The organism is Pseudescherichia vulneris (genome assembly GCF_902164725.1).
GTDB classification, from domain to species: domain Bacteria; phylum Pseudomonadota; class Gammaproteobacteria; order Enterobacterales; family Enterobacteriaceae; genus Pseudescherichia; species Pseudescherichia vulneris.
Map to the genome: position 1 here is coordinate 3223026 of NZ_LR607338.1, position 57091 is coordinate 3280116.

Below are 57091 nucleotides of genomic sequence, written 5' to 3' on the forward strand. Positions count from 1 at the left end.
CCTGCAGGAATCGAACCTGCAACTAGCCCTTAGGAGGGGCTCGTTATATCCATTTAACTAAGGGGACGAGGCGGCACGAGTATAACGCTATTTGTCCATCGCGTTAAGCTCAGCGCCGCACGACTGCTTAAAGTGTCACCATTTACGCCTTATTCATCTTCTTTTTGGCTTCTTCCGCCTCGGCTTTCATATCTGCCTTGCGCTTGTTGCTCATATCATTGCGGATCTGCGCATGGCTGAGCAGGGCGAAGATAAAGGTGCCGCCGCAGATGTTGCCCGCCAGGGTCGGTATGGCGAAAGGCCAGAGGAAGTCGGTCCAGGGGATGGTGCCATTAAAGACCAGGTAGAAGATCTCTACCGCGCCCACCACGATATGGGTGGTGTCCGCCAGCGCAATGACCCAGGTCATCAGGATAATCACCACGATCTTCGCTGAACCGGCCGCCGGGAACATCCACACCATGGTGGCGACCAGCCAGCCGGAGATAATCGCATTGGCAAACATCTCGGCAGGGGTGTTTTTCATTACCTCCATACCAATTTCAACAAAGGCGTCCCGCGTAGCCTCATCAAAGATCGGCATATACTCAAACGCCCATGCGGCAATCGCCGTGCCGATCAGGTTGCCTAGCAACACCAGGCTCCACAGACGCAGCAGCAGGCCGCCGTTTTTCCAGGTCGGATTCTGCATCACCGGCAGCACGGCGGTGACGGTATTCTCCGTAAACAGCTGCTGGCGGGCCATGATGACGATAATAAAGCCGAAGGTGTAGCCGAAGCTCTCCAGAACATAGCTGCCGGGAATACCGTCCAGCTTAACGTGAAAGATCCCCTTTACCAGCAGCGAAGCGCCCATCGACAGCCCGGCGGCGATAGCCGACCACAGCAGGGCCATCGCATCGCGCTCCATCTCTTTCTCGCCATCCTGACGAATGTGCTCATGGATTGCCATCGCACGTGAGGGGAGCTCCTCTTCATCTACCTCTATCTCCTCGCCGCGCTTGTTCTCCTCGCTCTCTACCTCAATCTCTTCTTCCGAAAGCGCTTCAGATTCCTTGCTGATCTTATCTTCTTTTAATTCGTCCACGATGGGTCACCTTTCTGTTACTCACTTTAATGCTATAAGCGTAGCGGTATCCGCTAATTTTGCTGGCAAGCGCACCTATCGCAACGGCGCTTTTTATGGGCAAGTTTAAAATGGATAGCGAAACAGAGAATAAAGTTAAAGACAGGCTATGCTGAAATCATACCGACGCGCTATTCCATGCGCATGGACATCTTAAAACGTGCTGATACAATCGCTTGCGTATTCAACGGCGTTCGCCGGGGCGCGGTGCAGTTGTGCCGTCACAGGTGGCATTCAGTCATCGCCAAATTTTACAGGGAGACATCTATGAAATTTCGCCTGACGGCGCTTGCGCTGGGCACGACGCTACTGGTGGGCTGCGCCAGCTCTGATTCCGGTGAGCCTCAGGGACGTTCGGATCCGCTGGAAGGGTTCAACCGCACCATGTACAACTTCAACTTTAACGTGGTAGATCCCTATGTTCTGCGTCCGGTCGCGGTCGCCTGGCGCGATTACGTGCCGCAGCCTGCGCGAAACGGCCTGAGCAATTTCACCAGCAACCTTGAAGAGCCCGCCATCATGGTGAACTCCTTCCTGCAGGGCGATCCCTACCAGGGGATGAAGCACTTCACCCGCTTCTTCCTGAACACCATTTTGGGCATGGGCGGTTTTATCGACGTGGCGGGTATGGCGAACAAAGATCTGCAGCGCACGGTGCCGCGCCGTTTCGGCAGCACGCTGGGCCACTATGGCGTTGGCTACGGTCCTTATGTGCAGCTGCCTTTTTACGGCAGCTTCACGCTGCGTGAAGACGGGGGTGATGCAGCAGATACGCTCTATCCGGTGCTCTCCTGGCTGACATGGCCGCTCTCGGTAGGCAAGTGGGCGGTAGAGGGGGTTGAGACGCGTGCCCAGCTGCTGGACTCCGACGGCCTGCTGCGCCAGTCCTCCGATCCCTATATTCTGGTGCGCGAGGCGTACTTCCAGCAGCATGACTTTATTGCTAACGGCGGACAGCTGAAGCCAGAGGAGAACCCGAACGCGCAGGCGATCCAGGGCGATCTGCAGGATATCGACGCCGAGTAATCCGGCGCGAGGCAATAAAAAAGGTGAACCGAGGTTCACCTTTTTTATGTGCGTTTCTGATTAAAACGCGTAATTGAAGTTCGCGCCGTAGAGCCAGGCCTTGCCTTCAGACTCGAAGTTATACGGGCCTTCGGTAAACTTCACTTTCTGACCATGCATATAGGAGACGCCGACGTCCACGGAGGCATCCTGATTGAAGGCGTAGGTGGTACCTGCGCTCAGCCAGAGACGATCCTGGTCCGGAATAGAGATAGAGCGTTGGTCAGCCGGGATCGGGCTGTCATCGTAGGCAATACCGCTGCGGAAGGTCCAGTTGTCGTCCATATAGTAGGTGGTACCCAGCGCCAGGCGGTAGGAGTCACGGAAACCTTCCTCTTTATAGAACAGGGTGCCGCCGTCGCTGTTCTTCGCTTTCAGCTCCTGGAACTGGCTCCAGCTGGTGTAGGCCAGGCTATAGTGCACGGCCCATTTCGGTGCCACGCGGTTATAGCCTGAAATCTCCCACATCTCTGGCAGGTTCAGGTTGAGCGCGCCGTCGATGGTGTTGCCACCGGTGCCGGAAGGCAGGCCGCGCGGCCCCAGGAAGCTGTTGAATGCCGGGTTCAGGCTGCTGCGGTAGTCGCCGTCAAAGTCAATTTTGATCTCAGAGCGGTAGGTCAGGCCGTAGCGGTTGTCTTTATCCAGCTCGTAAAGAATCCCGGCGTTCCAACCGAAGCCCCACTCATCACCCTTCAGGTAGGCAATCTGCGTATCGCTGGTCAGGCTGTTGGCATAGCCAGCAATCGAGCGCAGCGCTGCACCCTGCGGGGTAGCGGACGTAAAGCCAGGGGTCTGGCGCAGCTGGCCTGCGGTGAGCTGGCCGAGGTCACCCGCGTAGCGCTCCAGCTTCGCTTTAGCGTATACCGCGTCAAAACCTACGCCGAAGCTCCAGTGGTTATCCAGACGATAGGCACCGCTGAGGTTCAGGTTGATGGTCTCCAGCTCAGTGGTACCCCCCATCGATCCTGCGGCGTAGCTGTCGTTAAAGTCAGTCGCCAGACCGTAGTTAGAGGTGACGGACGCGCCCCAGCCAAACTGCTCGTTAATCGGCGCAACGAAGTGCAGGTTAGGCACCCACGCCGTCGGGGCGATGTTATCCGCGTCCAGGCTACGGCCAGACGGAGAGACGCCGGAGACGTCCACGTCCGGATCAACAAAAATGGCACCGCCGGAGAAAGTAGGGCGGTCAAACATCGTAATCAGGGCGGGGTTACGGCTAACGTTGCCTGCGTCATCAGCGATAGCGCCTTCACCAGAGTAGGCACGGCCAAGGCCAGAGGAGGAGAACTCATTAAGTTGGAAGCCTGCTGACCAGGCTTGTGTTGAGACAATTGCCACTGCAACTGCGAGTGCAGACTTGGTAAACAGGGTTTTCTGGCTCATGACCATAACCTCATAATTTATTTTTATACAATAAATGTTACATGTCGTAACAGGAGCGCGGAGTGTAGGGTCTGAGTTACGACAGACAAATCAGACCAGTCGCGAGAGTATAGGTCTGACCAGCCCGAATGTTGCAAGTATGTTTATAAGTATTTTCAAATGTGATCACGGAAACGCGATCTGGCTGGCAAAAACGGGACGGTCATCAATGAGGTAAAAGGGTGATTATTGCGCCAGATCATTTTTAAGTGTGATATCGGTCACTTACCCACTTTTGGAGCGCTAACAACTGGAGACCGTCACCGTCAGCGCGTAAAATAGCCTCACTATTTATCGGGCACGCTACGTGCGAATGAGAGAGGACTTTCAATATGAGTAAATGCAGTGCTGATGAAACCCCCGTTTGCTGCTGTATGGACGTTGGCACCATTATGGACAACAGCGACTGCACGGCCTCTTACAGCCGTGTATTTGCCGATCGCGCCCAAGCCGAAGAGACTCTGGCCGCGCTGACGGAAAAAGCGCGCGGCGTTGAGTCTGAGCCGTGTGAGATTACTCCAACCTTCACTGAGGTTGACGGTGGGGTTAAGCTCGATATCGACTTCGTTTTTGCCTGCGAAGCTGAAACCCTGATCTTCCAGCTGGGCCTGCGTTAATCTTCCTCTAACGCTCCCGCTGCCGGGAGCGTTATCTGTACTTTTCTCTGTGTTTTACCTCGCATTTTTTCGCCTCTCCGCTTGGCTAAATGTAAAAAAATGGTTAAGACTATTAGCAGGTCAGACCACTTTGCGCAGTATGTCAACAGGGGAGAGTTATGAGTCAGGCATTACCGCTTGTCACCCGTCAGGGCGATCGTATAGCCATTGTTAGCGGGTTACGTACCCCGTTTGCCCGCCAGGCCACCGCGTTTCATGGTGTTACCGCCATCGAACTGGGCAAGATGGCCGTGGGTGAGATGCTGGCGCGCAGCGAAATTGCGCCAGAGATCATTGAGCAGGTGGTTTTTGGTCAGGTTGTTCAAATGCCCGAAGCCCCTAACATCGCCCGCGAAATTGTGCTCGGCACCGGGATGAACGTGCATACCGATGCCTACAGCGTGAGCCGCGCCTGCGCCACCAGCTTTCAGGCAGTAGCGAACGTGGCCGAAAGCCTGCTGGCGGGAACTATCCGCGCCGGTATCGCCGGGGGAGCCGACTCTTCATCCGTTCTGCCGATTGGCGTCAGTAAAACCCTGGCGCGCACCCTGGTCGATCTCAGTAAGGCTCGCTCCGGCGGGCAAAAGTTCAAGCTTCTCTCCCGCCTGCGCCTGCGCGATCTGCTTCCGGTACCGCCGGCGGTTGCCGAGTACTCGACCGGGCTACGTATGGGGGATACCGCCGAGCAGATGGCGAAAACCTATGGCATTAGCCGCGAGGAGCAGGACGTATTCGCTCACCGTTCCCACCAGCGCGCCGCTCAGGCGTGGGCCGACGGCAGGCTGGCGGAAGAGGTGATGACTGCCTATGCGCCGCCTTATCGCGAGCCTTTTGTTCAGGACAATACGGTGCGGGCCAATGCGTCGCTCGCCGACTACGGCAAGCTGCGTCCGGCCTTTGACCGACAGCACGGCACGGTCACCGCCGCCAACAGTACGCCGCTCACCGACGGCGCAGCGGCGGTGATCCTGATGACCGAATCCCGCGCCCGTGAGCTGGGGCTAACCCCGCTCGGCTACCTGCGCAGCTATGCTTTTACCGCCATTGACGTGAAGCAGGACATGCTGCTTGGCCCGGCGTGGTCTACACCGCTGGCGCTGGAGCGTGCCGGGCTCACGCTTGGCGATCTGACTCTGTTTGATATGCACGAAGCCTTTGCTGCCCAGACGCTGGCTAACCTGAAGCTGATGGCCAGCGACCGCTTCGCCCGCGAGGTGCTGGGGCGCGATCGCGCCATTGGTGAGGTCGACGAGAGCCGGTTTAACGTGCTCGGTGGCTCTATTGCCTACGGTCACCCCTTTGCCGCCACCGGGGCGCGGATGATCACCCAGACGCTGCACGAGCTGCGCCGTCGCGGGGGCGGCTTTGGCCTGGTGACCGCCTGTGCCGCCGGTGGGCTGGGTGCGGCAATGGTTCTGGAGGCCGAATAATGGACATGGAGATTGAAATGGCAACCCCCTCCGCATTTACCCTTAGTGTGCGGCCAGACAATATCGCCGTCGTCACGATCGACGTGCCCGGCGAGAAGATGAATACCCTTAAGGCAGAGTTTGGCAGCCAGGTCCGCGCCATCATAAAAGCGATCCGTGACAATAAGGATCTGCGCGGCGTGGTGTTTATCTCTGGCAAGCCGGACAACTTTATTGCCGGGGCCGATATCAACATGATTGACGGCTGCACCACTGCCCAGCAGGCCGAAGCGCTGGCGTATGAGGGACGGAAAATTATGTCCGATATTCACGCGCTCACCATTCCGGTGATTGCCGCCATTCACGGGCCCTGCCTCGGCGGTGGCCTTGAGCTGGCGCTGGCCTGCCACGGGCGCGTCTGTACTGACGATGCGAAAACGGTGCTGGGGTTGCCCGAGGTTCAGCTGGGGCTACTTCCTGGCTCCGGGGGAACCCAGCGTCTGCCGCGTCTGGTAGGCGTCAGCACGGCGCTGGAGATGATCCTCACCGGCAAGCAGCTGCGGGCCCGCCAGGCGCGGAAGGTGGGGCTGGTGGATGACGTCGTCCCTCATGCTATTTTACTGGATGCGGCGGCGGCGGCGCTGGCGCTTAAGGGCCGACCTGCGAGCCGTCGGCTGCCGGTAAAAGAGCGCATTCTCGCCGGCCCCCTTGGGCGGGCGCTGCTCTTCCATTTTATAGGCAAAAAGACCCAGCAGAAGACCCACGGCAACTATCCGGCGGCATCGCGCATTCTGGACGTTATTCATATCGGCCTGGCGCAGGGCAAAGGCAGCGGCTATACGGCCGAGGCGCGTGCCTTTGGCGAGCTGGCGATGACGCCCGAGTCCCAGGCACTGCGGCAGATCTTCTTTGCCACCACCGAGATCAAAAAGGATCCGGGCAGCAGCGTCGAATCCGGCCCGCTGCGGTCAGTGGGCGTGCTGGGCGGTGGCCTGATGGGCGGCGGCATTGCGTTTGTCACCGCCAGCAAGGCCGGGCTACCGGTGCGCATCAAGGATATCAACCCGACGGGCATCAACCATGCGCTGAAATACAGCTGGCAGCAGCTTGATAAAAAAGTGCGACGCCGCCATATCAGATCCAGCGAACGCGACAGCCAGATGGCGATGATTTCAGGCGCAACGGACTATCGCGGCTTCTCTCAGCGGGACGTGGTCATTGAGGCGGTATTTGAAGATTTGAGTCTGAAGCAGCAGATGGTCGCCGACGTTGAAGCCCACTGCGCACCGCACACTATCTTCGCCTCCAACACCTCCTCCCTGCCGATTGGCGATATCGCCGCCCGCGCGGCGCGTCCGGAGAAGGTCATTGGCCTGCACTTCTTTAGTCCGGTGGAGAAGATGCCGCTGGTAGAGATTATTCCCCACGCTGGCACGGATGAACAGACCATCGCCACTACGGTGAAGCTGGCGAAAAAGCAGGGGAAAACGCCCATCGTGGTAGCGGACAAGGCCGGGTTCTACGTTAACCGTATCCTTGCCCCCTATATTAACGAAGCGATGCGGATGCTGACCGAGGGTGAGCGTGTCGAGCACATTGATAACGCGCTGGTAAAGTTTGGTTTCCCGGTTGGCCCGATCCAACTTTTGGATGAGGTAGGAATCGATACCGGCACTAAAATTATACCTGTGCTTGAAGCGGCATATGGAGAACGTTTTTCACCGCCAGCAAATGTCGTCAGCGCAATTTTGAACGACGATCGCAAAGGCAGAAAAAATGGCCGTGGTTTCTATCTTTATGACGCGAAAGGGCGTACAAGCAAGAAACAGGTGGATCCGGCTATTTATCCGCTGGTGGGCGCAGCAGGCAGCGCACGTTTAACCGAAGCTCAGGTGGCTGAACGCTGCGTCATGATGATGCTTAATGAAGCGGCACGCTGTATTGATGAGAAGGTCATCAGAAGCGTCCGCGATGGCGATATTGGCGCCGTGTTTGGCATCGGTTTTCCGCCGTTTTTGGGCGGGCCGTTCCGCTATATGGATCGTCTGGGGGCAGACAACGTGGTGGCGACCCTGCAGCGTTTAGCCACCCAGTACGGGGATCGTTTCATGCCCTGTGAGATTTTGTTACACATGGCGCAGCACGGCATCACGTTCTGGCCGAACAGGGAGGCCGAGCGGGTAAGTTAAGGTCTGGTAAGGGTAAATCTGGCGTTGAATAGGTCAATGCTGTTCAATTTATAAACAGAGATTGACGAGAGTTACGCCGTTGAGGTAAAACACAGCGTTTCATTCGACGAATGGATAAGGCACAATGCCCGGCCACTGCTGTTTCCCGATGCGTTTATGCTCGGGCGATATCAGTGCTTCTGGTTAACAAAAGCGGTGCAATATGCAAGTTTTTATCATGCGTCACGGCGACGCTGCTCTCGAAGCAGCCAGTGACTCGGTACGTCCTTTAACACTGTGTGGCTGTGATGAGTCCCGTCAAATGGCGACCTGGTTAAAGGGACAAAAAGTAAACGTTGAGCGTGTGCTGGTCAGTCCGTTCCTGCGCGCTGAACAGACGCTGGAGAAGGTAGGAGAGTGTATGAACCTGCCGGACAGCGTTGATGTGCTGCCTGAGTTAACACCCGGCGGCGACGTGGCTCTGGTTGGCGACTATCTTCATGCGCTCGCCAGTAAAGGCGTCGCCTCGGTGCTGGTGATCTCTCACCTGCCGCTGGTCGGCTACCTGGTTTCCGAGCTCTGCCCGGCAGAGACGCCGCCGATGTTCCTGACCTCTGCGATTGCCAGCGTGACGCTGGACGGCGAAGGGAAGGGGACCTTTAACTGGCAGGTTAGCCCCTGCAACCTGAAAATGGCTAAGGCGATCTAACGCTGCCTGGCCATCGCTAAAGAGCCGCTTATGCGGCTCTTGTCATTTCTGGCGTTCGGCTGCGGTATTAAGGCACTTCATTATGGTAGTTCTGGCGGCTGCCACTCCTCTACCTCGATCAGCACCAGCAGCGCCGCATCGCCGCCGTACTCTTTCGGTGCCTGGTGGAAGGCCATCACGTGTGGATGCTGCGCCAACCACAGCGGCGTCTGCTGTTTCAGGATATGCTTGCCATGACCATGCATCACGCAGGCGCAGAAGACGTGCTCCCGACGGCAGGCGGCGATCAGCGCCCCCAGCTCCTGCTTGGCCTGCTGCTGAGTTAAGCCGTGCAGATCAAGAAACAGCTCCGGCGAATAGTCTCCCCGCCGCATCTTCTTTACTTCAAAGTGGCTCACGTCCGAACGAACGTACTTTACCGGCCCGTCGGTGTTGAGCAGCGGCTGGAATTCATCAGAAAAGTAGTGGCTGGCGTCGGCCTGCTCCTGAAGCAGTCGTTTTACCGACACGTCGCTGACTTTCTTGCGCAGGGGACGGTGCACGATGGTGTCCTGCTTGATCTGGCGCGTGCCGGTCATCAACTGGCGGAACAGGGTCTGGTCCGCCTCGCTAAGTGATGTTTTCTTCTTCATTCATTCATCTCATTTCTGATTTTTTTCAGTTTACCCGACTCGTCGCGCTCTGTGTTCAGGCAAAATGCTTTTTTCCGGCTGGCCGTGCGCGAGAATGCTGATTTATCGGCGTCTTCATGGCAAACTAGCCGCCGAATTTATAGCAAGACATGTCCCGGAGGATAGCGTGGATAAAATATTTGTCGATGAAGCAGTGAGTGAGCTGCACACCATTCAGGACATGTTACGTTGGTCGGTCAGCCGATTCAGCGCGGCAAACATCTGGTACGGGCACGGTACCGACAACCCGTGGGACGAAGCGGTGCAGCTGGTGCTGCCGACTCTCTACCTGCCGCTGGATATTCCAGAAGATATGCGCAGCGCGCGCCTGACGTCCAGCGAGCGCCACCGTATCGTTGAGCGTGTGATCCGCCGCGTTAACGAGCGTATCCCGGTCGCCTATCTGACCAACAAAGCCTGGTTCTGCGGCCACGAATTCTACGTCGATGAGCGCGTGCTGGTGCCCCGTTCACCGATTGGCGAACTCATCACCAGCCGCTTTGCTGGCATTATCAACCACCAGCCACAGCATATTCTGGATATGTGCACCGGCAGCGGCTGCATTGCTATCGCCTGCGCCTACGAGTTCCCGGAAGCAGAAGTGGACGCGGTAGACATCTCTACCGAGGCGCTGGCCGTGGCCGAGCACAATATTGAAGAGCACGGTCTGATCCATAACGTGACGCCTATCCGCTCCGATCTGTTCCGCGACCTGATTAAGGTGCAGTACGATCTGATCGTCACCAATCCGCCCTACGTGGATGAAGAGGATATGTCGGATCTGCCTAACGAGTATCGCCACGAGCCTGAGCTGGGTCTGGCCTCCGGCAGCGACGGTCTGAAGCTGACGCGCCGCATCCTCGCCTGTGCGCCGGACTATCTCACCGACGACGGCGTGCTGATTTGTGAAGTCGGCAACAGCATGGTACATCTGATAGAGCAGTACCCTGAGGTGCCCTTTACCTGGCTTGAGTTCGATAACGGCGGCGACGGCGTCTTTATGCTGACTAAAGCGCAGCTGCTGGCGGCCCGGGAGCACTTCAGCATCTACAAAGATTAATAAAACGATAACGCCTATTTAAATAAAGACAGTGGAGCCGTGATGGCAGGAAACAGTATTGGACAACTCTTTCGCGTGACTACCTTCGGGGAGTCACATGGCCTGGCGCTCGGCTGCATTGTCGACGGCGTACCACCTGGGATCGCCCTGAGCGAAGCCGATTTGCAGCACGATCTGGATCGCCGCCGTCCGGGCACCTCACGCTATACCACCCAGCGCCGCGAGCCGGACCAGGTGAAGATCCTCTCCGGCGTTTTTGAGGGCGTCACCACCGGCACCAGCATCGGCCTGCTGATTGAGAATACCGACCAGCGCTCCCAGGACTACAGTGCCATCAAGGACGTCTTCCGTCCGGGCCACGCTGACTACACCTACGAGCAGAAATATGGCCTGCGCGACTACCGGGGCGGCGGCCGCTCTTCGGCCCGTGAAACCGCCATGCGCGTGGCGGCAGGGGCGATTGCCAAAAAATTCCTCGCGGAAAAATTGGGCATTACCGTTCGTGGCTGCCTGACCCAGATGGGTGATATCCCGCTGGAGATCAAAGCCTGGGACCAGGTTGAACAGAACCCGTTTTTCTGCCCGGATCCGGACAAGATTGAAGCTCTGGACGAACTGATGCGCGCCCTGAAAAAAGAGGGCGACTCTATCGGGGCCAAGATCACCGTGATTGCCGACGGCGTGCCGCCGGGGCTGGGCGAGCCGGTATTTGATCGTCTGGATGCCGATATTGCCCACGCGCTGATGAGCATCAACGCGGTGAAGGGCGTGGAGATTGGCGAAGGCTTTGCGTCGGTGGCCCTGCGCGGTAGCCAAAACCGGGACGAGATCACCCACGCGGGCTTTACCAGCAACCACGCGGGCGGCATTCTCGGTGGCATCAGCAGCGGCCAGCAGATTGTCGCCAATATCGCTCTGAAGCCCACCTCCAGCATTACCGTGCCGGGAAAAACCATCAACCGCACCGGGGAAGAGGTGGAGATGATCACCAAAGGCCGTCACGATCCCTGCGTGGGTATTCGTGCCGTGCCCATCGCTGAAGCGATGCTGGCGATTGTCCTGATGGATCACTTCCTGCGCCAGCGGGCGCAGAACGCGGACGTGGCGACGACCATCCCACGCTGGTAAACGATGAAAAAGACGCTTATTGCGCTGCTGGCGGTGCTCGCCAGCCATACCACGCTTGCGGCGACGCCGTGGCAAAAAATCACCCATCCGATTGCCGGTAGCGCGCAGTCGGTGGGCGCATTCTCCAACGGCTGTATCGTCGGCGCGAGCGCGCTGCCGATCCAGTCCGACGCCTATCAGGTAATGCGTACCGATCAGCGCCGCTATTTTGGTCACCCTGACCTGGTGCAGTTTATTCAGCGCCTTAGCGGACGGGTGCACAATCTCAACCTCGGAACGGTGCTGATAGGGGATATGGGCATGCCTGCCGGGGGGCGCTTCAATGGCGGCCACGCCAGCCATCAGACCGGGCTGGACGTCGATATCTTTTTACAGCTGCCGAAAACGCGCTGGACCGCGGCGCAGCTGCTGAAACCCCAGGCGCTGGATCTGGTTTCCCAGGACGGCAAGCACGTAGTTTCCTCGCTGTGGCAGCCGGAAATCAACCATCTGATTAAGCTGGCCGCGGAAGATAACGACGTGACACGCATCTTTGTTAACCCGGCTATTAAGCAGCGGCTATGCGAAGACGCAGGAACCGATCGCGACTGGCTACGCAAGGTGCGTCCGTGGTTCCAGCATCGGGCGCATATGCACGTTCGCCTGCGCTGCCCGGCAGATAGCCTGGAGTGCGTCGATCAACCTCTGCCGCCGCCGGGCGACGGCTGTGGCGCAGAGCTACAAAGCTGGTTTGAACCGCCTAAACCTGCCTCAACGAAGCCTGAGAAGAAGACACCGCCGCCGTTGCCGCCTTCCTGTCAGGCGCTACTGGACGAGCATGTACTTTAATGGAAAATTTTAGCGATCTCTTTTTGGTCTCTCCGCTGCTGCTGGCAGTCCTTTTTTTCGTCGCCCTGCTGGCCGGGTTTATTGATGCTCTGGCCGGCGGCGGCGGGTTGCTTACCGTTCCGGCGCTGCTGGCGGCGGGTATGACCCCGGCCCAGGCGCTGGCGACCAACAAGCTACAGGCCTGCGGTGGATCGCTCTCGTCATCGCTCTACTTTCTGCGCCGTGGCGTGGTAAAGCTCGGCGATCAGAAGCTCAATATTCTGATGACCTTTATTGGTTCGACGACGGGTGCGCTGCTGGTACAGCATGTACAGTCCGACATACTGCGTCAGATCCTGCCCGTTCTGGTCATCAGTATCGGCCTCTACTTTCTGCTGATGCCCAAGCTGGGTGAAGAGGATCGCCAGCGTCGACTCTACGGTCTGCCGTTTGCGCTGGTGGCTGGCGGTTGCGTAGGCTTCTACGATGGCTTCTTCGGCCCCGGTGCGGGTTCATTTTATGCCCTGGCGTTTGTTACGCTCTGCGGCTTCAACCTGGCAAAATCCACTGCGCACGCCAAGGTGCTCAACGCCACCTCGAATCTCGGCGGCCTGCTGCTGTTTATCATCGGCGGCAAGGTGGTATGGGCCACCGGGTTTGTGATGCTTGCCGGACAGTTTATTGGCGCGCGCCTCGGCTCGCGGCTGGTGCTGAGTAAAGGGCAGAAGCTGATCCGCCCGATGATCGTCATCGTTTCGGCGGTGATGAGCGCCAAACTTCTTTTTGACAGCCACGGACAGGAGATCCTCCACTGGGTGGGGATACACGCATGAGCAGTACGACACACCGCTACGAGCAGCTGATTGAGATCTTCAATGGCTGCTTTGCCGACGATTTTAATACCCGCCTGGTGAAGGGCGACGACGAGCCTATCTACCTTCCGGCTGACGACGAGGTCGACTATCACCGGATCGTTTTTGCCCACGGCTTTTACGCCAGCGCGCTGCATGAGATTTCACACTGGTGTGTCGCCGGTAAGGCACGCCGGGAGCTGGTCGATTTTGGCTACTGGTACTGCCCGGACGGTCGCGATGCCGCAACCCAGGGGCAGTTTGAAGACGTTGAGGTGAAGCCTCAGTCTTTTGAATGGCTCTTCTGTGTGGCGGCGGGCTTCCCGTTTAACGTCAGCTGCGACAACCTTGAAGGCGACGTCGAGCCGGATCGCATCGCCTTTCAGCGCCGGGTACATGCCCAGGTGATGACCTGGCTGGAGCAGGGGATCCCCGAGCGTCCTGCCCGCTTTATCAAGGCGTTACAGAATTATTATCACACGCCGTCTTTAACGGCAGAACAATTTCCGTGGCCGGACGATCTGAACTAGCGCCACGGTTTTTAAAGAGGAAAGAAGATGATCGCGGAATTTGAATCACGCATTCTGGCGTTAATTGATGACATGGTTGAGCACGCCAGTGACGATGAGCTTTTCGCCAGCGGTTACCTGAGCGGCCACCTGACGCTGGCCGTCGCCGTACTGGAAAGCGGTGACGATCACTCTCCGGAGGCGGTTTACGCCCAGGTGACCTCCAGCCTTGAGCAGGCGATTCAGGGCGGCGAACTCTCTCCGCGCGATCAGGTGCTGGTGCTGGAGATGTGGGAGAGGCTCTATCAGCAGGCCAAAGCCTAAGCTGCGCTCACGCCCGGCGGCGCAAGCCTGCCGGGCCTGGTTTTCAAACGCGTTTCACCGCCTTACCCTTCAGCAGTTTTCTCACCCACAAACGATTTGGATTTAGTGCCGCCAGGGTCTCAGCCTCCAGCGGGATCGGCTCGTCGCTCATCTGCGCCGCCAGGATCTCTGCCGCCAGCGGAGCGCTGCACAGCCCGCGTGAACCCAGCGCGCCGAGCATATACAGTCCCGCATGCACCGGGGCAGCGACAGCGCGCTCTTGGTGATCGGCCAGGTCGGCATAGTTCTCCACGGTAGCCGCATAATCAGCGACGTTACCCACCATAGGCAGATGATCGCGGGTAGCGCAGCGTACGCCGCAGCGGGCAGATTGGCCGCTGACGTCTACCTCTTTTGCCCACTCCGCCTGCGGGAAGCAGTCGATTAACCGCTGGCGGTTATGCTGCTGATCCTCTTCGCTATAGCTCGCCTCTTGCTGACCGCGATGGTAGCTCGCGCCGATGCAGTGCTCACCGTTGGCGGGATTCTGCGGCGTCAGGTAGCCGTCATAGCACAACACCTGACGCAGCACCGACAGCCCGGGGCGGGCAGGGATGTGGCTCACCTGGCCGCCGACGGCGTAGACCGGCAGGTTCTCCGTCTGGGTAAACTGATTGACGCGGTGACCGTTCGCCAGCACCACCGTCTGATGGCAGGCGCTTTCGCCTTGAGTAAACGTCAGCTGCCAGCCCGCCTCTGTAGCAGTGAGGGCGTTCACCTCGGATTGATAACGCACCCGCAGGCCCTGAGAGAGCGCCAGATCCAGCGCGGCGGCGGTAAGCTGGGCCGGGCAGAGCCAGCCGCCTTCTGGGTACTGAATGCCGCCGCAGCCGGTATCTACTCCGGTGGTCGCCTTCACCGCCTCGGCATCCACCGCCACGGCCACCTCAGGAGGGAGCTCCAGGCTAAGCATCTGGGCAATCTTCTGCTGGCTCTTTTCGTCCCAGCCAAGCTGGGTGACGCCGCACCAGTGGCGGTCGAACTCAACCGGCAGGGTATCGTACAGCCTGCGGGCGAAGGTAAAGGCGGCCGGGAAGAAGCGTGCCAGGGCCGGATCGTGGGCGCTCAGCAGGGGATAGAGTGCCCCCTGACGATTGCCGGACGCGCCCTGAGCGGGCGCATCGTCGGCACAGTAGAGGGTCACCTGCCAGCCTCGGCGCAGCAGGGCCAGCGAGAGCAGGGCGCTGGCAATACCGCCGCCAACAAGCGCGGCCTCCTGACCTGCCGCCGGGGTGCGGGCAAACCATGGCGTGCGCGGGGCGGGGTTCAGCGTCTGCTGCATCTCGCCGATCAGCATCTCGCGCTTGCGGCCAAACCCTTTTCTTTTTTGCATGGTGAAGCCCGCCTCCTGCAATCCCCGTCGGACAAAGCCGGCGGAGGTAAAGGTCGCGAGCGTGCCACCGGGACGCGCCAGACGGGCCATGGCATTAAACAGCGACGGCGTCCACATCTCCGGGTTTTTCGCCGGGGCAAAGCCGTCAAGAAACCAGGCGTCAACCTTCTGGTTGAGGGAATCATCCAGCGCATCGGTTAATGTATTAATATCGCCAAACCAGAGATCGAGCGTAACGCGTCCGCCTGCCAGCAGCAGACGGTGGCAGCCCGGCAGGGCGGCAGGCCACTGCGCCTGGAGCTGCTCAGCCCAGGGTGCCAGCTCGGGCCAGTGCCGGTGCGCCTGGGCTAAATCCGTCGCCTTTAGCGGATATTTTTCAAAACTGATGAAGTGTAATCTTTGCAGCGTAGCCTGCGGGTGTGCGAGCAGAAATGCATCAAACGCCTGCCACAGCGTAAGAAAGTTCAGCCCGGTGCCGAAGCCGCTCTCGGCAACGATAAACAGCGGGCGTGGATGCAGCGGAAAACGGGTGCCAAGCTGGTTACCGTCGAGGAAAACGTGGCGCGTCTCCTCAAGTCCATTATCATTAGAGAAATAGACGTCGTCGAAATCTCGGGAAACAGGTGTACCCTCAGCGTTGAATTCGAGGTTGGCAGATTGTATAGCGGTTTGTTTCACGTAAGTTACTCGCGTGGCAGGCAGTGGCACGATCTTAACGATGTCAGCCCGCTGGCGCAAATTTCTCCAGAAATTGGCTGATCGGACTTGTTCGGCGTACAACTGTACGCTATCTTGCGAATCGAATCTTATAATAGTGCGACTTACAGAGGTATTGAATGAAACGTGCAGTGATTACTGGCTTGGGCATCGTTTCCAGCATCGGTAATAACCAGCAGGAAGTCCTCGCATCTCTGCGTGAAGGGCGCTCAGGGATTACTTTCTCCCAGGAATTTCACGATTCCGGTATGCGCAGCCACGTATGGGGTAATGTAAAACTGGACACCACGGGCCTGATTGACCGTAAAGTGGTGCGTTTCATGAACGATGCTGCCATCTACGCCTTCCTCTCTATGCAGGAGGCCATCGCAGATGCTGGCCTGAGCGAAGAGGTTTACCAGAATAACCCACGCGTGGGCCTGATTGCTGGCTCCGGCGGCTCTTCTAAAGCGCAGGTCTTCGGTGCGGACGCAATGCGTAGCCCGCGCGGCCTGAAAGCGGTTGGCCCGTATGTCGTGACCAAAGCGATGGGCTCGGCGGTTTCCGCCTGCCTCGCGACGCCGTTCAAAATCCACGGCGTAAACTACTCTATCAGCTCCGCATGTGCGACCTCTGCACACTGTATCGGTAACGCGGTTGAGCAGATCCAGCTGGGCAAACAGGACATCGTTTTTGCTGGCGGCGGCGAAGAGCTGGGCTGGGAAATGGCCTGTGAGTTCGACGCAATGGGCGCGCTCTCTACCAAGTACAACGACGATCCGGCGAAAGCCTCCCGTACCTACGACGCTAACCGCGACGGTTTCGTGATCGCAGGCGGCGGCGGTATGGTGGTGGTGGAAGAGCTGGAACACGCTCTGGCACGCGGCGCGAAAATCTATGCTGAGATCGTGGGCTACGGTGCCACCTCCGACGGCGCTGACATGGTGGCTCCGTCTGGCGAAGGCGCAGTGCGCTGCATGCAGATGGCGATGCACGGTCTGGACACCCCGATCGACTACCTGAACTCCCACGGCACCTCTACTCCGGTAGGCGACGTGAAAGAGCTGGGTGCGATCCGTGAAGTCTTCGGCAACAACAGCCCGGCTATCTCTGCTACCAAAGCCATGACCGGTCACTCGCTGGGTGCGGCGGGCGTGCAGGAAGCCATCTACTCCTTGCTGATGCTGGAACACGGCTTTATTGCCCCGAGCATCAACATCGAAGAGATGGACGAGAAAGCAGAAGGCCTGAACATCGTCACCGAGACGACCGAGCGTGAGCTGAACACCGTGATGTCCAACAGCTTCGGCTTTGGCGGCACCAACGCTACGCTGGTGATGCGCAAGCTGAACAAATAATTGCCCTCCGGCAAAGTAAAAAGGAGCCCTCTGGCTCCTTTTTTTATGGCTAAAGCCATGGGCAATTATGTGACACGCGTCCGGCAATCTGCCGCATCGGTTGCTATCCTCCCCTATATTCCAACGAAGAGGGGGTACAGATGCCTGGATTTAAAGCAGATTTTCTTTGGGGCGGGGCGGTGGCCGCGCATCAGCTGGAGGGCGGCTGGCAGGAGGGCGGCAAAGGCATTAGCGTTGCCGACGTGATGACCGCCGGGCGGCATGGCGTGCCGCGAGAAATTACCGAAGGCGTCATTGAGGGGAAATACTATCCAAACCATGAAGGCATCGACTTTTACCATCGCTACCCGCAGGACATTAAGCTGTTTGCGGAGATGGGCTTTAAATGCTTCCGTACCTCTATCGCCTGGACACGTATCTTCCCTCGCGGCGACGAGCTGGAACCCAACGAAGCCGGGCTGCAGTTCTATGACGATCTCTTCGACGAGTGCCTTAAGTACAACATCGAGCCGGTGATCACCCTTTCACACTTTGAGATGCCCTATCACCTGGTCACCGAATACGGCGGCTGGCGCAACCGGCAGACAATTGAATTCTTTGTTCGCTTTGCCAATGCCGTCTTTACCCGTTACCAGAAGAAAGTGAAGTACTGGATGACCTTTAACGAGATCAACAACCAGGCCAACTTCAACGAGGATTTCGCGCCGTTCACCAACTCGGGGCTGCACTATAAGCCGGGTGAGGATCGCGAGAACATCATGTATCAGGCCGCGCACTACGAGCTGGTGGCCAGCGCGCTGGCGGTGGAAGCCGGGCACGCGATTAATCCGGAGTTTCAGATTGGCTGCATGATCGCCATGTGTCCGGTCTATCCGCTCACCTGCGATCCCAACGACATGATGATGTCGGTCAACGCCATGCATCGTCGCTACTGGTTTGCCGACGTGCACGTTCGGGGCTACTACCCGAAACACACCCTGAACTACTTTGCGCGAAAAGCGTTCAACCTCGATATGACCGAAGAGGATCTGCGCATCCTGCAGCGCGGCTGCGTCGACTACATTGGCTTTAGCTACTACATGTCGTTTGCCACCAAAGCCACCGAGGATAACCCTCGCCTCGACTATGACGAAACCAAAAGCCTGGTGACTAACCCGTGGGTAAAAGCCTCTGACTGGGGCTGGCAGATCGATCCGGTGGGGTTACGCTACTCGCTGAACTACTTCTACGATCTCTACCAGCTGCCGCTGTTTATTGTCGAAAATGGCTTTGGCGCTATCGACAAGCTGGAAGCGGACGGCACGGTGGACGACAGCTACCGTATCGCCTACCTGGGCGACCATATTCGCGAAATGAAGAAGGCGGTAGAGGAAGACGGCGTCGATCTGATGGGATACACCCCATGGGGATGCATCGACCTGGTCTCAGCGGGCACCGGCGAGATGAAAAAGCGCTACGGCTTTATCTATGTCGACAAGGACAATGAAGGGAAAGGCACGCTGGCGCGCAGCAAGAAAAAATCGTTCGACTGGTACAAAGAGGTGATCAGAAGCAACGGTGAGAACCTGTAGCGGGTAAAGCCAGTCAGCGGCTGCGCTGACTGGCTGGCACTGCATCAGGGGATAATCCGCTCGCTCTTGAGCCGATCAAACAGCCCGGTAAAGGCGTCCAGCGTGCTGCGATAGCCGATAAACCCGGCCTTGCGGCTTTTACTCATATCGGTAAAGGCCTCCATCGGGCGGCCCAGGTCGGCATCGGTATGCCACCAGGAAACCAGCTTGTTAATGTCCGCCTCACGCAGCTGATGGTGCGCGGCAATCGTCCGCCAGGCGGCCTCGGCTTCCAGCATCCGACCCTCCAGAGGCATCATCTTCTCAGGGTAGGGCGCGGCCTCAATACCAAAATAGGCGGCGAGGCGCGGCCACAGCCACTTCCAGCGGAACACGTCCCCGTTAACGGCGTTGAAGTCTTCGTTGGCCGCTGTCGGGCTGGTGGCTGCCCATTCCAGCTGCTCGGCCAGCAGGCTAGCATCGGTCACGTCCGACACGCCGTTCCACTGCTCAGGGGAGCCTGGGAAGATAAAGGGCCAGCCTTTTTCCCGGCACAGGGTGGCGTAAACCGCCAGCGTCTGGCCCATGTTCATGGCATTGCCCAGCGCATAGCCGACAATGGTATGCGGACGGTGCACGCTCCAGCGATAGCCATACTTCTCGGCCCCGGCGAAAAGCTCATCCTCCTGGGCATAGTAGAAGTTCTCCACTGGCTGCCGACCCTGCTCTTCGCGGAAAGGGGTCACCGGGACAGCGCCTTTGCCGTAGGCTTCAAACGGACCAAGATAGTGCTTAAGTCCGGTGACCAGCGCCACGTGCGCCCCGTGCAGACGGTTACCCAGCGCCTCAATGACGTTTTTCACCATCGCGCCGTTCACGCGGATATTCTCTTTCTCGCTCTCCTGACGCGCCCAGACGCTAAAGAAGAGCGCATCCGGTTTGACCGACTTCAGCGCTTCGTTGACCGCCGCCGCGTCGGTCAGATCCGCTGTCAGGCTGGTACAGCCCGCAAGCACGTCGCCGCGTCCGCGTGACAGACCGGTAACTTCCCAGCCCTCTTCCAACAGCTTCTCTGCCAGGGCGCGTCCAATCACGCCGCTGATACCCACTATCAATGCTTTTTTGCGCATCGCGCTCTCCTCTTAACCAGGTCAGATAAAAAGCCTAATAGAGAATTGCGTTCTTATCCCGGTTATCTGCGTCAGGTGCGTGTTAAATCACCAGCCAGATCAACGCCAGCACTACCAGCAGCGCGATGGCAATCAGGCCCGGACGGGCAGAAAGCGACTTGAACGACTCCATCACCGGGGCGAACAGTGGGTTGTAGATCGGCTGGATATGACGCGGCTCCAGCAGGGCCTCGTTGCGTTCGGCGCGGCGCAGGAAGATGTGGTTGAGCAGATCCTGCACCTGGGCGGTGGTCAGCACCGTTTGCGGCGTGACCTGATACGTCTGCTGGGCATAATCCTGAATGCCCTGCCATTCGCGCGCGTCCAACGGCTGCTTCAGGGCCGACTGCACCGTATGCAGGGTCGGTGCCGATTGGGTGCTCAGCGTCTGGCGCGCCTGCAGCCAGGTCAGCAGGTGGGTAAACTGTTTGGCCGGGATCGGCTCGCCGGTCTTCGCGCCGGAAAGCTCAATCATCGACTGCCAGATCAGCTTGCTGGATTCACCCGTGGCGGCAGCCAGCTTGGTGACCGCCTGGTTCAGCGTATTGTGCTCGGCAGGCAGCATCGGGCGATCGGTGGCCGGGCGCTGCTGCGGCTGGGGGATCGCCAGCTCGCCTTTCTGCAGCATCACCAGCACGGTTTTAAGCTGCTCGGGAGAGAGCTGGCTGAGCGCCGTCTGGCCAAACTGATGGCGGATAAACGTGCTCACCGCCTGGCGATTGTTGCCCTGGCCCAGCAGCTCCGTTAGCTGCGAGAGCACCTGGCGGTTAGCGTTATTCTGGACGGCACCCTCCAGGCGCTGGGTCAGGCTCTGCTCGGCGGCAGGGAAGTGCCTGGAGAGCAGGGGAGCATCGTTTTTTAAACCCAGATCGTGCTTCACCCCGGCCCATACTTCGGCGCTCTGCTGCTGGGTCAGGGCCACCAGACGGGTAATCAGCCTCTCCAGCACCGTGCGCTGCTGGGTGGAGAGGGGCTGGTCGCCTGCGGCTGTGGTGGGGGTGGTCGGCTCTTGCCCGGGAGGGCGCGCCGGCGCACCCTGAATGGGTTGCATCATCTCTGTCCTTCTCTCTTACCTATGCGGCTCGCGTAACGGTCTGCGGCATTGTCAGTATGCCTGGCGGCGAGATTATGGCACACTTGCGCCGTTATCTCCCGTTCTCATACAGGTACCGTAACGTGAAAATCCTCGTTGATGAAAATATGCCTTATGCCCGCGAACTCTTTAGCCGTCTGGGCGAGGTTAAACCCGTTCCTGGCCGCCCGATCCCCGAGGACGAGCTGGCTGACGCGCAGGCATTAATGGTGCGCTCCGTCACTAAGGTCAATGCGTCACTGCTCAGCGGGACCGCCGTTAAATTTGTCGGTACGGCTACCGCCGGAACCGATCATGTCGATCAGGCGTGGCTGGGCGAGGCGGGGATTGGCTTCTCTGCGGCACCGGGCTGCAACGCGATTGCGGTGGTGGAGTACGTCTTCTCCGCCCTGTTGATGCTGGCCGAGCGCGACGGTTTTGTGCTGAAAGACCGCACCGTGGGCATTGTCGGCGTCGGCAACGTCGGGTCGCGTTTACAGGCGCGGCTGGAGGCGTGGGGCGTACGCACCCTGCTGTGCGATCCGCCGCGTGCCGATCGCGGCGATGCGGGGGATTTCCGCCCGCTGGAAGAGTTGGTGCGCGAGGCTGATATTCTCACCTTCCACACGCCGCTGTTCAAGGAGGGGCCGTACAAAACGCTGCACCTTGTCGACGACGCGCTGATCGGTGCCCTGAAGCCGGGCGCGATCCTCATCAACGCCTGCCGGGGCAGGGTGGTGGACAACGCCGCACTGCTCACGCGTCTGGAGGCCGGGCAGGATCTCAGCGTGGTGCTGGACGTATGGGAGCCGGAGCCGGATCTCAACGTCGAGCTGCTCAAGCGTGTCGACATCGGTACGCCGCACATCGCAGGCTATACGCTTGAGGGCAAGGCGCGCGGCACCACCCAGGTCTTTGAAGCCTTTAGCGCGTTTATCGGCCATCGCCAGCAGGTTGCCCTCGATACCCTGCTGCCCGCGCCGGAATTTGGCCGCATCACCCTGCATGGCCCGCTCGATCAGCCAACGCTGAAAAGAGTGGCCCATTTAGTGTATGATGTGCGCCGCGACGATGCACCCCTGCGTAAAGTGGCGGGCATCCCGGGTGAGTTTGATAAGCTGCGCAAAAACTATCTTGAGCGCCGCGAGTGGTCATCGCTCTATATTCAGTGTGATGACGCCGAGGCCGCAAGCCTGCTGCACAAGCTCGGTTTTACCGCCGTCTATCACCCGACGCACTAAACTTATTCTCTTTCGCTCTCCGCCCTGCTGCGGGGAGCGTACTGCTATTGTCTGGAGTAAACCACCATGTCAGAAGGCTGGAACATTGCCATCCTGGGCGCAACCGGCGCTGTCGGCGAAGCCCTGCTCGAAACGCTTGCTGAGCGTCAGTTCCCGGTGGGCGATCTGTATGCGCTGGCCCGTCACGAGAGCGCCGGTAAAGACCTGCGCTACGTGGGTAAAACAATCTATGTCCAGGACGCCGCCGAGTTTGACTGGACGCAGGCGCAGCTGGCCTTTTTCGTGGCTGGTGCGGAGGCTTCAGCTACCTATATTGAAGAGGCGACCAACGCGGGCTGCCTGGTGATCGACGCCAGCGGCCTGTTTGTGCTGGAGCCGGACGTGCCGCTGGTCGTGCCGGACGTTAACCCGTTTGTGCTGGCCGACTACCGCAATCGCAACGTGATTGCCGTTGCCGACAGCCTCACCAGCCAGCTGCTGACCGCGCTGAAGCCGCTGATTGAGGAGGGTGGCCTGTCGCGCATCGCCGTGACTAACCTGCTGTCGGTCTCAGGTCAGGGCAAGGCGGCGGTAGATGCGCTGGCCGGGCAGAGCGCCAAGCTGCTCAACGGCATTCCCGTCGATGAAGAGGACTACTTTGGCCGTCAGCTGGCGTTCAACATGCTGCCGCTGCGGGTTGATGGCGAAGGCAGCGTGCCTGACGAGCGTCGCGTCGTCGACCAGGTACGCAAGGTGCTGCAGGATGACGGTCTGATGATCTCCGTTAGCAGCGTCCAGGCGCCGGTCTTCTACGGTCACGCACAGATGGTTAACTTTGAAGCCCTGCGTCCGCTGGCGGCGGAAGAGGCACGCGACGCCTTTGCCCGTGGCGAAGATATCGTTCTCTCTGAAGCCGGTGAGTTTCCGACCCAGGTGGGAGATGCCTCCGGTAGTACTCATCTCTCCGTTGGCTGCGTGCGTAACGACTACGGCATGCCGGAGCAGATCCAGTTCTGGTCCGTTGCCGACAACGTGCGCTTCGGCGGCGCGCTGATGGCGGTGAAGATCGCCGAGAAGCTGGTCCAGGAGTATCTCTACTGATGTCAGAGGTGCAGGAGAAGCCGGTCTATCGGATCGCGCTGGGCATTGAGTACGACGGCAGCAAATATTACGGCTGGCAGCGGCAGAACGAAGTCCGCAGCGTGCAGGAGAAGCTGGAGAAGGCGCTCTCGCAGGTCGCGAACGAGCCGATCTCGGTCTTCTGCGCGGGCCGCACCGATGCGGGCGTGCACGGCACGGGGCAGGTGGTGCACTTCGAAACCACCGCCCTGCGTAAAGACGCCGCCTGGACGCTGGGCGTAAATGCGAATTTACCTGGTGACATTGCGGTGCGCTGGGTGAAAGATGTGCCCGATGATTTTCATGCCCGATTTAGCGCCACGGCTCGCCGTTACCGCTACGTCATCTACAACCATCGTCTGCGTCCGGCGGTGCTTGGCCAGGGCGTGACGCACTACCATCAGCCGCTGGACGCGGAGCGGATGCACCGCGCGGCCCAGTGTCTGATTGGCGAGAATGACTTTACCTCGTTCCGGGCGGTACAGTGCCAGTCGCGCACGCCGTGGCGTAACGTGATGCACATTAACGTAACCCGTTACGGTGCATATGTGGTGGTCGATATCAAAGCCAATGCCTTTGTACATCATATGGTCAGGAACATTGTCGGCAGCCTGATGGAAGTAGGCAGCCACAACCAGCCGGAGAGCTGGATAGCAGAGCTGCTGGCGGCAAAGGATCGTCGGCTTGCAGCGGCAACGGCAAAAGCGGAAGGGCTGTACCTGGTCGCGGTAGACTACCCCGCCAGGTTTGAACTGCCGGTATTGCCTATGGGTCCGCTGTTTTTAGCGGACTAAATGCAGACAGACAAAGGCTAATGACATGGATTTTATCTACTTTCTGATCGACTTTATCCTGCACATTGATGTGCATCTGGCGGAGCTGGTGGCCGAATACGGTATCTGGATCTACGCCATCCTGTTCCTGATTTTATTCTGTGAAACCGGGCTGGTGGTCACGCCGTTCCTGCCGGGCGACTCGCTGCTGTTCGTGGCCGGGGCGCTCTCTGCGCTACCGAGCAACGATCTCAACGTGCATATAATGGTGATGCTGATGATTGTTGCGGCGATCCTCGGCGATGCGGTCAACTACACCATTGGCCGTCTGTTTGGCGATCGGCTCTTCAGCAATCCCAACTCCAAAATCTTCCGTCGCAGCTACCTCGATAAGACCCATGCGTTCTACGATAAGCATGGCGGCAAGACCATCATTCTGGCGCGATTTGTGCCGATCGTCAGAACCTTTGCGCCTTTTGTGGCGGGAATGGGGCATATGTCCTATCGTCATTTTGCGGCTTATAACGTCATCGGCGCGCTGCTGTGGGTATTGCTGTTTACCTATGCAGGCTATCTGTTTGGCGATCTCCCGGTGGTGCAGGAGAATTTGAAGCTGATGATCGTCGCGATTATCGTGCTCTCTATCCTGCCAGGCGTAGTCGAAATTATTCGTCATCGACGGGCGGCATCACGACAGGCAAAATAGGAACCCGGCAACGGTTCGACCACTTTTTTGTCCCAAGTTGCCGACTGTTATGTTTTAATGTGCACCATTTCTGGGCTACCAGGTTCATGCAGAAAGGTTATCAATGAGCTGGATTGAACGAATTAAGAGCAATATTACTCCCACCCGCAAGGCAAGCATCCCTGAGGGCGTGTGGACCAAGTGTGACAGCTGCGGTCAGGTGCTTTACCGTGCCGAACTGGAGCGTAACCTGGAGGTCTGCCCGAAATGTGACCACCACATGCGTATGTCAGCGCGTAATCGCCTGCATAGCCTGCTGGATGAAGGGTCAATGGTGGAGCTGGGTAGCGAGCTTGAGCCGAAAGATGTGCTGAAGTTCCGCGACTCCAAAAAGTATAAAGATCGTCTGGCTGCGGCTCAGAAAGAGACCGGTGAGACAGACGCGCTGGTGGTGATGAAAGGCACTCTGCATGAGATGCCGGTTGTGGCAGCGGCCTTTGAGTTTGCCTTTATGGGCGGCTCCATGGGCTCGGTTGTCGGCGCGCGTTTTGTACGTGCCGTTGAGCAGGCGCTGGAAGACAACTGTCCGCTGATCTGCTTCTCTGCCTCCGGCGGGGCGCGTATGCAGGAAGCGCTGATGTCCCTGATGCAGATGGCGAAAACCTCTGCCGCGCTGGCAAAAATGCAGGAGCGCGGTCTGCCGTATATCTCCGTGCTGACCGACCCGACCATGGGCGGCGTCTCTGCAAGCTTTGCGATGCTGGGCGATCTCAACATCGCTGAGCCGAAGGCGCTTATCGGCTTTGCCGGTCCGCGCGTTATCGAGCAGACCGTGCGTGAGAAACTGCCGCCGGGCTTCCAGCGCAGCGAGTTTCTGATTGAGAAAGGCGCGATTGATATGATCGTGCGTCGCCCGGAGCTGCGCCTGAAGCTGGCGAGCATTCTGGCGAAGCTGATGAACCAGCCTGCGCCTAACCCGGATGCACCGCGTGAAAGCGTGGTCGTACCGCCGGTACCGGATCAGGAAGTCGGGATCTGATAAATCAGGAGGCAGGGCCAGCCGGCTCTGCCTTTTTTCTTTTCACACTGGCAGCAATCCCCGGGCACTATGGAAACGAAAAGCACTCCTCAAGCCACGTCGCCCCTGGCCACGTGGCTTTCTTATCTGGAAAACCTGCACGGTAAAACCATCGATATGGGTCTTGAGCGCGTCAGCCGGGTGGCCGCGGCGCTGGATGTCCTGAAGCCCGCACCTTTCGTCTTTACCGTGGCGGGCACCAACGGCAAAGGCACCACCTGCCGCACGCTGGAGTCGATTCTGCTGGCGGCAGGCTATCGGGTGGGTGTCTACAGCTCGCCCCATCTGGTGCGCTATACCGAGCGCGTGCGCGTGCAGGGCGGTGAGCTGCCCGAGCTGGAGCATACCCGTTCGTTTGCTGCCATTGAGGCCGCTCGGGGCGAAACCTCGCTCACCTATTTTGAGTACGGCACCCTCTCAGCGCTGTGGCTGTTTAAGCAGGCCGCGCTGGACGTGGTGATCCTCGAAGTCGGGCTGGGCGGACGCCTTGACGCCACCAACATGGTGGATGCCGACGTGGCGGTGGTCACCAGCATCGCCCTCGATCATACCGACTGGCTGGGGCCGGATCGCGAAAGCATTGGCCGGGAAAAAGCCGGGATCTTCCGCGGCGGCAAACCTGCGGTGGTGGGTGAACCCGATATGCCGCATACCATTGCCGAGGTGGCGAGCGAGAAGGGAGCCAACCTGCTGCGTCGCGGGGTCGACTGGCACTACGCGGTAGCGGATAATAGCTGGACATTTCAGGATGCCGCGGGCGAGCTATGCGCGCTGCCGCTGCCTCAGGTTCCACAGCCCAATGCGGCGACCGCCCTGGCGGCGCTGCGGGCCAGCGGACTGACGGTAAGCGAGCAGGCGATCCGCGACGGCATCGCCGGGGCGATCCTGCCGGGGCGTTTTCAGACGGTGAGCGAATCACCGCGCCTGATCCTCGACGTGGCGCATAACCCGCACGCGGCGGCCTACCTGGCCGAGCGGCTGACGGCGCTGCCGTCCCACGGGCGCGTGCTGGCGGTGGTCGGGATGCTGCATGATAAAGACATTGGCGGCACGCTGGCCTGTCTGGAGCGCTGCGTCGATAGCTGGTATTGTGCCCCTCTGGAAGGGCCACGTGGCGCGACGGCGGAGCAGCTGCTGGCCCATCTGAAAGGCGGGGCGGCATTTGCTGACGTCGAGCAGGCGTGGCGCGCGGCGATGGCGGATGCCAGACCTGAAGATACCGTGCTGGTGTGTGGTTCATTCCACACGGTGGCACATGTCATGGAAGCGATGGACGCGGGGAGAGCAGGTGGCAAGTAAGTTTCAGAACCGTTTAATGGGAACCATTGTGCTGGTGGCGCTGGGGGTGATTATCCTGCCAGGGCTGCTTGACGGGCAGAAAAAACACTATCAGGACGAGTTTGCGGCGATACCGCTGGTGCCGAAGCCGGGCGATCGCGACGAGCCGGATATGATGCCGGCGGCAGCGCAGGCGCTACCGGCCCAGCCGCCGGAGGGCGCTGCGGAAGAGGTGCGGGCGGGCGATGCCGCCGCGCCGTCGCTGGACACGTCTCGCCAGGCGCTTGAAGGCAGCGCGCTTGAGGCGGAGCAGTACCCGGTAGAGACGCCGAAAGCGAAGCCGGTGGAAAAGGCACAGCCTAAGCCACAGCCGCAGCCGCAGCGTGACCGGGCCAGCGAGCAGTTAGCCGCCGCGAACGACGCGCCGGTGGTCCCGCCTAAACCGGCGGCGGAGGAGAAGCCTGCGCCAACCGGCAAAGCCTGGGTCGTCCAGCTTGGGGCGTTGAAAAATGCCGATAAGGTCACCGAGATCGTTGGCAAACTGCGTGGAGCAGGGTATCGCGTTTACACTATTCCAAATACGCCGGTACAGGGTAAAATAACCCGCATTCTGGTCGGCCCGGACGCCTCCAGAGACAAGCTAAAAGGATCGCTTGGTGAGTTAAAACAGCTCTCAGGCTTAAGCGGCGTGGTGATGAACTACAGCGCAAACTGATCCTTTAGCAGGTTAAAAAAAGCGCGACCGGCAGGCCTCAAAAGGCAAAAGGTCTGATGGCGTTGAATATTTTTTCAGCGCCATTTTTATTTTCGCGCGGCACGGAAATCGCTACGCAAACGTTTTCTTTTTCTGTTAGAATGCGCCCCGAACTGGACGACAGGGCGTAAAATCATGGGACACATATGGTCTGGATTGATTACGCCATCATCGCGGTAATAGGTTTTTCCTGTCTGGTTAGCCTGATCCGTGGCTTTGTACGTGAAGCGTTATCGCTGGTGACATGGGGTTGTGCTTTCTTTGTTGCCAGTCATTACTACACTTACCTGTCTGTTTGGTTCACGGGCTTTGAAGACGCACTGGTGCGGAACGGAATTGCTATCGCAGTACTGTTTATCGCAACGCTGATTGTCGGCGCTATCGTTAACTACATTTTCGGCACCCTGGTGGATAAAACCGGCCTGTCGGGAACCGACAGGGTGTTGGGGATTTGCTTCGGTGCGCTACGTGGGGCGCTGATTGTTGCCGCAATCCTGTTCTTTCTCGATACCTTTACCGGGTTCTCGAAAAGCGATGACTGGCAGCGTTCGCAGCTGATCCCGCAGTTCAGTGTCATCATCAGGTGGTTCTTTGACTATCTGCAAAGCTCGTCTAGTTTTTTGCCCAGGGCGTAAGCCCTGTGATGTGGCCTAGCGAGGAAAAGACGTATGTGCGGTATTGTCGGTATCGCCGGTGTTATGCCGGTAAACCAGTCGATTTATGACGCGTTAACGGTGCTTCAGCACCGTGGTCAAGATGCCGCAGGCATCATCACTATCGATGAAAACAACTGCTTCCGTTTACGTAAAGCGAACGGGATGGTTAGCGATGTATTTGAAGCCCGCCACATGCAGCGCCTCCAGGGGAATATGGGTATCGGCCATGTGCGCTACCCAACAGCTGGTAGCTCCAGCGCGTCTGAAGCCCAGCCCTTCTACGTCAACTCGCCGTATGGCATCACGCTTGCCCACAACGGCAACCTGACCAACGCCCACGAGCTGCGTAAGAAGCTGTTCCAGGAGAAGCGTCGCCACATCAACACCACCTCCGACTCTGAAATCCTGCTCAATATTTTCGCCAGCGAGCTGGATAACTTCCGCCACTACCCGTTAGAGGCGGACAACATTTTTGCCGCTATCGCCGCGACTAACCGCCAGATCCGCGGCGCGTACGCCTGCATCGCGATGATTATCGGCCACGGCATGGTCGGCTTCCGCGATCCCAACGGCATCCGTCCGCTGGTGCTGGGCAAGCGTGACATCGGCGACGGCCGCACCGAGTACATGATGGCCTCTGAGAGCGTGGCACTGGATACGCTGGGCTTTGAATTCCTGCGTGACGTCGCGCCGGGTGAAGCGGTCTATATCACTGAAAAAGGCCAGCTCTCTACCCGCCAGTGTGCCGACAACCCGGTCAGTAACCCGTGCCTGTTTGAGTACGTCTACTTCGCCCGTCCGGACTCCTTTATCGACAAGATCTCCGTCTACAGCGCCCGCGTCAATATGGGTAAAAAGCTGGGGGCGAAGATTGCCCGCGAGTGGGAAGATCTCGACATTGATGTGGTGATCCCGATCCCGGAGACCTCCTGCGATATCGCACTGGAGATCGCCCACATTCTGGATAAACCCTACCGTCAGGGCTTCGTGAAGAACCGCTACGTTGGCCGCACCTTTATCATGCCGGGCCAGCAGCTGCGTCGTAAATCCGTGCGCCGCAAGCTGAACGCTAACCGCGCCGAGTTCCGCGACAAGAACGTGCTGCTGGTGGATGACTCCATCGTGCGCGGTACCACCTCGGAGCAGATCATTGAGATGGCACGCGAAGCCGGGGCGAAGAAAGTTTACCTCGCCTCTGCGGCACCGGAGATCCGCTTCCCAAACGTCTACGGCATCGATATGCCGACGGCAAACGAGCTGATCGCCCACGGGCGTGAAGTGGACGAGATCCGCCAGATCATCGGCGCTGATGGCCTGATCTTCCAGGACCTCAACGATCTCATCGACGCCGTGCGCGCCGAGAACCCGGATATCCAGCAGTTTGAGTGCTCGGTGTTCAACGGCATCTACGTGACCAAAGACGTTAACCAGCAGTACCTCGACTACCTCGACTCCCTGCGCAATGACGATGTCAAAGCCGTGCAGATGCAAAACGATCTCGAAAGCTTAGAGATGCATAACGAGGGTTAATTCTCTCTTGCGCCCTGCATTCGCGGGGCGCTTCAACGTTGCAACGTCCGCCATAATCCGGCAAAGTCCTCTCACGTAAGTAAAAGGACGGGAATATGAAACGACTGATTATTGGCATCTCGGGTGCCAGCGGGGCCATCTACGGCGTGCGTCTGCTGCAGGTGCTGCGCGACGTGGCTGAGGTGGAAACCCATCTGGTGATGAGCAACGCCGCCCGCCAGACGCTGGCGCTAGAGACCGATCTCTCCCTGCGTGACGTGCAGGCGCTCGCCGACGTGGTACATGACTCGCGTGATATCGCTGCCAGTATCTCCTCCGGCTCGTTTAAGACCGCCGGCATGGTGATCCTTCCCTGTTCTATTAAAACCCTCTCCGGCATCGTTCACAGCTATACCGACAGCCTGCTGACCCGCGCGGCGGACGTCGTGCTGAAAGAGCGCCGTCCGTTAGTGCTCTGCGTACGGGAAACGCCGCTGCATCTTGGCCATCTGCGGCTGATGACCCAGGCTGCGGAGCTGGGCGCAGCAATCATGCCCCCGGTCCCGGCCTTCTATCACCGCCCGCAGACCCTCGATGACATCATCAACCAGACGGTCAATCGCGTGATCGATCAGTTCGACATTGACCTGCCGGAAGATCTCTTTACCCGCTGGCAGGGACCCGCTGCTTCCAATGCGTCAAAATAGTGCACCTCACCTGGATTGCCCTGTTTCAGGGCAAATCTGCAAGCGCGATCATATCCTCGACATTTAACCGCTGTTTTCAGTTTGTAACGCTGCGGTTCATTTAGCAGACCTGCTATCTTTCACCCTAACGGTAATGCTGCAACCTTTTATTAACATTTCTGATAGCGATTATTATTCGTTATGAGAAAGTGGCATAAGACGTGCAAGCATCAGCGGGTAACACAACTCAACGTTAGACAACAACAACACGCAATAGATAATAAAATCAGAAACTCGAGGGTAATGTATGAAGAAGACGGCTGTAGCTCTCTCTTTACTGCTGGGACTCTCCAGCGCCGCCAGCGTTTACGCTGCGCTTCCCCAGACCGTGCGCATTGGTACGGACGCAACCTATGCGCCATTCTCGTCTAAAGACGCGAAGGGTGAGTTTGTCGGCTTTGATATCGACCTCGGTAACGAGATGTGCAAGCGTATTCAGGTTAAGTGCACCTGGGTGGGCAGCGACTTTGACGCGCTGATCCCCTCCCTGAAAGCCAAGAAAATTGATGCCATCATCTCCTCTCTCTCCATTACTGAAAAGCGCCAGCAGGAGATCGCCTTCTCCGATAAGCTCTACGCGGCGGATTCACGCCTGATCGCGGCGAAAGGCTCGCCGATCCAGCCGACCATTGAGTCGCTGAAGGGCAAGCACGTTGGCGTGTTACAGGGTTCCACCCAGGAAGCCTTTGGCAATGCCAACTGGCGCAGCAAAGGCATTGATGTCGTTGCCTACCAGAACCAGGATCTGATCTACTCTGACCTCGCTGCCGGTCGCCTGGACGCCGCCCTGCAGGATGAGGTTGCCGCCAGCGAAGGCTTCCTTAAACAGCCTGCCGGGAAAGAGTTCGCCTTTGCTGGTCCGTCGGTAAAAGATAAAAACTTCTTCGGGGAAGGCACCGGGGTTGGCCTGCGCAAAGACGATACCGAGCTGAAAGCCGCATTCGACAAAGCGCTGGGTGAAATCCGCAAAGACGGTACCTACGACAAGATGGCGAAAAAATACTTCGACTTTAACGTCTACGGTGATTAAGTGACGGAACGTCTTTGCACCAGGGGGGTGATCCAGCGTGGTGCATTGATGTGGTTGATGCCTTACGGCGGTGCGGTAGACGTACTTATGTCAGGCAGCGGGACCTAAAACAGCATAGTTAAGCAGTGGCGCTGCAAAAAAAAGCGCCCGGCAGGGCAGAATATTTTGCCTTGCCGGGCCGAATAATGGCACGATAGCCGTACCGTATTCTGTGCAAAATCCCGTTAAAAGACCGTCAGTTGAGGATGTTTATGAATAAGTTGGTATTATCGCTTTCTCTGGTACTTGCTCTCTCCAGCGCGTCCAGCGCTTTCGCTGCTATTCCGCAAAAGCTGCGTATTGGCACCGATCCTACCTACGCACCGTTTGAATCGAAAAATGCGCAGGGTGAATTAGTGGGTTTTGATATCGATCTGGCTAAAGAGCTGTGTAAACGCATTAATACCCAGTGTACCTTCATTGAGAACCCGCTGGATGCGCTGATCCCCTCGCTGAAAGCGAAGAAAATCGATGCCATCATGTCCTCGCTCTCCATTACCGAGAAGCGTCAGCAGGAGATCGCATTTACTGACAAGCTTTATGCGGCAGATTCACGTCTGGTGGTGGCGAAAGCCTCTAACATCCAGCCGGACCTGTCGACCCTGAAAGGCAAACGCGTCGGCGTTCTGCAGGGCACCACCCAGGAGACCTACGGCAACGAACACTGGGCGGCGAAAGGCGTTGAGATCGTCTCCTATCAGGGCCAGGACTCTATCTATGCTGACCTGACCGCGGGCCGTATCGATGCCGCGTTCCAGGACGAAGTGGCCGCCAGCGAAGGTTTCCTGAAAACCCAGGCGGGCAAAGAGTACAAATTTGGTGGCCCGTCCATCAAAGATGAGAAGCTGTTTGGCGTGGGTACCGGCATGGGCATTCGCAAAGAGGATAATGAGCTGCGCGAAGCGCTGAACAAAGCCTTTGCCGATATGCGTGCCGACGGTACCTATGAAAAGCTGGCGAAAAAGTATTTCGATTTTGATGTTTACGGTGGCTAATCCCCACCTGTGACAAACGTGCGCCCCCTCCCGTAACGGGAGGGGAAAAGACACGGCAGACACTACACACCACGGGGCAGGCTGCATGCTGTACGGGTTTTCTCAAGTTATATTCCAGGGCGCTGTCGTCACGCTGGAGCTGGCGCTCAGCTCCGTTGTGCTGGCCGTGCTGATAGGTCTGGCGGGGGCGGGGGCCAAGCTCTCTCACAGCCGCCTGCTGGCCGCTATTTTTGAAGGCTACACCACGCTTATCCGTGGCGTGCCCGATCTGGTGCTGATGCTGCTCATCTTCTACGGGCTGCAAATCGCACTGAACGGCGTCACTGACGCCGTCGGCATGGCGCAGATTGATATCGACCCGATGATCGCCGGTATCATCACCCTCGGCTTTATCTACGGAGCCTACTTTACGGAAACCTTTCGCGGGGCGTTTATGGCCGTGCCGAAAGGGCATATCGAGGCGGCGACCGCCTTTGGCTTTACCGGCGGACAGATCTTTCGCCGCATCCTCTTTCCGGCCATGATGCGCTATGCCCTGCCGGGAATTGGTAACAACTGGCAGGTGATCCTCAAGGCCACCGCGCTGGTGTCGCTGCTGGGCCTCGAAGACGTGGTCAAAGCCACCCAGCTCGCCGGAAAAAGCACCTGGGAGCCGTTCTACTTCGCCGTGGTCTGCGGACTTATCTACCTGGTATTTACCACCGTCTCTAATGGTGTGCTGCTTCTGCTTGAACGCCGCTACTCCGTGGGTGTGAAGAGGGCTGACCTGTGATCGAGATTATTCAGGAGTACTGGCGCGCCCTGCTGTGGACCGACGGCTACCGCTTTACCGGCGTGGCGATCACCCTCTGGCTGCTGATCCTGTCGGTAGTGATGGGTGGCATCCTTGCGCTGTTTCTCGCCATCGGGCGCGTCTCCAGCAACAAATTTATCCGCTTTCCTATCTGGCTCTTTACCTACGTTTTTCGCGGCACGCCGCTCTACGTCCAGCTGCTGGTCTTCTACTCCGGGATGTACACCCTGGAGATTGTGAAGGGCACGGAGCTGCTGAACGCCTTTTTCCGTAGCGGCCTGAACTGTACGGTGCTGGCGTTAACGCTGAATACCTGCGCCTACACTACCGAGATTTTTGCCGGGGCGATCCGTTCGGTGCCGCACGGCGAGATTGAGGCAGCGCGGGCTTACGGCTTCTCATCGGTGAAGATGTACCGCTGCATTATTCTGCCGTCGGCGCTGCGCATTGCGCTGCCTGCCTACAGCAATGAAGTGATCCTCATGTTGCACTCGACGGCGCTGGCCTTTACCGCCACCGTCCCGGATCTGCTGAAAATTGCCCGTGATATTAACTCGGCCACCTACCAGCCCTTTACCGCGTTTGGTATTGCCGCCGTGTTGTACCTGATCATCTCCTATGCGCTGATCAGCCTGTTCCGCAAAGCGGAAAAGCGCTGGCTGAAGCATATGAAACCTTCTTCGACGCACTGAGAATACGATGTCCGAGAATAAATTAAACGTTACAGATCTGCACAAGCGCTACGGCGAACACGAGGTGCTGAAAGGGGTATCGCTGCAGGCTAACGCGGGCGATGTGATCACCATTATCGGCTCGTCGGGATCCGGCAAGAGTACCTTCCTGCGCTGCATTAACTTTCTTGAAAAACCAAGCGAAGGCACGATTGTAGTGAGCGGGCAGAACATCACCCTGGTGCGGGATAAAGACGGCCAGCTGAAGGTGGCTGATAAGCATCAGCTGCGGCTGCTGCGTACCCGCCTGACCATGGTGTTCCAGCACTTTAACCTCTGGAGCCACATGACGGTGCTGGAGAACGTGATGGAAGCGCCGATTCAGGTGCTGGGGTTAAGTAAGCAGGAGGCGCGTGAGCGGGCGGTGAAGTATCTGGCAAAGGTCGGTATTGACGAGCGTGCTCAGGCGAAATACCCGGTGCACCTCTCCGGCGGCCAGCAGCAGCGCGTTTCCATTGCCCGCGCGCTGGCGATGGAGCCTGAGGTGCTGCTGTTTGACGAGCCGACCTCGGCGCTGGATCCTGAGCTGGTGGGCGAAGTGCTGCGCATCATGCAGAAGCTGGCAGAAGAGGGGAAAACCATGGTGGTGGTGACCCATGAGATGGGCTTTGCCCGCCACGTCTCTTCCCACGTGATCTTCCTGCATCAGGGGAAAATTGAGGAGGAGGGCAAGCCGGAGGCGCTGTTTGACAATCCGCAGAGCCCACGCCTGCAGCAGTTCCTTAAAGGATCGCTGAAGTAAGGTTCCGGCCCTCTCCTTAACCGGGGAGGGCTGAGCTGAACGCCTGGTCGGTCAGACGGTAGACCCAGTCATCGTGAAACACGCCGTTCAGGCGATAGACCTTCTGCAAGATCTCCACTCGACTAAACCCTAGCTTCTCCAGCACGCGCTGGGAGCCGACGTTCCCTGCCAGCACCCACGCATTGAGCGCCGTGACACCCGCCTCGTTAAATGCGTAGTGACAGAGCGCGCGCAGGGCTTCGCTGGCGTAGCCCTGACCCTGAGCGTAGGTAGCAATGCTGTAGCCGACATCTGCCTCCTGCGGGTTCTCTCCCGACCGGCTTAGACCAATATCCCCCAGCGGAGCCCCTGTTCCCTGCTGGCGAATCACAAACGCCCCGGCGTCGATCAAACGCGCATCAAACACCCGACGAATATCCTGCTGTGAGGCGATATCCGCCATAAAGCGCATAATTGCCGGATCGCGGCGCAGGCGCAGGAAAAACGGCCAGTCAGATTCCTGAAAGGGAGAGAGGGTCAGGCGGGGGGTGGTCAGCGTCAGCATGGTAATCATCATTCTGGTGAATCAGTCGATTACATTATCACCAGAATGATAGGTTGGTGCTATTTATTTTAACGATTCAGCGCAGCACGTCCGCCAGGGCCTCATCCAGATCGTACCAGCGAAAACCAAACCCGGACGCTTCCAGACGCTTGGGCAGCGCGCGCTGGCCGCCGAGCACCAGCACCGAGGATTCACCCATGAGTAGACGCACGGCGCTGGCCGGGGCGCGCATGAAGGCCGGACGGTGCAGGGCGTGGCCGAGGGCATGGGCGAAGCGTTCGTTATGCACCGGGTAGGGGGAGACCATATTAAATGGGCCGCGCAGATCGTTATCCAGCAGCCAGAGAATGCCGTTGACCATATCATCGATATGGATCCAGGCCAGATACTGTCGTCCGCTGCCGATCGGGCCGCCGAGGCCGAGGCGGAACACCGGCAGCATTTTTGCCAGCACGCCGCCTTTCGGGGCAAAGACTACCCCGGTGCGCAGCAGGCAGACGCGAGTCTGGTCGCTTAGCGCGCCGCAGGCAATCTGCTCCCAGCGAGCACAAAGCTTGTGGGTAAACTCATTGTGCGGCGGCTCCTCTTCGGTGACGACCACCTCGCCGAGATCGCCGTAGTAACCCGTGGCCGATCCGGAGATCAGCACCGAGGGCGGCGTAGCGCTGGCCTTGATCAGATCCACCAGCGTCTGAGTGATCTCCCAGCGGCTGTTGCACAGGCGCGCTTTTTGCGCCTCGCTCCAGCGCTTGTCGGCAATCGGTTCGCCCGCGAGGTTAATTACCGCATCGATGTCGTTGAGATCGTGGCGATCGCCAACTCCTTTGCAGAAGATCACGCCATCGCCCAGCGCGCGGCGCGCCCGCTCCGGGCTGCGGGTAACTACCGTCACCGTATGCCCTAGCGCCAGCAGGCGAGGAACAAGATGGCTGCCAATCAGGCCGGTACCGCCGGTAATTAAAATCCTCATGCAACCTCCTGGGCTGCGCTTAACGTCGCCAGCTCATACTCATCGACACCGAGTCGGCATACCGTAGCGCGTAAAGTTTATCGATCTCCACTTCAGCATAGGTAACCCAGTGATGTTCGCGTGCGATATCGAGCACATCCTGGGTTAATTTTTCCAGCAAAAAGAAGCGATTATTTTCAATATGCTGAATTATGTTTTTAGTAATTGTACGGTAGTTCAGCGCATCGTTAATATCTTCACTGGCCCGCGCTTTGTCCGCGGGGTAGTGGATGACCACGTTGACCACGATATCCTGGCGGTTAGCTATCTCCTCGTCTTTGATGCCGATAAAGGTCCGCAGGCGCAAATTTTTTATACGTATGACAGCGTCTGGTTGCGACATGGTAAATTCCCTCTGTGTAGTGATTGTCGCTATCATACACGAGGTTAAACGGCCCGCCCACACGGGCGAGACGGCTAATTCTGCGCAATTTTTTGCATAGCGCGCACGGTGGCGGGACGGGTGCGAATGCGCTCGAACCAGTTGTTTACCGCCGGGTAGCTGCTGAGGTTGATCCGCTGGCGTTCGTGGGCATTGATCCACGGCCAGGCGGCGATGTCGGCGATGCTGTAGTGCTCGCCGCCCAGCCAGGGCACGCGCTCCAGCCGCTTGTTCATCACGCCGTAGAGACGCTGGGTTTCAACCTGAAAACGCTCGATAGCGTAGGGCACCGGCTTGGGAGCAAAGTAGTTAAAGTGGTGATTCTGCCCGAGCATTGGACCCAGGCCGCCCACCTGCCAGAAGAGCCACTGCAGCGTCAGGTGCCGTTCGCGCAGCTCGCCGCTGAGCAGCATGCCGCTCTTCTCTGCCAGATAGAGCAGGATCTCCCCGGATTCAAATAGGCTAAGCGGCGCGCCACCGTCGACAGGGGCATGGTCTACGATGGCGGGAATTTTATTATTCGGCGAGATCTCCAGAAAGTCAGGGCGAAACTGATCGCCTTTGCTGATATCGACGCGGATCAGACGGTAATCCAGCTCTGCCTCTTCCAGAAATAGCGTGATTTTGTGACCGTTAGGGGTGGGGGCGTAATAGAGATCGATCATCTCAGCTCCTGTCAGGGAATAAAGTCGCAAACAGGAGTATAGGCGCTGGTGGGCGAGGCGGGATTTTCAGGCAGTGACAGCCCGCACAGGACGCTATATTTTAGATGAAATTCGATAATTCAATGAGGGTACCATGGGCGAGCCAGCAATAACGTTGTGGTCTGATGCAGACTTTTTCTCTCCTTACGTCATGTCGGTGTACGTCACCCTGCACGAAAAGGGGTTGCCGTTCACGCTAAAGACCGTCGACCTCAACGGCGGAGAACACCTGCGCCCGGAGTGGAGGGGCTACCACCTCAGCCGCCGCGTGCCGCTGCTGGAGGTTGATGGCTTTGAGCTGACGGAATCCTCGGCGATTAGCGAATACCTTGAGGAGCGTTTTGCGCCGCCGGAGTGGGAGCGCGTCTACCCTCACGATATCCAGAAGCGGGCCAGAGCACGGCAGATTCAGGCCTGGCTGCGTAGCGATCTGATGCCTATCCGCGAGGAGCGCTCGACGGACGTGATCTTCGCTGGCGTGAAAAAGCCCCTGCTGAGCGAGGCGGGCCAGCGGAGCGCAGAAAAACTGTTCACCATTGCTGGCGCGCTGCTGGCCCATGCCAATCCGAATCTGTTTGGCGAATGGTGCATTGCCGATGCCGACCTGGCGCTGATGCTGAACCGGCTGTTGCTTAACGGCGACGAGGTTCCCGAGCGCCTCGCAGACTATGCCGCCTTCCAGTGGCAACGCTCGTCGGTGCAGCGTTATATCGCCCTTTCGGCCGCGCGCTGAAGCTGTTTAGCATCGGCAAATCCGTTATCATGAAGCACATTTTTCAACGATAAGGGTGTAAGCGATGAAGCTGATGTTTGCCTCCGATATTCACGGCTCGCTGCCAGCGACGGAGCGGATGCTGGCGCGGTTTGCCGAGAGCGGCGCACAGTGGCTGGTGATCCTGGGCGACCTGCTCAACCACGGGCCGCGCAATGCGCTGCCGGAGGGATATGCGCCCGCGCAGGTGGCCGAGCGGCTGAATACTCAGGCCTCGCGGATCATCGCCGTGCGCGGCAACTGCGACAGCGAAGTGGATCAGATGCTGCTTACATTTCCCATTACCGCCCCCTGGCAGCAGATAGTATTGGCGCATTGCCGGCTGTTTTTGACTCACGGCCACCTCTATAATGCAGAAAATTTACCCTCGCTTGCCGCTGGCGATGTCTTCATCTCCGGTCATACTCATATTCCGGTGGCGGAAAAGCGCGGCGATATAATTCACTTTAACCCCGGCTCGGTAAGCATCCCGAAAGGGGGCTTCGCTGCCAGCTACGGTATGTTTGACGACGGTATTTTTCGCGTAATCGCACTGAACGATCAACGGATTATTGCAGAGGTCGCCATTAATCCGTAAGTTAGCTCTCAACCAGAAACGCGCCACCAGAGCGCTATGCAGAGAAGGTTTTTCCGATGGTGGAACAGAGTCATTTTACAGGCACGGAATGGGTAGATATCGTCAATGAAGACAACGAGGTGATTGCGCAGGCTAGCCGCGAACAGATGCGCGCGCAGTGCCTGCGTCATCGGGCCACCTTCATTGTCGTGCATGACGGCATGGGGAAAATTCTCGTGCAGCGCCGCACCGAGACAAAAGACTACCTGCCTGGTCTGCTGGACGCGACGGCGGGTGGCGTGGTGCAGGCGGACGAGGGAATGCTGGAGTCCGCACGGCGTGAAGCGGAAGAGGAGCTGGGCATTGCTGGCGTACCGTTTGCCGAGCATGGGCAGTTCTACTATGAAGACGATCACTGCCGCGTCTGGGGTGGGCTTTTCAGCTGCGTCTCCCACGGGCCTTTTGCCCTGCAGGAGGATGAGGTCAGCGAAGCAATCTGGATGACACCGGAAGAGATCACCGCCCGCTGCGATGAGTTCACGCCGGACTCGCTCAAAGCGCTGGCGCTGTGGATGAGCCGCAACGCCAACAACGATACGCTTAAGCTGGCTGAAACCGAGTAGGTCTGCATAAACGTATCAAGCCGGCCACGGTACGCCATGGCCGGCTTTTTTATCGCCTTAGTTTACTCGGGTACGTCGCCGCTGCCCTGCTGCGAAGGCCACTTCCAGTTGCGTACCTCAGGCAGATCTTCCCCGTACTCGCGCACGTAGCGGTGGTGCTCAGCGATCTTCTCCTGCAGATCGTCAAGGATCGCATCGGCTTTGCCCGCCAGCTTCTCTACCCGCAAAATCGCCTCCTGCGCCAGATGGAAACGATCCAGCTCGTTCATCACCGTCATATCAAACGGCGTGGTGGTGGTGCCTTCCTCCATAAACCCGCGCACGTGGAAGTTACGATGGTTATTGCGATGGTAGGTCAGGCGATGGATCAGGCTCGGGTAGCCGTGGAAGGCGAAGATCACCGGCTTGTCTGCGGTGAAGATAGCCTCAAACGCCTCGTCGCTCAGCCCGTGCGGATGCTGATCCTCGGTCTGTAACGCCATCAGATCCACCACGTTCACCACCCGCACGCTAAGGTCCGGCAGGTATTCCCGCAGCAGATCGACCGCCGCCAACGCCTCCATGGTAGGGACGTCCCCGGCGCAGGCCATCACCACGTCCGGCGTTCTGTCCGGCTCTTCATTGCCCGCCCAGGGCCAGATGCCCATTCCGACTTCACAGTGCTTCGCCGCCTCTTCCATGGTCAGCCACTGCGGCTCCGGCTGCTTGCCCGCGACGATGACGTTGATGCGATCCCAGGTCTTCAGGCAGTGATCGGCTACCCACAGCAGGGTGTTGGCATCCGGTGGCAGATAGATGCGCACGATATCGGCTTTCTTGTTGGCGACGTGATCGATAAAGCCCGGATCCTGATGGCTATAGCCGTTATGATCCTGCCGCCAGACGTGGGAGGAGAGCAGATAGTTCAGGGAGGCGACGGGTTCGCGCCACGGCAGCTTGCGCGTCACCTTCAGCCATTTAGCGTGCTGGTTAAACATCGAGTCGATGATGTGGATAAAGGCTTCGTAGCAGTTAAACAGCCCGTGGCGTCCGGTGAGCAGATAACCCTCCAGCCAGCCCTGGCACTGGTGCTCGCTGAGGATCTCCATTACCCGGCCATCGGGGGCAAGCTGCTCATCGTAAGGCTCAATCTTCCCCTCCCAGGTGCGGTTGGTTACGTCGAAGACATCCCCCAGCCGGTTGGAGGCGGTCTCATCCGGGCCAAAGAGACGGAAGTTATCCGGGTTACGGGTAAAGATGCCGCGCAGATAGCGCCCGAGCACCTCCGTGGACTGCGCCTGGGTTTCGCCAGGGGAGGCGATATCAAGGGCGAACTCGTGCAGGGCGGGCGTGACTAGCTCGCGACGCAGCCGTCCACCGTTGGCCCACGGGGTGGCTCCCATCCGCTTGTCACCTTCAGGTGCCAGCGCCCGCAGTTCAGGCTTAAGCTGCCCCTGCTCGTCGAAGAGATCCTCCGGCTGATAGCTGCGCATCCAGCGCTCAAGGATCTGTCGGTGCTCATCGTTTTCCCGACATGAAGAGACCGGCACCTGATGGGCGCGCCAGAAGCCTTCGACCTTTTTGCCGTCGACGGTTTGCGGACCGGTCCACCCCTTCGGGCTGCGCAGAATAATCATCGGCCAGCGCGGGATAGACTCCGCCGTCTCACCCCGACGGGCGCGCTGCTGGAAATCGCGGATCTTATCGAGGGCGTTATCCAGCGCCTCGGCCATCTGCGGGTGCATTTTCTCCGGCTCGTGACCGCTGACAAAGAGCGGATCGTAGCCGTAGCCGCGAAACAGCTGGGTAAGATCCTCATCGCTGGTGCGCGCCAGCAGCGTCGGGTTCGCAATCTTATAGCCGTTGAGGTGGAGGATAGGGAGCACGGCCCCGTCGCGGGCGGCGTTGAGAAACTTGATGCCGTGCCAGCTGGCGGCGAGCGGGCCGGTTTCGGCTTCGCCGTCGCCAATCACGCAGGCGGCAATTAGATCCGGCGCATCAAACACGGCTCCAAAAGCGTGGGAGAGGGAGTAGCCCAGCTCGCCCCCTTCGTTGATTGAGCCGGGGGTTTCCGGCGCGGCGTGGCTGGGAATACCACCGGGAAACGAAAATTGCTTGAACAGCTTCTGCATCCCCGGTGCATCTTGGCTGATATCGGGATAGATCTCGCTATAGCTACCCTCAAGCCAGGTATTCGCTACCATGCCAGGCCCACCGTGGCCGGGGCCGCAGACGTAGAGCATGTCCAGATCGCGCTGACGAATGGCGCGGTTAAGGTGCGCGTAGATAAAATTCAGCCCTGGCGTGGTGCCCCAGTGACCCAGCAGGCGGGGTTTAATATGTTCCGGCTTAAGCGGCTCGCGCAGCAGCGGGTTATCCATCAGATAGATCTGGCCGACGGAGAGGTAGTTTGCGGCGCGCCAGTAGCGATCCAGTAACGTGAAGTCGTCGTCGTTAACGTGCCCGGTTGCAGATTGCGTCATGCTTTCTCCCGTTATCAGGTTAAATCGTACCTGTTAACCCTAATAGAAGAAGCGGAGGAGGGCGAATTTGGCCCACAAAAAAAGGGCCATGGCAGCGCCATGACCCTTTAAAACGTTATATTCGCTTACTGCTGCTGAGAAGACTGGATCGCCGTCAGCGCGATGGTGTAGACGATATCGTCAACCAGTGCGCCACGAGACAGGTCGTTCACAGGCTTACGCATACCCTGCAGCATCGGCCCGATAGAGATCAGGTCGGCAGAGCGCTGTACCGCTTTGTAGGTGGTGTTACCAGTGTTCAGATCCGGGAAGATGAACACGGTAGCGCGACCGGCAACCGGCGAGTTCGGCGCTTTGGATTTCGCGACGTCAGCCATTACCGCAGCATCATACTGCAGCGGGCCGTCGATCATCAGGTCAGGACGTTTCTCCTGCGCCAGACGGGTCGCTTCACGCACTTTCTCTACATCGCTACCCGCGCCGGAGTTACCGGTAGAGTAGGAGAGCATCGCCACGCGCGGCTCGATACCGAAGGCAATCGCGGAGTCCGCGGATTGAATAGCGATCTCAGCCAGCTGTTCAGCGGTCGGATCCGGGTTAATCGCACAGTCGCCGTAAACGTACACCTGCTCCGGCAGGAGCATGAAGAATACGGAGGAGACCAGCGAGCTGCCCGGTGCCGTTTTGATCAGCTGCAGCGGCGGACGGATGGTATTTGCGGTGGTGTGAACCGCACCGGAAACCAGACCGTCAACTTCGTCCTGCTCCAGCATCAGGGTGCCGAGCACCACGTTGTCTTCCAGCTGTTCGCGGGCAACGGCTTCGGTCATGCCTTTGCTCTTACGCAGCTCAACCAGGCGGGCAACGTAGCTTTCACGTACCACATCCGGGTCAACGATTTCGATGCCCGCGCCCAGCTCAACGCCCTGAGAGGCCGCCACGCGGGTGATCTCTTCTGGGTTACCCAGCAGCACGCAGGTCGCGATGCCGCGCTCGGCGCAGATGGCCGCCGCTTTAACGGTACGCGGCTCGTCGCCTTCCGGCAGCACAACGCGTTTACCGGCCTGGCGCGCCAGCTCGGTGAGCTGATAGCGGAACGCAGGCGGAGAGAGACGGCGGCTACGCTCGGAGGTCGCGGTCAGGGATTCGATCCAGTCGGCGTTAACGTAGCCAGCCACGTACTCCTGCACTTTCTCGATACGCTGATGGTCGTCAGCCGGCACTTCCAGGTTGAAGCTCTGCAGGCTCAGGGAGGTCTGCCAGGTGTTGGTGTTAACCATGAACACCGGCAGGCCAGTGGCGAAGGCGCGCTCGCACAGCTTGGCAACGCGGGCGTCCATCTCATAGGCACCGGTCAGCAGGATCGCACCGATCTCAACGCCGTTCATCGCGGCCAGGCAGGCGGCAACCAGCACGTCCGGACGGTCAGCGGAGGTCACCAGCAGGGAGCCTGGGCGGAAGTGCTCCAGCATGTGCGGAATGCTGCGCGCACAGAAGGTCACGGACTTCACGCGGCGGGTGTTGATGTCACCTTCGTTAACGATGGTGGCATTCAGGTGTTTCGCCATATCGATTGCGCGGGTGGCAATCAGATCGAAGCTCCACGGAATGGCACCCAGCACCGGCAGCGAGCTGGACGCGCTCAGCTGCGCCGGATCGATGCTGATTACTTTCGCTTTAGAGGAGTCATCGAAGATCTCAGAGAGATCCGGGCGGGTACGGCCCTGATCGTCAACCGGTGCGTTCAGCTTGTTCACGATCACGCCGGTGATGTTGGTGTTCTTCACGCCGCCGAAGCTGTTGCGGGTCAGCTCGATACGCTCTTTCAGCTGCTCCTGGGTATCGGTACCCTGAGACATCACAAAGACGATCTCGGCGTTCAGCGTTTTCGCGATTTCGAAGTTCAGCGACTGGGCAAACTGGTGTTTGCGGGTCGGCACCAGGCCTTCAACCAGCACCACTTCCGCGTCTTTCGCGCTTTCGTGGTAGCGGGCGATGATCTCTTCCATCAGCACGTCTTTCTGGTTGCTGGAGAGCAGAGACTCAACGTGGCTCATCTTCAGCGGTTCAGCGGCAGGCAGATTGGAGTTCGCACGCACGATAGTGGTGGTCTGGTCTGGCGCATCGCCACCGGCACGCGGCTGGGCGATAGGTTTAAAGACGCTCAGACGAACGCCTTTGCGTTCCATAGCACGGATCACGCCAAGGCTGACGCTGGTCAGGCCGACGCTGGTTCCGGTAGGGATCAGCATAATAATACGGGACACGGTATATCCTCTTTTTCGTTACCGCCAGAAAACTGGCGCGATACAAAACAGCACCGCCAGCGTGGGCTGGCGGTGTGGAATCAGGCAGTCAGACGGCAGGCGTCTTGGGCAATCACCAACTCTTCGTTGGTCGGGATGACCATCGCGAGGGTGGTACCCTCTTTGTTGATGTAGCCGGATTTGCCGAAGCGGGCCGCCAGGTTACGCTCGTGGTCAACCTCGAAGCCCAGCACGCCCAGTTTGCCCAGGGAGAGCTCGCGCACCATCGCCGCGTTCTCACCGATACCGCCGGTGAAGACAACCGCGTCCAGACGACCTTCCATCAGCGCGGTGTAGGAGCCGATGTACTTCGCCAGGCGGTGGCAGTAAACGTCCATTGCACGTTTAGCGTCTTCTTTGCTGGTGTAGTTGTCTTCAACGTAGCGGCAGTCGCTGGTGACTTCGGTCAGGCCCAGCAGGCCGGACTCTTTGGTCAGCATCTTGTTGATATCTTCCACGCTCATACCCAGGGTATCGTGCAGGTGGAAGATGATCGCCGGATCGATATCACCAGAGCGCGTACCCATCACCAGACCTTCCAGCGGGGTCAGACCCATAGAGGTATCAACGCATTTGCCGTTACGGATAGCAGAAACGGAGCCGCCGTTGCCCAGGTGGCAGGTGATGATGTTCACTTCTTCTACCGGCTTGTTCAGCATTTTTGCTGCTTCTTGCGTAACGTAGAAGTGGCTGGTGCCGTGTGCGCCGTAGCGGCGAACGCCGTGCTCTTTGTACAGTTTGTACGGCAGGGCGTAGAGGTAGGACTCTTCCGGCATGGTCTGATGGAACGCGGTATCAAATACGGCCACGTTCTTGTCTTTCAGCTGCGGGAAGGATTTCAGTGCTTCAGCGATACCGATCAGGTGAGCCGGGTTATGCAGCGGTGCAAAAGAGGCAGAGTCTTTGATGCCCTGGATGACGGAGTCATCGATCACCACGGAGCTGGTGTATTTTTCGCCACCGTGCACGATGCGGTGACCAATTGCGGTCAGCTGTGCAGACAGTTCTGGTTTTTGTGCCAGAATAGTGTTAACGATAAAGTTCAGTGCTTCACTGTGAGCGGCACCTGCACCTAAAGCAGCTTCTTGTTTACCACCGTCCATTTTCCATTTGATACGCGCTTCAGGAAGATGGAAGCATTCGGCTAAACCAGAGAGGTACTCTTCACCGTTCAGTGCATCGATGATTGCAAATTTCAGTGAGGAGCTACCGCAGTTCAGAACCAGTACTAACTTACTCGACATGGAAGTACCTATTTTTGATACGTGGCTAAAAAAACGTCAGTGAGTCTTTCAGCGTAGCGCATGTTGACGCTGACATTTATGATTAACATCATGCCAGAACGATTTTTTTGGCACGATGAAAGAGAATACGGTTGAGTTTATGCCATTTTGGCCCCATAAGAGGAATTGGCATACTGGGCGTTACATTGACGACGTTGCGTTCATCGTCTAAGGCCCACTCAGGCGGGCACAGAATACCCGATACTGGGTAGCGATGACAAAATATTTTGAACGTTGTCATGAGCAGTTGTTGTTTTGCACAAATTTTTTAATTTTTATATGTGAAGTTGAGGTAACGCCATGAACACACCTGAGAATCGCCCCGTAAGCTTTTTCAGTTTGTTTCGCCTGGGACAGCATTATTCGAAGACCTGGCCTATGGAAAAAAGCCTCGCTCCTGTCTTTATCGATAACCGTGTCATTCGCGCCACCCGCTACGCGATCCGCATTATGCCTCCCGTTGCCGTCTTTACGCTCTGCTGGCAGATCGCCCTTGGCGGCCAGCTGGGTCCTGCGGTAGCCACCGCGCTCTTTGCGCTGAGTCTGCCGCTGCAGGGGCTGTGGTGGTTGGGCAAGCGCTCCGTTACGCCGCTGCCGCCGGGAGTTTTACACTGGTTCTATGAAGTGCGCGGTAAATTACAGGATGCTGGCCAGACGATGGCCCCGGTTACCGGCAAGCCAGACTACCAGGCACTGGCTGATACGCTTAAGCGCGCATTTGGTCAGCTCGACAAAACTTTCCTGGATGATTTGTAATTCACCCCTGATTGCGAATATAAAAGAAGGCACATAGTTTATGTGCCTCTTTTTTTTCCGACGTGATACGGAGTGTAAGATGGAAATGACCAATGCCCAACGGCTGATTTTATCGAATCAGTACAAAATGATGACGATGCTCGATCCCACCAACGCCGAGCGCTACCGCCGCCTGCAAACCATCGTCGAGCGCGGCTTTGGCCTGCAAATGCGCGAGCTGGACCGCGAGTTTGGCGAGCTGCCGGAGGAGACCTGCCGCACCGTTATCGACATCATGGAGATGTATCACGCGCTGCATGTCTCCTGGACCAACCTGAAAGATGCCCAATCCATCGATGAGCGCCGGGTGACCTTCCTGGGCTTCGATGCCGCCACCGAGGCGCGCTACCTCAGCTATGTGCGCTTTATGGTGAACACCGAAGGGCGCTACACCGACTTTGACGCTGGCACGCACGGCTTTAACGCCCAGACCCCGATGTGGGAAAAGTACCAGCGCATGCTGGGAGCATGGCACGCCTGCCCGCGCCAGTACCACCTCAGCGCTAACGAAATCAACCAGATCGTCAATGCCTGATCGCCGCAGGCAAATACATAAAAATGGGTAACAACCGTTCATCCTATTGATTTAGCCCCGCCTGAGCGGGGCTTTTTTATGGCAAACTGCCTGTATCCCCGCAATGAACAAGGATACGTTGTGAACGGTGAACTGATTTGGGTGCTGTGTTTACTGGCGATCGCTGTCGTACTCTTTGCCACCGGCAAGGTTCGCATGGATGCTGTCGCGCTACTGGTCATTGTGGCCTTTAGCCTGAGCGGCACCCTGACCCTCAGCGAGGCCTTCTCTGGCTTTAGCGATCCCAATGTCATTCTTATTGCTGCCCTGTTTATTATCGGCGATGGCCTGGTGCGTACCGGGGTCGCTACCAGCATGGGGGCGTGGCTGGTGAACGTGGCGGGCAGCAGCGAAATCAAAATGCTGGTTCTGCTGATGCTTACCGTCGCCGGGCTGGGAGCCTTTATGAGCTCCACCGGGGTGGTTGCCATCTTTATTCCGGTGGTGCTCAGCGTCTCAATGCGGATGCAGATCTCCCCGTCGCGCCTGATGATGCCCCTCAGCTTTGCCGGGCTCATCAGCGGTATGATGACGCTGGTGGCTACGCCGCCCAACCTGGTGGTGAACAGCGAGCTGCTGCGCGAGGGGTTGCCGGGCTTTGGCTTTTTTAGCGTGACTCCGCTGGGGATCGTTATTCTGCTGCTGGGCATCGTCTATATGTTGGTAATGCGTGTTGCCCTGAAGAGTGAGGGGCAGGCGGGGCAGCATGACGGCTGGAAGCGGCGCACCTTTCGCGATCTGATTAAAGAGTACCGCCTGACCGGACGCGCCCGGCGGCTGGCTATCCGTCCCGGCTCGCCGATGGTGGGCCAGCGCCTCGACGATCTTAAACTGCGCGAGCGCTACGGGGCAAACGTCATTGGCGTTGAGCGCTGGCGGCGCTTTCGCCGGGTGATCGTTAACGTCAACGGCGTGTCGGAGTTTCGCGCCGGGGATGTATTGCTGATTGATATGTCCGCCGCCGACATCGATCTGCGCGATTTTTGCAGCGAACAGCTGCTGGAGCCGATGATCCTGCGCGGCGAATACTTCTCCGACCAGGCGCTGGACGTCGGCATGGCGGAGGTGTCGCTGATCCCTGACTCGGAGCTGATTGGCAAAACCGTACGCGAAATTGGCTTTCGTACCCGCTACGGCCTGAACATGGTCGGCATTAAGCGTGACGGGAGCGCGATTAGCGGGCCGGTGGGGGATGAACCCTTACAGCTGGGAGACATTTTTCTGGTCGTCGGCAACTGGAAGCTGATCGGCCAGATGGCGCAGAAGGGGCGCGACTTTGTGGTGCTGAATATGCCCATCGAGGCCGGGGATGCTTCGCCCGCCCACAGCCAGGCGCCTCACGCCATCTTCTGCCTGCTGCTGATGGTTGCCCTGATGCTCACCGATGAGATCCCTAATCCCGTCGCGGCGATTATCGCCTGCCTGCTGATGGGTAAGTTTCGCTGTATTGATGCCGCCAGCGCCTATAAAGCGATCCACTGGCCGAGCATTATCCTGATTGTCGGCATGATGCCGTTTGCCCTGGCGCTGCAAAAAACCGGCGGCGTCGACCTGGTGGTGAAAGGGCTCATGGAGTTTGGCGGCGGCTACGGGCCATATATGATGCTGCTATGCCTGTTTATCATGTGCGCCACCATTGGGCTGTTTATCTCGAACACCGCCACGGCAGTGCTGATGGCACCTATTGCATTGGCAACGGCCAAGTCGATGGGCGTTTCGCCGTATCCTTTTGCCATGATGGTGGCCATGGCCGCCTCGGCCGCCTTTATGACCCCGGTCTCTTCTCCGGTTAACACCCTTGTGCTGGGACCCGGCAACTATACCTTCAGCGATTTCGTGAAGATCGGCGTGCCGTTCACGCTGATTGTGATGGTGGTGTGCGTGGTGTTGATCCCGATGCTGTTCCCATTTTAATTTTCCCCGGTGAGGCTGCGCTTACCGGGGCGACAAAATGATTACAACGGCGAATCCTGGCTTATCTCATCTAATGAGAGATGAAAACTGGGCACAAATACGGCCATAAAGTAGTCCATCTCAGGGCTACGGCGGGCGGCAAGGGTCTTCTCCAGCCGTGATTTTGCCAGCGAAAACTCGTTGTTGCCGGCGGAGAGCTCCTCCAGGCACTTCAGGTAGGCGCAGAGAGCGTCGGCCTGCTTCACCAGCGACGTCTCCTCCTCGCTATAGCGATGCTCGTCGATCAGTCCGGCAAAAATATCCCGCAGCTCTTCCGGCACCATATCCACCAGCTTCTGTTGGGCAATCTTCTCGATAGCCTTATATTCCTGGGCAATCTGCGAGTTAAAGTACTTAACCGGGGTCGGCAGATCGCCGGTCAGCACTTCCGAGGCGTCGTGGTACATCGCCAGCAGGGCAATGCGTTCCGGGTTAGCCTGACCGCCAAACTTGCGGTTTTTGATCGCCGCCAGGGCGTGGGCAACCATGGCAACCTGCAGGCTATGTTCGGAGACGTTTTCGGTACGCACGTTGCGCATCAGCGGCCAGCGGTTGATCAGTTTCAGGCGGGAGAGGTGGGCGAAAAAGTGGCTTTGACTCGTACTCATGATGGACCCTGTCAGTAACGGCGCTAAGGATCCATTGTGCGCAGAGAGCAGGGGAAGATGCAAATCTTCCCCTTGATACGCTTACTGATGGTAGCCGGAGAGGAAGCGGCTGAAGCGGTTGATCGACATCTCCAGATCGTCCAGGCGCGGCAGCGTCACAATGCGGACGTGATCCGGCCACGGCCAGTTAAAGGCCGTACCCTGCACCAGCAGCACCTTCTCCTGCAGCAGGAAATCCAGCACCATCTTCTGGTCGTCATGAATGTTAAAACGCTTGATGTCGATTTTTGGGAACATATAGAGCGCGCCCTTCGGCTTAGTACAGGTCACGCCGGGGATCTCGTTGATCAGCTCCCAGGCACGATTACGCTGCTCATAGAGGCGTCCGCCGGGCACGATAAATTCGCTAATACTCTGATAGCCGCCAAGCGCGGTCTGGATAGCGTGCTGGGCCGGCACGTTGGCGCAAAGACGCATCGACGCGAGCATCTCCAGCCCTTCGATATAGCCTTTGGCGTGCTTCTTGGGCCCGTTAAGTACCATCCAACCCTGGCGGAAACCCGCTACGCGATAGGTTTTAGAGAGGCCGTTAAAGGTAATCGTCAGCAGATCAGGGGCCAGCGCGGCGATGGAGTGGTGCTCCGCCTCGTCGTAGAGGATCTTATCGTAGATCTCATCGGCGAAGATAATCAGGTTATGCTGGCGGGCAATTTCAACGATCTCCAGCAGCAGCGCTTTTGAGTAGACCGCGCCGGTAGGGTTGTTCGGGTTAATGATGACAATTCCCCGGGTGCGCGGGGTAATTTTGGCACGGATATCATCAAGATCCGGGAACCAGTCAGACGACTCATCGCAAAGATAGTGTACCGCTTTACCCCCGGAGAGCGACACCGCCGCCGTCCACAACGGGTAGTCAGGAGCCGGAACCAGCATCTCATCGCCGCTGTTCAGCAGCGCCTGCATCGACTGCACGATCAGCTCAGAGACGCCGTTACCAATATAGATATCTTCTACGGTCACGTCGCGCATGCCGCGCGCCTGATAGTGCTGCATGATCGCTTTGCGGGCGCTGTAGAGCCCTTTGGAGTCGCTATAGCCCTGCGCCGTAGGCAGATGACGGATAACGTCTACCAGGATCTCGTCGGGAGCATCGAAGCCAAAGGGGGCCGGGTTACCGATATTAAGCTTCAGTACTTTGTTACCTTCTTCTTCAAGACGTTTCGCCTCTTTCAGAACCGGGCCACGGATGTCATAACAGACATTGTCTAATTTGCTGGATTTTTCGATGGGGGACATGAATCGTTGACCTTTTAGCTGTTGGTGCGACTTCCTGCCGTGGAAGTCAGCACGGAACAATGTACTCCCCCGAATGGCAGTTTAGAAGGGTGCACAGAAGAAGATTTTGCCTCTGGCAGTGCAAAGTAACCGGTTTTTTACGCTGGGGTTACAGGTTGAAAAGTGATAATAAATTCACCAAAAATATTAATTTTGGATGAATGTGTGGATGGATCGCAAAATTGCCGCTGTTATCACTGTATTGTAGGGCCAGGGCAGGGCGGTTTTTAGGGCAGGAACGGAAGGGGGGAGAGAGAGTAGGGCAAGCCATCAGGTAAAGCGGGGAAGGTGTAAAGGTAATGTTAAGGACTATTTAGAAGAGTTTCTATTATCAATTAATAATTATTTAATACGATAGCTTGCGATTACCAACAATTGTTAATATTAATAGCGCTTACCTTCCCTCTATAACATTATGGGGCTTAAGGTCATTCGCAAAGGGTCTTATAACCGATGCGTGTATGAGGTAAGATGGCCAGCAGAGACTACGGCTAAAAGCGATAATCGCATCCGCATATTTCTCTGGTTGAATATACAATTAATTGATATTAAAAATTTTTTTCCGTCAATCATCCTGAGATGGATTGGTAAATGATTTGCGATTGCATTCACGGATGCAGTAATAGCATGTGACCTGGTAAAATAATTTACGGTTATACACTGTAATTATATATAGAGGATCGCGAGCGGACGCGAATTATTAACTACGATCGGTTTGGTACTGGCCACGCAGATCCCTTCTCAACGAGGATTGCTTAAATCTTTGAACACAGCAAAAGCCGGGGCGCTCGTCAGGAGTACCCTGTAAGTGAAAACATATGATTAATGCACATCGTCCGATACTCAATCTCGATCTCGATCTACTGAGAACGTTCGTTGCCGTCGCCGATCTCAACACCTTTGCGGCTGCCGCTGTCGCGGTATGCCGAACGCAATCTGCGGTAAGCCAGCAGATGCAGCGCCTGGAGCTGCTGGTAGGCAAAGAGCTGTTTGTTCGCCATGGTCGTAATAAGCTATTAACTGAACACGGCATTCAGCTGCTGGGCTATGCGCGAAAAATCCTGCGCTTTAATGATGAGGCCTGTAGCTCATTAATGTTCAACAATCTTCAGGGGGTGTTAACGGTTGGTGCTTCCGACGACTCTGCGGATACTATTTTGCCGTTTCTGTTGAACCGCATCAGTTCGATCTATCCCAAGCTGGCGCTGGACGTGCGTGTTAAGCGTAATCTCTCCATGGTCGACATGCTGGCGGCCCAGGAGGTCGATCTGCTGGTGACCACGCATCGGCCTCACCAGTTTGAGCATCTGACGCTGCGTACCTCCCCGACCCACTGGTACTGTGCGGCAGAGTATGTCTTGCAGAAGGGTGAAACGCTGCCGCTGGTCTTCCTTGACGATCCTAATCCGTTCCGTGACGGCGTACTTAATACCCTGGATGCCGCCGGGATCCCCTGGCGCATGGCCTACGTGGCCTCGACGCTCTCAGCGGTGAAGTCGGCGGTGAAGGCCGGGCTGGGGATCACCGCCAGGCCGGTAGAGATGATGAGCGCGGACCTGCGCGTGCTGGGTCCAAGCGATGGGCTGCCTGCGCTGGCGGAGACCGAGTATCTTCTGTGCCACAACCCGCAAAGCCAGAATGAACTGGCCCAGGTCGTTTTCCAGGCCATGGCGGAGTACCAGACTCCTTGGCACTACGGTGCCGCTACGCCGCAGAGCGGCGACAGTTCGCTGATTGTTGAAGGGGACGTTGAGTAGCGCCGAGAGTGGGCGTAACACAGGGAGTTTACGTAACACAGTTGCCTGGCACAGGTAACATTCTGTCAGGGATCGGGCGAGCCGCTGGTAGCAGAAAATTTGCCAGCGGCATGCCTGGTGCGCTTTTTTAGCACAGATTATCAAAAATCATTATTTATCGCTTTTGCCATCAAGCAGTTAAGCGCCCCCGTCCTCAGTAAACCCTGCTTAGTATGCTACTATGCATAGCGAAAGTTCATGTTAAAAAACAAGTTTGATTGTTGCCGTTTTTTTGTGTGAATTAACAAAAGCGTGTCTCAGATCAAGAAAATACTCCCATAGAGGGGGAGGAATCCTGCTGAAATCCTGTCAAAATAAGAGGGTACTTTTTGTATCACCGCACAACGGACACGATTCAACACCGCTAAACACCCTATAAAAAATGGGTGTTGGTGGAAAAAAAGGCATTTTATGTTAATGAATTGATGCCGGTGTAAACTAATGTGAAGGAACTTTTGGTCAAAGTTGACAAAAGGTTATAGAAAGGAGTAAAAAACCCCATCATTTAGCTGTCTAAGCCGTTTCTAACAGTGAGTGTAAGGTTTTTTTTGTTCCTCCCTGAAACTGTGTGGCGTCCATCTGCCGAGAAGAGCAGAGGTAACGGTGCCACTTTTTGAGTTAAGCAATGCGTATGTCAACATCCACTGAAGTTATTGCTCATCACTGGGCATTCGCGATCTTTCTTATTGTTGCCATTGGCTTATGCTGCCTGATGCTGGTCGGCGGCTGGTTACTGGGCGGGCGCGCCCGCGCGCGGCACAAGAACACGCCTTTTGAATCGGGTATCGATTCCGTTGGCACCGCTCGTCTGCGCCTCTCTGCCAAGTTTTATCTGGTCGCCATGTTCTTCGTCATCTTCGACGTCGAAGCGCTTTACCTGTTTGCATGGTCAACCTCCATTCGCGAGAGCGGCTGGGTTGGCTTTGTTGAGGCTGCAATTTTTATTTTAGTGCTGCTGGCTGGTCTGGTTTATCTGGTGCGTATTGGCGCGCTGGACTGGACGCCCGCGCGTTCACGCCGCGAGCGCTTCAACCCTGAGTCAGGCAATATCACTAACCGTCAACGCTAACAGCGAGGCAATAAGATGGATTACACGCTCACCCGCATCGATCCCAACGGTGAGAACGACCGTTATCCCCTGCAAAAACAGGAGATCGTAACCGACCCCCTCGAGCAAGAAGTTAACCGCAGCGTGTTCATGGGCAAGCTGGAAGACGTCATGCACGGCATGGTTAACTGGGGCCGTAAAAACTCTATTTGGCCGTACAACTTCGGTCTCTCCTGCTGCTACGTTGAGATGGTGACCTCCTTTACCGCGGTCCATGACGTGGCACGCTTTGGTGCGGAAGTGCTGCGCGCCTCGCCACGCCAGGCTGACCTGATGGTGATCGCCGGTACGCCGTTTACCAAAATGGCCCCGGTGATCCAGCGTCTATACGATCAGATGCTGGAGCCGAAGTGGGTTATCTCCATGGGTGCCTGTGCCAACTCAGGCGGCATGTACGACATCTACTCCGTGGTGCAGGGCGTTGATAAATTCCTTCCGGTTGATGTTTACATCCCGGGCTGTCCGCCGCGTCCAGAAGCCTATATGCAGGCGCTGATGCTGCTTCAGGAGTCGATTGGCAAAGAGCGTCGTCCGCTCTCATGGGTTGTGGGCGACCAGGGCGTCTATCGCGCCAACATGCAGTCAGAGCGCGAGCGCAAACGCGGCGAACGCATTGCTGTCACTAACCTGCGTACGCCGGACGAGATTTAATTTGCGCCTGCGGGCCGTGGACAACTCCTTCGCATAATAAACTTATAGCGCGAAGCCACGCCCGGCAGTCACCACGGACCCTTTGCAATGGTGAACATTATGACCGACTTAACCGCGCAAGACGCGTTCTGGCAAACCCGGGATCACCTGGACGACCCAGTTATTGGCGAACTGCGCAACCGTTTTGGGCCGGATGCCTTTACCGTTCAGGCGACCCGCACCGGCGTCCCTGTTGTTTGGGTAAAGCGTGAACAGTTACTGGAAGTGGGCGATTTCTTAAAGAAACTGCCGAAGCCTTACGTCATGCTGTACGATCTGCACGGCATGGACGAACGTCTCCGCACGCACCGCGACGGGCTTCCCGCCGCGGATTTTTCCGTTTTCTACCACCTGCTCTCCATCGAGCGTAACCGCGACATCATGCTCAAGGTGGCGCTGTCAGAAAACGATCTCAACGTGCCGACCTTTACCAAACTCTTCCCCAACGCCAACTGGTACGAGCGTGAAACCTGGGAGATGTTTGGCATCAATATCGAAGGCCACCCGCACCTGACGCGCATCATGATGCCGCCGACCTGGACCGGCCACCCGCTGCGTAAAGATTACCCGGCGCGCGCCACCGAGTTCGATCCGTTCGAGCTGACCAAAGCCAAGCAGGATCTGGAGATGGAGGCGCTGACCTTCAAGCCGGAAGACTGGGGCATGCAGCGCGGCACCGCCAACGAAGACTTTATGTTCCTCAACCTCGGGCCGAACCACCCGTCGGCGCACGGTGCGTTCCGTATTATCCTGCAGCTTGATGGCGAAGAGATCGTCGACTGCGTGCCGGATATCGGCTACCACCACCGTGGCGCAGAGAAGATGGGCGAGCGTCAGTCCTGGCACAGCTACATTCCGTACACCGACCGTATCGAGTACCTCGGCGGCTGCGTGAACGAGATGCCATACGTGCTGGCGGTTGAGAAGCTGGCAGGCATCAAGGTGCCTGAGCGCGTTGATGTGATCCGCGTCATGCTCTCCGAGCTGTTCCGTATCAACAGTCACCTGCTCTACATCTCGACCTTTATCCAGGACGTCGGGGCGATGACGCCGGTGTTCTTCGCCTTTACCGATCGGCAGAAAATCTACGATCTGGTTGAGGCCATCACCGGCTTCCGTATGCACCCGGCCTGGTTCCGCATTGGCGGCGTGGCGCACGATCTGCCGCGCGGCTGGGACCGCCTGCTGCGTGAGTTTCTGGAGTGGATGCCGAAGCGTCTGGACTCCTACGAGAAAGCCGCGCTGCGCAACACTATTCTGATTGGCCGTTCGAAGGGCGTTGCCGCCTACGGCGCGAAAGAGGCGCTGGAGTGGGGCACCACCGGGGCTGGCCTGCGCGCCACCGGTATCGACTTCGACGTGCGTAAGGCGCGTCCTTACTCTGGCTACGAAAACTTTGACTTTGAAGTTCCGGTCGGCGGCGGCATCAGCGATGCCTACACCCGCGTGATGCTGAAAGTTGAAGAGCTGCGCCAGAGCCTGCGCATTCTTGAGCAGTGCCTCAACAACATGCCGGAAGGCCCGTTCAAGGCGGATCACCCGCTGACGACGCCGCCGCCGAAAGAGCGCACGCTTCAGCATATCGAAACCCTGATTACCCACTTCCTGCAGGTTTCCTGGGGCCCGGTCATGCCGGCCAACGAATCCTTCCAGATGATTGAGGCAACCAAGGGTATCAACAGCTACTACCTGACCAGCGATGGCAGCACCATGAGCTACCGCACCCGCGTGCGTACGCCGAGCTTCCCGCACCTGCAGCAGATCCCTTCGGCGATCCGCGGCAGCCTGGTGTCCGACCTGATTGTCTATCTGGGTAGTATCGATTTTGTTATGTCAGACGTGGACCGCTAATTATGCACGAAAATCAACAACCACAGACCGAGGCTTTTGAGCTGAGTGCGGCAGAGCGTGATGCTATCGAGCACGAGAAGCACCACTACGAAGACCCGCGTGCGGCGTCCATCGAAGCGCTGAAAATTGTTCAGAAGCAGCGTGGCTGGGTGCCGGACGGGGCGATCTATGCCATCGCCGAGGTGCTGGATATTCCGGCCAGCGACGTAGAGGGTGTCGCCACCTTCTACAGCCAGATCTTCCGCCAGCCGGTAGGCCGTCACGTTATCCGCTACTGCGATAGCGTGGTGTGCCACATCACCGGTTACCAGGGCATCCAGGCCGCGATTGAGAAAAAACTTGATATCAAGCCGGGACAGACCACCTTTGATGGCCGTTTCACCCTGCTGCCGACCTGCTGCCTGGGGAACTGCGACAAAGGGCCAACGATGATGATCGACGAAGATACGCACAGCTATCTAACGCCGGAA

General features: G+C 57.9%; 54 protein-coding genes (1 of these 54 running past the window's edge). 39 read left to right on the forward strand and 15 right to left on the reverse strand.

Annotated features, from left to right (window positions below; translation table 11 throughout):
* Positions 1-142: 142 nt before the first annotated feature.
* Entirely contained in the window at positions 143-1087 is a 945-nt protein-coding gene (locus FN633_RS13420; RefSeq protein ID WP_154058039.1) for a formate/nitrite transporter family protein, read from the reverse strand.
* 306 nt (positions 1088-1393) lie between these two features.
* Here FN633_RS13420 and mlaA point away from each other — a divergent pair, with 306 nt between their 5' ends.
* The gene (mlaA, locus tag FN633_RS13425) at positions 1394-2152 is read left to right on the forward strand and encodes a phospholipid-binding lipoprotein MlaA (protein ID WP_042389492.1); all 759 of its coding nucleotides are present in this window, start codon (positions 1394-1396) and stop codon (positions 2150-2152) included.
* A gap of 60 nt (positions 2153-2212) precedes the next feature.
* On the opposite strand, the gene fadL is transcribed toward mlaA, so the two are convergent.
* Positions 2213-3574 (reverse strand): long-chain fatty acid transporter FadL, encoded by a 1362-nt coding sequence (gene fadL / locus FN633_RS13430; protein ID WP_154058040.1) that lies wholly within the window; start codon positions 3572-3574, stop codon positions 2213-2215.
* Positions 3575-3945: 371 nt separating this feature from the next.
* Between fadL and FN633_RS13435 the strand changes: the two genes are divergently transcribed.
* The 4 genes from FN633_RS13435 (at position 3946) to sixA (ending at position 8555) form a co-directional block, all read left to right on the forward strand.
* Positions 3946-4230, forward strand: a complete 285-nt coding sequence (locus FN633_RS13435; RefSeq protein ID WP_154058041.1) for a YfcZ/YiiS family protein — start codon at positions 3946-3948, stop codon at positions 4228-4230.
* Between the two features lie 158 nt (positions 4231-4388).
* Entirely contained in the window at positions 4389-5699 is a 1311-nt protein-coding gene (gene fadI / locus FN633_RS13440; RefSeq protein WP_154058042.1) for an acetyl-CoA C-acyltransferase FadI, read from the forward strand.
* A 17-nt stretch (positions 5700-5716) separates the two neighbouring features.
* Positions 5717-7867, forward strand: coding sequence for a fatty acid oxidation complex subunit alpha FadJ (gene fadJ, locus FN633_RS13445; protein WP_154058043.1), 2151 nt, complete (start codon positions 5717-5719; stop codon positions 7865-7867).
* 202 nt (positions 7868-8069) lie between these two features.
* A complete protein-coding gene (gene sixA / locus FN633_RS13450) occupies positions 8070-8555 on the forward strand; it encodes a phosphohistidine phosphatase SixA (protein ID WP_154058044.1) in 486 nt (161 codons plus the stop codon).
* An 80-nt stretch (positions 8556-8635) separates the two neighbouring features.
* On the opposite strand, the gene smrB is transcribed toward sixA, so the two are convergent.
* Entirely contained in the window at positions 8636-9187 is a 552-nt protein-coding gene (smrB, locus tag FN633_RS13455) for an endonuclease SmrB (protein ID WP_154058045.1), read from the reverse strand.
* Between the two features lie 166 nt (positions 9188-9353).
* Between smrB and prmB the strand changes: the two genes are divergently transcribed.
* From prmB to FN633_RS13485, 6 genes are read left to right on the forward strand one after another with little or no spacing between them, the layout of a single operon-like run.
* Positions 9354-10286, forward strand: a complete 933-nt coding sequence (gene prmB / locus FN633_RS13460; protein WP_042389499.1) for a 50S ribosomal protein L3 N(5)-glutamine methyltransferase — start codon at positions 9354-9356, stop codon at positions 10284-10286.
* Between the two features lie 42 nt (positions 10287-10328).
* Complete coding sequence (aroC, locus tag FN633_RS13465) at positions 10329-11414, forward strand: chorismate synthase (protein WP_154058046.1); 1086 nt, start codon at positions 10329-10331, stop codon at positions 11412-11414.
* A 3-nt stretch (positions 11415-11417) separates the two neighbouring features.
* Entirely contained in the window at positions 11418-12242 is an 825-nt protein-coding gene (mepA, locus tag FN633_RS13470; RefSeq protein ID WP_042389501.1) for a penicillin-insensitive murein endopeptidase, read from the forward strand.
* Positions 12242-13054, forward strand: a complete 813-nt coding sequence (locus FN633_RS13475) for a sulfite exporter TauE/SafE family protein (protein ID WP_042389502.1) — start codon at positions 12242-12244, stop codon at positions 13052-13054. The genes mepA and FN633_RS13475 overlap by 1 nt, the downstream gene beginning before the upstream one ends.
* The gene (locus FN633_RS13480; protein WP_154058047.1) at positions 13051-13602 is read left to right on the forward strand and encodes an elongation factor P hydroxylase; all 552 of its coding nucleotides are present in this window, start codon (positions 13051-13053) and stop codon (positions 13600-13602) included. The genes FN633_RS13475 and FN633_RS13480 overlap by 4 nt, the downstream gene beginning before the upstream one ends.
* Before the next feature lie 27 nt (positions 13603-13629).
* Positions 13630-13905, forward strand: a complete 276-nt coding sequence (locus tag FN633_RS13485; RefSeq protein WP_154058048.1) for a YfcL family protein — start codon at positions 13630-13632, stop codon at positions 13903-13905.
* A 43-nt stretch (positions 13906-13948) separates the two neighbouring features.
* Here FN633_RS13485 and mnmC read toward each other — a convergent pair whose 3' ends face one another.
* Positions 13949-15955, reverse strand: a complete 2007-nt coding sequence (gene mnmC / locus FN633_RS13490) for a bifunctional tRNA (5-methylaminomethyl-2-thiouridine)(34)-methyltransferase MnmC2/FAD-dependent 5-carboxymethylaminomethyl-2-thiouridine(34) oxidoreductase MnmC1 (protein ID WP_208674113.1) — start codon at positions 15953-15955, stop codon at positions 13949-13951.
* A gap of 158 nt (positions 15956-16113) precedes the next feature.
* Between mnmC and fabB the strand changes: the two genes are divergently transcribed.
* Both fabB and FN633_RS13500 read left to right on the forward strand, forming a co-directional pair.
* Positions 16114-17331 (forward strand): beta-ketoacyl-ACP synthase I, encoded by a 1218-nt coding sequence (gene fabB, locus FN633_RS13495; RefSeq protein ID WP_154058050.1) that lies wholly within the window; start codon positions 16114-16116, stop codon positions 17329-17331.
* A 140-nt stretch (positions 17332-17471) separates the two neighbouring features.
* Positions 17472-18902 carry a 6-phospho-beta-glucosidase gene (locus FN633_RS13500; RefSeq protein ID WP_154058051.1) on the forward strand — a complete coding sequence of 477 codons (1431 nt, stop codon included), beginning with the start codon at positions 17472-17474 and terminating at the stop codon, positions 18900-18902.
* Positions 18903-18946: 44 nt separating this feature from the next.
* Here FN633_RS13500 and FN633_RS13505 read toward each other — a convergent pair whose 3' ends face one another.
* Positions 18947-20011: an SDR family oxidoreductase gene (locus tag FN633_RS13505; RefSeq protein WP_154058052.1), complete on the reverse strand. Its 1065-nt coding sequence runs from the start codon at positions 20009-20011 to the stop codon at positions 18947-18949.
* Positions 20012-20093: 82 nt separating this feature from the next.
* A complete protein-coding gene (gene flk / locus FN633_RS13510; protein WP_154058941.1) occupies positions 20094-21101 on the reverse strand; it encodes a flagella biosynthesis regulator Flk in 1008 nt (335 codons plus the stop codon).
* Positions 21102-21226: 125 nt separating this feature from the next.
* Between flk and pdxB the strand changes: the two genes are divergently transcribed.
* From pdxB to hisP, 15 genes are all read left to right on the forward strand, one after another.
* Positions 21227-22363 carry a 4-phosphoerythronate dehydrogenase PdxB gene (gene pdxB, locus FN633_RS13515; protein ID WP_154058053.1) on the forward strand — a complete coding sequence of 379 codons (1137 nt, stop codon included), beginning with the start codon at positions 21227-21229 and terminating at the stop codon, positions 22361-22363.
* A gap of 66 nt (positions 22364-22429) precedes the next feature.
* Positions 22430-23443 carry an aspartate-semialdehyde dehydrogenase gene (locus FN633_RS13520; protein WP_154058054.1) on the forward strand — a complete coding sequence of 338 codons (1014 nt, stop codon included), beginning with the start codon at positions 22430-22432 and terminating at the stop codon, positions 23441-23443.
* Positions 23443-24255: a tRNA pseudouridine(38-40) synthase TruA gene (gene truA / locus FN633_RS13525; protein WP_154058055.1), complete on the forward strand. Its 813-nt coding sequence runs from the start codon at positions 23443-23445 to the stop codon at positions 24253-24255. Before FN633_RS13520 ends, truA begins: the two co-directional genes overlap by 1 nt.
* 25 nt (positions 24256-24280) lie before the next feature.
* Positions 24281-24940: a DedA family protein gene (locus FN633_RS13530; protein WP_154058056.1), complete on the forward strand. Its 660-nt coding sequence runs from the start codon at positions 24281-24283 to the stop codon at positions 24938-24940.
* Between the two features lie 103 nt (positions 24941-25043).
* Positions 25044-25958, forward strand: coding sequence for an acetyl-CoA carboxylase, carboxyltransferase subunit beta (gene accD / locus FN633_RS13535; RefSeq protein WP_154058057.1), 915 nt, complete (start codon positions 25044-25046; stop codon positions 25956-25958).
* Positions 25959-26027: 69 nt separating this feature from the next.
* Entirely contained in the window at positions 26028-27296 is a 1269-nt protein-coding gene (folC, locus tag FN633_RS13540; protein ID WP_154058058.1) for a bifunctional tetrahydrofolate synthase/dihydrofolate synthase, read from the forward strand.
* A complete protein-coding gene (gene dedD / locus FN633_RS13545) occupies positions 27286-27990 on the forward strand; it encodes a cell division protein DedD (RefSeq protein WP_154058059.1) in 705 nt (234 codons plus the stop codon). Before folC ends, dedD begins: the two co-directional genes overlap by 11 nt.
* 185 nt (positions 27991-28175) lie before the next feature.
* Positions 28176-28664 (forward strand): colicin V production protein, encoded by a 489-nt coding sequence (gene cvpA / locus FN633_RS13550; RefSeq protein WP_042389529.1) that lies wholly within the window; start codon positions 28176-28178, stop codon positions 28662-28664.
* Positions 28665-28697: 33 nt separating this feature from the next.
* Entirely contained in the window at positions 28698-30215 is a 1518-nt protein-coding gene (gene purF / locus FN633_RS13555) for an amidophosphoribosyltransferase (RefSeq protein WP_042389531.1), read from the forward strand.
* Positions 30216-30310: 95 nt separating this feature from the next.
* The gene (locus tag FN633_RS13560) at positions 30311-30901 is read left to right on the forward strand and encodes a UbiX family flavin prenyltransferase (protein ID WP_154058060.1); all 591 of its coding nucleotides are present in this window, start codon (positions 30311-30313) and stop codon (positions 30899-30901) included.
* A 286-nt stretch (positions 30902-31187) separates the two neighbouring features.
* The gene (gene argT / locus FN633_RS13565) at positions 31188-31970 is read left to right on the forward strand and encodes a lysine/arginine/ornithine ABC transporter substrate-binding protein ArgT (protein ID WP_042389536.1); all 783 of its coding nucleotides are present in this window, start codon (positions 31188-31190) and stop codon (positions 31968-31970) included.
* A 251-nt stretch (positions 31971-32221) separates the two neighbouring features.
* Positions 32222-33004 carry a histidine ABC transporter substrate-binding protein HisJ gene (gene hisJ, locus FN633_RS13570; protein ID WP_154058061.1) on the forward strand — a complete coding sequence of 261 codons (783 nt, stop codon included), beginning with the start codon at positions 32222-32224 and terminating at the stop codon, positions 33002-33004.
* Positions 33005-33089: 85 nt separating this feature from the next.
* Positions 33090-33776: a histidine ABC transporter permease HisQ gene (locus tag FN633_RS13575; protein ID WP_154058062.1), complete on the forward strand. Its 687-nt coding sequence runs from the start codon at positions 33090-33092 to the stop codon at positions 33774-33776.
* Positions 33773-34489 carry an ABC transporter permease gene (locus tag FN633_RS13580; RefSeq protein ID WP_154058063.1) on the forward strand — a complete coding sequence of 239 codons (717 nt, stop codon included), beginning with the start codon at positions 33773-33775 and terminating at the stop codon, positions 34487-34489. The genes FN633_RS13575 and FN633_RS13580 overlap by 4 nt, the downstream gene beginning before the upstream one ends.
* Before the next feature lie 7 nt (positions 34490-34496).
* Positions 34497-35270 (forward strand): histidine ABC transporter ATP-binding protein HisP, encoded by a 774-nt coding sequence (gene hisP / locus FN633_RS13585; protein ID WP_154058064.1) that lies wholly within the window; start codon positions 34497-34499, stop codon positions 35268-35270.
* Positions 35271-35286: 16 nt separating this feature from the next.
* On the opposite strand, the gene FN633_RS13590 is transcribed toward hisP, so the two are convergent.
* From FN633_RS13590 to yfcG, 4 genes are all read right to left on the reverse strand, one after another.
* Positions 35287-35826: a GNAT family N-acetyltransferase gene (locus FN633_RS13590; RefSeq protein WP_243731506.1), complete on the reverse strand. Its 540-nt coding sequence runs from the start codon at positions 35824-35826 to the stop codon at positions 35287-35289.
* 64 nt (positions 35827-35890) lie between these two features.
* Positions 35891-36784 carry a TIGR01777 family oxidoreductase gene (locus tag FN633_RS13595; protein ID WP_154058065.1) on the reverse strand — a complete coding sequence of 298 codons (894 nt, stop codon included), beginning with the start codon at positions 36782-36784 and terminating at the stop codon, positions 35891-35893.
* 19 nt (positions 36785-36803) lie between these two features.
* Entirely contained in the window at positions 36804-37166 is a 363-nt protein-coding gene (gene folX / locus FN633_RS13600) for a dihydroneopterin triphosphate 2'-epimerase (protein WP_042389544.1), read from the reverse strand.
* Positions 37167-37240: 74 nt separating this feature from the next.
* Positions 37241-37870 (reverse strand): GSH-dependent disulfide bond oxidoreductase, encoded by a 630-nt coding sequence (gene yfcG, locus FN633_RS13605; RefSeq protein ID WP_154058066.1) that lies wholly within the window; start codon positions 37868-37870, stop codon positions 37241-37243.
* A gap of 133 nt (positions 37871-38003) precedes the next feature.
* Between yfcG and yfcF the strand changes: the two genes are divergently transcribed.
* From yfcF to yfcD, 3 genes are all read left to right on the forward strand, one after another.
* Complete coding sequence (gene yfcF, locus FN633_RS13610; RefSeq protein WP_154058067.1) at positions 38004-38642, forward strand: glutathione transferase; 639 nt, start codon at positions 38004-38006, stop codon at positions 38640-38642.
* Positions 38643-38706: 64 nt separating this feature from the next.
* Entirely contained in the window at positions 38707-39258 is a 552-nt protein-coding gene (gene yfcE / locus FN633_RS13615; RefSeq protein WP_154058068.1) for a phosphodiesterase, read from the forward strand.
* A gap of 56 nt (positions 39259-39314) precedes the next feature.
* Positions 39315-39860, forward strand: a complete 546-nt coding sequence (yfcD, locus tag FN633_RS13620; RefSeq protein WP_042389552.1) for an NUDIX hydrolase YfcD — start codon at positions 39315-39317, stop codon at positions 39858-39860.
* 62 nt (positions 39861-39922) lie between these two features.
* Here the strand turns inward: yfcD and FN633_RS13625 are convergent, their stop codons facing one another.
* The 3 genes from FN633_RS13625 to ackA all read right to left on the reverse strand — a co-directional run bounded on the left by FN633_RS13625 (position 39923) and on the right by ackA (position 45872).
* A complete protein-coding gene (locus tag FN633_RS13625) occupies positions 39923-42322 on the reverse strand; it encodes a phosphoketolase family protein (protein WP_154058069.1) in 2400 nt (799 codons plus the stop codon).
* Positions 42323-42447: 125 nt separating this feature from the next.
* Positions 42448-44589, reverse strand: coding sequence for a phosphate acetyltransferase (pta, locus tag FN633_RS13630; RefSeq protein ID WP_042389555.1), 2142 nt, complete (start codon positions 44587-44589; stop codon positions 42448-42450).
* 80 nt (positions 44590-44669) lie between these two features.
* Complete coding sequence (gene ackA, locus FN633_RS13635; protein WP_042389557.1) at positions 44670-45872, reverse strand: acetate kinase; 1203 nt, start codon at positions 45870-45872, stop codon at positions 44670-44672.
* A gap of 339 nt (positions 45873-46211) precedes the next feature.
* On the opposite strand from ackA, the gene yfbV reads away from it, so the two are divergent.
* The 3 genes from yfbV to FN633_RS13650 all read left to right on the forward strand — a co-directional run bounded on the left by yfbV (position 46212) and on the right by FN633_RS13650 (position 49194).
* Positions 46212-46667 (forward strand): terminus macrodomain insulation protein YfbV, encoded by a 456-nt coding sequence (gene yfbV, locus FN633_RS13640; RefSeq protein WP_042389559.1) that lies wholly within the window; start codon positions 46212-46214, stop codon positions 46665-46667.
* A 79-nt stretch (positions 46668-46746) separates the two neighbouring features.
* Positions 46747-47241 carry a YfbU family protein gene (locus FN633_RS13645; protein WP_154058070.1) on the forward strand — a complete coding sequence of 165 codons (495 nt, stop codon included), beginning with the start codon at positions 46747-46749 and terminating at the stop codon, positions 47239-47241.
* Positions 47242-47361: 120 nt separating this feature from the next.
* Positions 47362-49194: an SLC13 family permease gene (locus FN633_RS13650; protein ID WP_154058071.1), complete on the forward strand. Its 1833-nt coding sequence runs from the start codon at positions 47362-47364 to the stop codon at positions 49192-49194.
* A gap of 41 nt (positions 49195-49235) precedes the next feature.
* Here the strand turns inward: FN633_RS13650 and yfbR are convergent, their stop codons facing one another.
* On the reverse strand, positions 49236-49841 hold the full coding sequence (gene yfbR, locus FN633_RS13655) for a 5'-deoxynucleotidase (protein WP_144816958.1): 606 nt from the start codon (positions 49839-49841) through the stop codon (positions 49236-49238).
* A gap of 81 nt (positions 49842-49922) precedes the next feature.
* Positions 49923-51137 (reverse strand): alanine transaminase AlaA, encoded by a 1215-nt coding sequence (alaA, locus tag FN633_RS13660; protein WP_154058072.1) that lies wholly within the window; start codon positions 51135-51137, stop codon positions 49923-49925.
* Between the two features lie 857 nt (positions 51138-51994).
* On the opposite strand from alaA, the gene lrhA reads away from it, so the two are divergent.
* The 5 genes from lrhA to nuoE form a co-directional block, all read left to right on the forward strand.
* Positions 51995-52933, forward strand: a complete 939-nt coding sequence (gene lrhA / locus FN633_RS13665; RefSeq protein WP_154058073.1) for a transcriptional regulator LrhA — start codon at positions 51995-51997, stop codon at positions 52931-52933.
* A 664-nt stretch (positions 52934-53597) separates the two neighbouring features.
* A complete protein-coding gene (nuoA, locus tag FN633_RS13675; protein ID WP_042389569.1) occupies positions 53598-54041 on the forward strand; it encodes an NADH-quinone oxidoreductase subunit NuoA in 444 nt (147 codons plus the stop codon).
* 15 nt (positions 54042-54056) lie between these two features.
* Positions 54057-54731: an NADH-quinone oxidoreductase subunit NuoB gene (gene nuoB, locus FN633_RS13680; RefSeq protein ID WP_042389571.1), complete on the forward strand. Its 675-nt coding sequence runs from the start codon at positions 54057-54059 to the stop codon at positions 54729-54731.
* Between the two features lie 87 nt (positions 54732-54818).
* The gene (gene nuoC / locus FN633_RS13685; RefSeq protein WP_103819004.1) at positions 54819-56621 is read left to right on the forward strand and encodes an NADH-quinone oxidoreductase subunit C/D; all 1803 of its coding nucleotides are present in this window, start codon (positions 54819-54821) and stop codon (positions 56619-56621) included.
* A gap of 2 nt (positions 56622-56623) precedes the next feature.
* On the forward strand, positions 56624-57091 hold the 5' portion of the coding sequence (gene nuoE, locus FN633_RS13690) for an NADH-quinone oxidoreductase subunit NuoE (protein ID WP_144816963.1). 33 nt of this gene lie beyond the right edge of the window; only the first 468 of its 501 coding nucleotides appear in the window; it begins with the start codon at positions 56624-56626; its stop codon lies off the right edge, out of view.

What these genes read in the sequence shown, in the direction of transcription:
- yfbR (WP_144816958.1), bottom strand. Translation starts at nt 49,841, where the DNA reads ATGAGTACGAGTCAAAGCCACTTTTTCGCCCACCTCTCCCGCCTGAAA.
- folX (WP_042389544.1), bottom strand. Translation starts at nt 37,166, where the DNA reads ATGTCGCAACCAGACGCTGTCATACGTATAAAAAATTTGCGCCTGCGG.
- fadL (WP_154058040.1), bottom strand. Translation starts at nt 3,574, where the DNA reads ATGAGCCAGAAAACCCTGTTTACCAAGTCTGCACTCGCAGTTGCAGTG.
- fadJ (WP_154058043.1), top strand. Translation starts at nt 5,717, where the DNA reads ATGGCAACCCCCTCCGCATTTACCCTTAGTGTGCGGCCAGACAATATC.
- lrhA (WP_154058073.1), top strand. Translation starts at nt 51,995, where the DNA reads ATGATTAATGCACATCGTCCGATACTCAATCTCGATCTCGATCTACTG.
- accD (WP_154058057.1), top strand. Translation starts at nt 25,044, where the DNA reads ATGAGCTGGATTGAACGAATTAAGAGCAATATTACTCCCACCCGCAAG.
- FN633_RS13520 (WP_154058054.1), top strand. Translation starts at nt 22,430, where the DNA reads ATGTCAGAAGGCTGGAACATTGCCATCCTGGGCGCAACCGGCGCTGTC.
- flk (WP_154058941.1), bottom strand. Translation starts at nt 21,101, where the DNA reads ATGCAACCCATTCAGGGTGCGCCGGCGCGCCCTCCCGGGCAAGAGCCG.
- FN633_RS13480 (WP_154058047.1), top strand. Translation starts at nt 13,051, where the DNA reads ATGAGCAGTACGACACACCGCTACGAGCAGCTGATTGAGATCTTCAAT.
- aroC (WP_154058046.1), top strand. Translation starts at nt 10,329, where the DNA reads ATGGCAGGAAACAGTATTGGACAACTCTTTCGCGTGACTACCTTCGGG.
- FN633_RS13645 (WP_154058070.1), top strand. Translation starts at nt 46,747, where the DNA reads ATGGAAATGACCAATGCCCAACGGCTGATTTTATCGAATCAGTACAAA.
- FN633_RS13500 (WP_154058051.1), top strand. Translation starts at nt 17,472, where the DNA reads ATGCCTGGATTTAAAGCAGATTTTCTTTGGGGCGGGGCGGTGGCCGCG.
- cvpA (WP_042389529.1), top strand. Translation starts at nt 28,176, where the DNA reads ATGGTCTGGATTGATTACGCCATCATCGCGGTAATAGGTTTTTCCTGT.
- ackA (WP_042389557.1), bottom strand. Translation starts at nt 45,872, where the DNA reads ATGTCGAGTAAGTTAGTACTGGTTCTGAACTGCGGTAGCTCCTCACTG.
- nuoB (WP_042389571.1), top strand. Translation starts at nt 54,057, where the DNA reads ATGGATTACACGCTCACCCGCATCGATCCCAACGGTGAGAACGACCGT.
- FN633_RS13505 (WP_154058052.1), bottom strand. Translation starts at nt 20,011, where the DNA reads ATGCGCAAAAAAGCATTGATAGTGGGTATCAGCGGCGTGATTGGACGC.
- mlaA (WP_042389492.1), top strand. Translation starts at nt 1,394, where the DNA reads ATGAAATTTCGCCTGACGGCGCTTGCGCTGGGCACGACGCTACTGGTG.
- FN633_RS13560 (WP_154058060.1), top strand. Translation starts at nt 30,311, where the DNA reads ATGAAACGACTGATTATTGGCATCTCGGGTGCCAGCGGGGCCATCTAC.
- argT (WP_042389536.1), top strand. Translation starts at nt 31,188, where the DNA reads ATGAAGAAGACGGCTGTAGCTCTCTCTTTACTGCTGGGACTCTCCAGC.
- hisP (WP_154058064.1), top strand. Translation starts at nt 34,497, where the DNA reads ATGTCCGAGAATAAATTAAACGTTACAGATCTGCACAAGCGCTACGGC.
- smrB (WP_154058045.1), bottom strand. Translation starts at nt 9,187, where the DNA reads ATGAAGAAGAAAACATCACTTAGCGAGGCGGACCAGACCCTGTTCCGC.
- fadI (WP_154058042.1), top strand. Translation starts at nt 4,389, where the DNA reads ATGAGTCAGGCATTACCGCTTGTCACCCGTCAGGGCGATCGTATAGCC.
- FN633_RS13625 (WP_154058069.1), bottom strand. Translation starts at nt 42,322, where the DNA reads ATGACGCAATCTGCAACCGGGCACGTTAACGACGACGACTTCACGTTA.
- yfcD (WP_042389552.1), top strand. Translation starts at nt 39,315, where the DNA reads ATGGTGGAACAGAGTCATTTTACAGGCACGGAATGGGTAGATATCGTC.
- yfbV (WP_042389559.1), top strand. Translation starts at nt 46,212, where the DNA reads ATGAACACACCTGAGAATCGCCCCGTAAGCTTTTTCAGTTTGTTTCGC.
- nuoA (WP_042389569.1), top strand. Translation starts at nt 53,598, where the DNA reads ATGCGTATGTCAACATCCACTGAAGTTATTGCTCATCACTGGGCATTC.
- yfcE (WP_154058068.1), top strand. Translation starts at nt 38,707, where the DNA reads ATGAAGCTGATGTTTGCCTCCGATATTCACGGCTCGCTGCCAGCGACG.
- mepA (WP_042389501.1), top strand. Translation starts at nt 11,418, where the DNA reads ATGAAAAAGACGCTTATTGCGCTGCTGGCGGTGCTCGCCAGCCATACC.
- FN633_RS13475 (WP_042389502.1), top strand. Translation starts at nt 12,242, where the DNA reads ATGGAAAATTTTAGCGATCTCTTTTTGGTCTCTCCGCTGCTGCTGGCA.
- nuoC (WP_103819004.1), top strand. Translation starts at nt 54,819, where the DNA reads ATGGTGAACATTATGACCGACTTAACCGCGCAAGACGCGTTCTGGCAA.
- fabB (WP_154058050.1), top strand. Translation starts at nt 16,114, where the DNA reads ATGAAACGTGCAGTGATTACTGGCTTGGGCATCGTTTCCAGCATCGGT.
- truA (WP_154058055.1), top strand. Translation starts at nt 23,443, where the DNA reads ATGTCAGAGGTGCAGGAGAAGCCGGTCTATCGGATCGCGCTGGGCATT.
- yfcG (WP_154058066.1), bottom strand. Translation starts at nt 37,870, where the DNA reads ATGATCGATCTCTATTACGCCCCCACCCCTAACGGTCACAAAATCACG.
- FN633_RS13530 (WP_154058056.1), top strand. Translation starts at nt 24,281, where the DNA reads ATGGATTTTATCTACTTTCTGATCGACTTTATCCTGCACATTGATGTG.
- FN633_RS13595 (WP_154058065.1), bottom strand. Translation starts at nt 36,784, where the DNA reads ATGAGGATTTTAATTACCGGCGGTACCGGCCTGATTGGCAGCCATCTT.
- alaA (WP_154058072.1), bottom strand. Translation starts at nt 51,137, where the DNA reads ATGTCCCCCATCGAAAAATCCAGCAAATTAGACAATGTCTGTTATGAC.
- FN633_RS13590 (WP_243731506.1), bottom strand. Translation starts at nt 35,826, where the DNA reads ATGATGATTACCATGCTGACGCTGACCACCCCCCGCCTGACCCTCTCT.
- FN633_RS13575 (WP_154058062.1), top strand. Translation starts at nt 33,090, where the DNA reads ATGCTGTACGGGTTTTCTCAAGTTATATTCCAGGGCGCTGTCGTCACG.
- purF (WP_042389531.1), top strand. Translation starts at nt 28,698, where the DNA reads ATGTGCGGTATTGTCGGTATCGCCGGTGTTATGCCGGTAAACCAGTCG.
- sixA (WP_154058044.1), top strand. Translation starts at nt 8,070, where the DNA reads ATGCAAGTTTTTATCATGCGTCACGGCGACGCTGCTCTCGAAGCAGCC.
- FN633_RS13485 (WP_154058048.1), top strand. Translation starts at nt 13,630, where the DNA reads ATGATCGCGGAATTTGAATCACGCATTCTGGCGTTAATTGATGACATG.
- hisJ (WP_154058061.1), top strand. Translation starts at nt 32,222, where the DNA reads ATGAATAAGTTGGTATTATCGCTTTCTCTGGTACTTGCTCTCTCCAGC.
- yfcF (WP_154058067.1), top strand. Translation starts at nt 38,004, where the DNA reads ATGGGCGAGCCAGCAATAACGTTGTGGTCTGATGCAGACTTTTTCTCT.
- folC (WP_154058058.1), top strand. Translation starts at nt 26,028, where the DNA reads ATGGAAACGAAAAGCACTCCTCAAGCCACGTCGCCCCTGGCCACGTGG.
- FN633_RS13435 (WP_154058041.1), top strand. Translation starts at nt 3,946, where the DNA reads ATGAGTAAATGCAGTGCTGATGAAACCCCCGTTTGCTGCTGTATGGAC.